This window comes from Burkholderia metallica (assembly GCF_902832845.1).
Lineage (GTDB): Bacteria > Pseudomonadota > Gammaproteobacteria > Burkholderiales > Burkholderiaceae > Burkholderia > Burkholderia metallica.
Map to the genome: position 1 here is coordinate 1 of NZ_CADFDB010000021.1, position 51,569 is coordinate 51,569.

Annotated in this window: 44 protein-coding genes and 7 pseudogenes; 11 read left to right on the forward strand and 40 right to left on the reverse strand. The window is 60.9% G+C overall.

The window, feature by feature from the left end:
• Positions 1-148 precede the first annotated feature (148 nt).
• Positions 149-1,024 (forward strand): annotated as a pseudogene (locus HWX08_RS33535) (ISNCY family transposase); the annotation flags it as partial.
• A 34-nt stretch (positions 1,025-1,058) separates the two neighbouring features.
• On the opposite strand, the gene HWX08_RS33540 reads toward HWX08_RS33535, so the two are convergent.
• Positions 1,059-2,257 (reverse strand): IS3 family transposase gene (locus HWX08_RS33540; protein WP_143272455.1). Its coding sequence is split into 2 segments (ribosomal slippage): positions 1,059-1,957 and positions 1,957-2,257, totalling 1,200 coding nucleotides; the frame shifts between segments, so codons are not numbered across the junction.
• Between the two features lie 52 nt (positions 2,258-2,309).
• Between HWX08_RS33540 and HWX08_RS33545 the strand changes: the two are divergent.
• Positions 2,310-2,921 (forward strand): annotated as a pseudogene (locus HWX08_RS33545) (ISNCY family transposase); the annotation flags it as partial.
• Positions 2,922-3,225: 304 nt separating this feature from the next.
• Here the strand turns inward: HWX08_RS33545 and HWX08_RS33550 are convergent.
• The 4 genes and pseudogenes from HWX08_RS33550 to HWX08_RS33565 all read right to left on the reverse strand — a co-directional run.
• On the reverse strand, positions 3,226-4,185 hold the full coding sequence (locus HWX08_RS33550) for an IS110 family RNA-guided transposase (protein ID WP_244122811.1): 960 nt from the start codon (positions 4,183-4,185) through the stop codon (positions 3,226-3,228).
• Between the two features lie 48 nt (positions 4,186-4,233).
• Positions 4,234-4,989 carry an IS21-like element helper ATPase IstB gene (gene istB, locus HWX08_RS33555; RefSeq protein WP_038442119.1) on the reverse strand — a complete coding sequence of 252 codons (756 nt, stop codon included), beginning with the start codon at positions 4,987-4,989 and terminating at the stop codon, positions 4,234-4,236.
• A gap of 16 nt (positions 4,990-5,005) precedes the next feature.
• On the reverse strand, positions 5,006-6,556 hold the full coding sequence (gene istA, locus HWX08_RS33560; protein ID WP_038442117.1) for an IS21 family transposase: 1,551 nt from the start codon (positions 6,554-6,556) through the stop codon (positions 5,006-5,008).
• A gap of 248 nt (positions 6,557-6,804) precedes the next feature.
• Positions 6,805-6,921 (reverse strand): annotated as a pseudogene (locus HWX08_RS33565) (IS110 family transposase); the annotation flags it as partial.
• A gap of 369 nt (positions 6,922-7,290) precedes the next feature.
• On the opposite strand from HWX08_RS33565, the gene HWX08_RS33570 reads away from it, so the two are divergent.
• Entirely contained in the window at positions 7,291-10,227 is a 2,937-nt protein-coding gene (locus HWX08_RS33570) for a Tn3 family transposase (RefSeq protein WP_077021545.1), read from the forward strand.
• A 200-nt stretch (positions 10,228-10,427) separates the two neighbouring features.
• Here HWX08_RS33570 and HWX08_RS33575 read toward each other — a convergent pair whose 3' ends face one another.
• The 7 genes from HWX08_RS33575 to HWX08_RS33605 form a co-directional block, all read right to left on the reverse strand.
• Complete coding sequence (locus HWX08_RS33575) at positions 10,428-10,730, reverse strand: H-NS histone family protein (RefSeq protein ID WP_058903993.1); 303 nt, start codon at positions 10,728-10,730, stop codon at positions 10,428-10,430.
• A 341-nt stretch (positions 10,731-11,071) separates the two neighbouring features.
• Positions 11,072-11,728, reverse strand: coding sequence for an HNH endonuclease (locus HWX08_RS33580; RefSeq protein ID WP_174922871.1), 657 nt, complete (start codon positions 11,726-11,728; stop codon positions 11,072-11,074).
• A 144-nt stretch (positions 11,729-11,872) separates the two neighbouring features.
• Entirely contained in the window at positions 11,873-12,841 is a 969-nt protein-coding gene (locus HWX08_RS33585) for a hypothetical protein (RefSeq protein WP_208454972.1), read from the reverse strand.
• Positions 12,842-12,864: 23 nt separating this feature from the next.
• Complete coding sequence (locus HWX08_RS33590) at positions 12,865-13,533, reverse strand: GAD-like domain-containing protein (RefSeq protein ID WP_060311642.1); 669 nt, start codon at positions 13,531-13,533, stop codon at positions 12,865-12,867.
• A gap of 12 nt (positions 13,534-13,545) precedes the next feature.
• On the reverse strand, positions 13,546-14,931 hold the full coding sequence (locus HWX08_RS33595; RefSeq protein ID WP_174922872.1) for a polymorphic toxin type 15 domain-containing protein: 1,386 nt from the start codon (positions 14,929-14,931) through the stop codon (positions 13,546-13,548).
• A complete protein-coding gene (locus HWX08_RS33600) occupies positions 14,924-16,339 on the reverse strand; it encodes a DUF2169 family type VI secretion system accessory protein (RefSeq protein ID WP_174922873.1) in 1,416 nt (471 codons plus the stop codon). Before HWX08_RS33600 ends, HWX08_RS33595 begins: the two co-directional genes overlap by 8 nt.
• 4 nt (positions 16,340-16,343) lie before the next feature.
• Positions 16,344-18,455, reverse strand: coding sequence for a type VI secretion system Vgr family protein (locus HWX08_RS33605; RefSeq protein WP_058904124.1), 2,112 nt, complete (start codon positions 18,453-18,455; stop codon positions 16,344-16,346).
• A gap of 133 nt (positions 18,456-18,588) precedes the next feature.
• Between HWX08_RS33605 and tssF the strand changes: the two genes are divergently transcribed.
• Positions 18,589-20,466: a type VI secretion system baseplate subunit TssF gene (gene tssF, locus HWX08_RS33610; RefSeq protein ID WP_058903995.1), complete on the forward strand. Its 1,878-nt coding sequence runs from the start codon at positions 18,589-18,591 to the stop codon at positions 20,464-20,466.
• Here the strand turns inward: tssF and HWX08_RS33615 are convergent, their stop codons facing one another.
• Together HWX08_RS33615 and HWX08_RS33620 are read right to left on the reverse strand one after the other, a co-directional pair.
• Positions 20,467-21,039 (reverse strand): hypothetical protein, encoded by a 573-nt coding sequence (locus HWX08_RS33615; protein WP_058903996.1) that lies wholly within the window; start codon positions 21,037-21,039, stop codon positions 20,467-20,469.
• Positions 21,040-21,059: 20 nt separating this feature from the next.
• Positions 21,060-21,437 carry a DUF3592 domain-containing protein gene (locus HWX08_RS33620; RefSeq protein ID WP_058903997.1) on the reverse strand — a complete coding sequence of 126 codons (378 nt, stop codon included), beginning with the start codon at positions 21,435-21,437 and terminating at the stop codon, positions 21,060-21,062.
• Positions 21,438-21,800: 363 nt separating this feature from the next.
• On the opposite strand from HWX08_RS33620, the gene HWX08_RS33625 reads away from it, so the two are divergent.
• From HWX08_RS33625 to HWX08_RS33630, 3 genes and pseudogenes are all read left to right on the forward strand, one after another.
• Entirely contained in the window at positions 21,801-22,844 is a 1,044-nt protein-coding gene (locus HWX08_RS33625) for a hypothetical protein (RefSeq protein WP_077195145.1), read from the forward strand.
• Between the two features lie 3 nt (positions 22,845-22,847).
• Positions 22,848-22,955, forward strand: a pseudogene (locus tag HWX08_RS34545) (H-NS family nucleoid-associated regulatory protein); the annotation flags it as partial.
• A gap of 22 nt (positions 22,956-22,977) precedes the next feature.
• Entirely contained in the window at positions 22,978-23,397 is a 420-nt protein-coding gene (locus HWX08_RS33630; protein WP_058903999.1) for a hypothetical protein, read from the forward strand.
• A gap of 6 nt (positions 23,398-23,403) precedes the next feature.
• On the opposite strand, the gene HWX08_RS33635 is transcribed toward HWX08_RS33630, so the two are convergent.
• The 19 genes from HWX08_RS33635 to ligD all read right to left on the reverse strand — a co-directional run bounded on the left by HWX08_RS33635 (position 23,404) and on the right by ligD (position 36,657).
• The gene (locus HWX08_RS33635; RefSeq protein ID WP_058904000.1) at positions 23,404-24,423 is read right to left on the reverse strand and encodes a hypothetical protein; all 1,020 of its coding nucleotides are present in this window, start codon (positions 24,421-24,423) and stop codon (positions 23,404-23,406) included.
• A 179-nt stretch (positions 24,424-24,602) separates the two neighbouring features.
• Positions 24,603-25,403: an FRG domain-containing protein gene (locus HWX08_RS33640; RefSeq protein WP_063812477.1), complete on the reverse strand. Its 801-nt coding sequence runs from the start codon at positions 25,401-25,403 to the stop codon at positions 24,603-24,605.
• A gap of 7 nt (positions 25,404-25,410) precedes the next feature.
• The gene (locus tag HWX08_RS33645; protein WP_058904001.1) at positions 25,411-25,659 is read right to left on the reverse strand and encodes a hypothetical protein; all 249 of its coding nucleotides are present in this window, start codon (positions 25,657-25,659) and stop codon (positions 25,411-25,413) included.
• A 167-nt stretch (positions 25,660-25,826) separates the two neighbouring features.
• On the reverse strand, positions 25,827-26,771 hold the full coding sequence (locus HWX08_RS33650) for a hypothetical protein (RefSeq protein ID WP_058904002.1): 945 nt from the start codon (positions 26,769-26,771) through the stop codon (positions 25,827-25,829).
• Positions 26,772-26,866: 95 nt separating this feature from the next.
• Entirely contained in the window at positions 26,867-28,717 is a 1,851-nt protein-coding gene (locus tag HWX08_RS33655; RefSeq protein WP_058904003.1) for a phage integrase family protein, read from the reverse strand.
• A 3-nt stretch (positions 28,718-28,720) separates the two neighbouring features.
• Positions 28,721-29,149: a hypothetical protein gene (locus HWX08_RS33660; protein ID WP_058904126.1), complete on the reverse strand. Its 429-nt coding sequence runs from the start codon at positions 29,147-29,149 to the stop codon at positions 28,721-28,723.
• A 264-nt stretch (positions 29,150-29,413) separates the two neighbouring features.
• Positions 29,414-29,749, reverse strand: coding sequence for a hypothetical protein (locus HWX08_RS33665; protein WP_058904004.1), 336 nt, complete (start codon positions 29,747-29,749; stop codon positions 29,414-29,416).
• A gap of 10 nt (positions 29,750-29,759) precedes the next feature.
• Positions 29,760-30,005: a hypothetical protein gene (locus HWX08_RS33670; protein ID WP_058904005.1), complete on the reverse strand. Its 246-nt coding sequence runs from the start codon at positions 30,003-30,005 to the stop codon at positions 29,760-29,762.
• Positions 29,992-30,384: a hypothetical protein gene (locus HWX08_RS33675; RefSeq protein ID WP_058904006.1), complete on the reverse strand. Its 393-nt coding sequence runs from the start codon at positions 30,382-30,384 to the stop codon at positions 29,992-29,994. The genes HWX08_RS33670 and HWX08_RS33675 overlap by 14 nt, the downstream gene beginning before the upstream one ends.
• Before the next feature lie 11 nt (positions 30,385-30,395).
• Positions 30,396-31,481, reverse strand: coding sequence for a hypothetical protein (locus HWX08_RS33680; protein ID WP_077021546.1), 1,086 nt, complete (start codon positions 31,479-31,481; stop codon positions 30,396-30,398).
• Positions 31,482-31,508: 27 nt separating this feature from the next.
• A complete protein-coding gene (locus HWX08_RS33685) occupies positions 31,509-31,850 on the reverse strand; it encodes a hypothetical protein (RefSeq protein ID WP_058904008.1) in 342 nt (113 codons plus the stop codon).
• 285 nt (positions 31,851-32,135) lie between these two features.
• Positions 32,136-32,645 carry a hypothetical protein gene (locus HWX08_RS33690; RefSeq protein ID WP_058904009.1) on the reverse strand — a complete coding sequence of 170 codons (510 nt, stop codon included), beginning with the start codon at positions 32,643-32,645 and terminating at the stop codon, positions 32,136-32,138.
• 23 nt (positions 32,646-32,668) lie between these two features.
• Complete coding sequence (locus HWX08_RS33695; protein ID WP_058904010.1) at positions 32,669-32,875, reverse strand: hypothetical protein; 207 nt, start codon at positions 32,873-32,875, stop codon at positions 32,669-32,671.
• Positions 32,876-32,901: 26 nt separating this feature from the next.
• A complete protein-coding gene (locus tag HWX08_RS33700; protein ID WP_077021547.1) occupies positions 32,902-33,600 on the reverse strand; it encodes a hypothetical protein in 699 nt (232 codons plus the stop codon).
• 185 nt (positions 33,601-33,785) lie between these two features.
• The gene (locus HWX08_RS33705) at positions 33,786-34,103 is read right to left on the reverse strand and encodes a hypothetical protein (protein ID WP_244099866.1); all 318 of its coding nucleotides are present in this window, start codon (positions 34,101-34,103) and stop codon (positions 33,786-33,788) included.
• Positions 34,104-34,262: 159 nt separating this feature from the next.
• Positions 34,263-34,610, reverse strand: a complete 348-nt coding sequence (locus HWX08_RS33710) for a hypothetical protein (RefSeq protein WP_058904013.1) — start codon at positions 34,608-34,610, stop codon at positions 34,263-34,265.
• 311 nt (positions 34,611-34,921) lie between these two features.
• Positions 34,922-35,332: a type II toxin-antitoxin system VapC family toxin gene (locus HWX08_RS33715; RefSeq protein WP_058904014.1), complete on the reverse strand. Its 411-nt coding sequence runs from the start codon at positions 35,330-35,332 to the stop codon at positions 34,922-34,924.
• Complete coding sequence (locus HWX08_RS33720) at positions 35,329-35,571, reverse strand: AbrB/MazE/SpoVT family DNA-binding domain-containing protein (RefSeq protein ID WP_058904127.1); 243 nt, start codon at positions 35,569-35,571, stop codon at positions 35,329-35,331. The genes HWX08_RS33715 and HWX08_RS33720 overlap by 4 nt, the downstream gene beginning before the upstream one ends.
• A gap of 117 nt (positions 35,572-35,688) precedes the next feature.
• On the reverse strand, positions 35,689-36,657 hold the full coding sequence (ligD, locus tag HWX08_RS33725; protein ID WP_230205784.1) for a non-homologous end-joining DNA ligase: 969 nt from the start codon (positions 36,655-36,657) through the stop codon (positions 35,689-35,691).
• Positions 36,658-37,175: 518 nt separating this feature from the next.
• Here ligD and HWX08_RS33730 point away from each other — a divergent pair.
• From HWX08_RS33730 to trfA, 3 genes are all read left to right on the forward strand, one after another.
• On the forward strand, positions 37,176-37,847 hold the full coding sequence (locus HWX08_RS33730) for a nucleotide-binding protein (protein ID WP_058904016.1): 672 nt from the start codon (positions 37,176-37,178) through the stop codon (positions 37,845-37,847).
• Positions 37,847-38,812 carry a ParB/RepB/Spo0J family partition protein gene (locus HWX08_RS33735; protein WP_058904017.1) on the forward strand — a complete coding sequence of 322 codons (966 nt, stop codon included), beginning with the start codon at positions 37,847-37,849 and terminating at the stop codon, positions 38,810-38,812. The genes HWX08_RS33730 and HWX08_RS33735 overlap by 1 nt, the downstream gene beginning before the upstream one ends.
• Positions 38,813-39,556: 744 nt before the next feature.
• A complete protein-coding gene (trfA, locus tag HWX08_RS33740; protein WP_058904018.1) occupies positions 39,557-40,414 on the forward strand; it encodes a plasmid replication initiator TrfA in 858 nt (285 codons plus the stop codon).
• Positions 40,415-41,400: 986 nt separating this feature from the next.
• Here the strand turns inward: trfA and HWX08_RS33745 are convergent.
• The 5 genes and pseudogenes from HWX08_RS33745 to HWX08_RS33765 all read right to left on the reverse strand — a co-directional run.
• Positions 41,401-42,084: pseudogene (locus tag HWX08_RS33745) on the reverse strand (OB-fold nucleic acid binding domain-containing protein); the annotation flags it as partial.
• Between the two features lie 136 nt (positions 42,085-42,220).
• Positions 42,221-42,793: a hypothetical protein gene (locus HWX08_RS33750; protein ID WP_007180433.1), complete on the reverse strand. Its 573-nt coding sequence runs from the start codon at positions 42,791-42,793 to the stop codon at positions 42,221-42,223.
• Between the two features lie 76 nt (positions 42,794-42,869).
• Positions 42,870-43,133 carry a hypothetical protein gene (locus HWX08_RS33755; RefSeq protein ID WP_007180432.1) on the reverse strand — a complete coding sequence of 88 codons (264 nt, stop codon included), beginning with the start codon at positions 43,131-43,133 and terminating at the stop codon, positions 42,870-42,872.
• Positions 43,130-43,492, reverse strand: coding sequence for a hypothetical protein (locus HWX08_RS33760; protein ID WP_156903410.1), 363 nt, complete (start codon positions 43,490-43,492; stop codon positions 43,130-43,132). Before HWX08_RS33760 ends, HWX08_RS33755 begins: the two co-directional genes overlap by 4 nt.
• On the reverse strand, positions 43,489-46,515 hold the full coding sequence (locus HWX08_RS33765; RefSeq protein WP_007181927.1) for a Tn3 family transposase: 3,027 nt from the start codon (positions 46,513-46,515) through the stop codon (positions 43,489-43,491). Before HWX08_RS33765 ends, HWX08_RS33760 begins: the two co-directional genes overlap by 4 nt.
• A gap of 143 nt (positions 46,516-46,658) precedes the next feature.
• On the opposite strand from HWX08_RS33765, the gene HWX08_RS33770 reads away from it, so the two are divergent.
• Positions 46,659-48,350, forward strand: a complete 1,692-nt coding sequence (locus HWX08_RS33770; RefSeq protein WP_007180429.1) for a site-specific integrase — start codon at positions 46,659-46,661, stop codon at positions 48,348-48,350.
• A 76-nt stretch (positions 48,351-48,426) separates the two neighbouring features.
• Here HWX08_RS33770 and HWX08_RS33775 read toward each other — a convergent pair.
• Both HWX08_RS33775 and HWX08_RS33780 read right to left on the reverse strand, forming a co-directional pair.
• Positions 48,427-50,910, reverse strand: a pseudogene (locus HWX08_RS33775) (error-prone DNA polymerase); the annotation flags it as partial.
• Positions 50,911-50,915: 5 nt separating this feature from the next.
• Positions 50,916-51,473 (reverse strand): annotated as a pseudogene (locus HWX08_RS33780) (DNA polymerase Y family protein); the annotation flags it as partial.
• Between the last annotated feature and the right edge of the window lie 96 nt (positions 51,474-51,569).

Consider the following 51,569-nt stretch of genomic DNA (forward strand, 5'->3'; position numbering starts at 1 on the left):
GTCCTGCGATCGAGTCCGGATATAAGTCCGCAACCACCCTCCTCGCCACGATCAAAATTGCCTTGCAAATGGGAGGCGACCATATAAGAAATGTCGCATTTGGACCTCGGTAAGCTTGCCGGTTCCCCGTCAGATCATGGAGCCGACGATGCACCGAACAGCTCTGGTGACATTGGACATGCGAGAACTCGACCGTCTGAAGGTGATTCAGGCTGTGGTGGATTCGGGCCTGAAGCCCGGCCGCGCGGCCGAACGGCTGGGCCTGACGGTCCGGCAGATCGAGCGGCTGGTGATTCGATATCGGGAGTCTGGCGCGGTGGGCCTGACCTCGCGCAAGCGTGGCGGTCCTGGCAACCGGCGGCTGGATGCGGAGTTGGCCCAGCGGGCCCTGACGATCATCCGGGATCGCTACGCCGATTTCGGGCCGACACTGGCGTGCGAGAAGCTTCGGGAATGCCACGGCATCCAGCTCGCCAAGGAAACGGTACGGCGGCTGATGACGGAAGCTGGTTTGTGGGTGCCGCGCCGACAGCGACCACCGAAGGTTTATCAGCCACGAGCACGCCGGGCCTGCCTGGGCGAACTGATCCAGATCGACGGCAGCGACCATCGGTGGTTCGAGGAACGGGCGGCGGCCTGCACGCTACTGGTGTACGTCGACGATGCGACGAGCCGGTTGATGATGCTGCACTTCACGCAGACCGAATCGACCTTCAGCTACTTCGAGGCGACGCGGGCGTATATCGAACGGCACGGCAAACCTGGAGCGTTCTACAGCGACAAGTACAGCGTGTTCCGCAACGTCAAACCTGGCAAGAACGGCAACCGCGTAACGCACTTCGGCCGAGCGATGTCTGAGCTGAACATCGACACGTTCTGCGCGAACAGCAGTCCGGCCAAGGGGCGAGTCGAGCGAGCACATCTGACGTTGCAGGATCGCTTGGTCAAGGAGATGCGATTGCGCGGGATCAACACGGTGGCCGACGCCAACGCTTACATGCCCCTCTTCATGGCCGCTTACAACGCACTAACCCTGCCTCGTTTTCACGTACAGCATGTCATGCAGCAGCGCGTAGGGTTTCGTATTCCACGGGAGTGCAGTAGCCGATCGACGTGTGCATGCGCTGTCGATTGTAATAGCCCTCGATCCAGTCGACGATGTCTAGGCGCGCCTGCGCGCGGGTCTCGTAGCGCGTTTGGTAAATGCGCTCGACCTTCAGGGTTTTAAAGAAGCTCTCCATCGGTGCGTTGTCCCACGCGTTGGCACGCCGGCTCATCGAGACCGTCATGCCGAACTCGGCGGCCAGATTGCGATACCCCCAACTGGCATATTGACTGCCCCTATCCGAATGCAGCAGTAATCCGAGCCCGGGTTTGCGTTGCCAGTATGCACTGCGTAGTGCTTGGCAGACCAGATCCGCGTTGATTCGCTCCGACATCGACCACCCGACGATACGTCGGCTTGCCAGATCGAGGATCGCGGCAAGAAACACCCAGCCTTCGTCGGTGGCGACGAACGTGATGTCACTCACCCACGCCTGATTCGGTTGCCAGTCGTCGAAGCGCCGATCCAGCAGATTCGGCGCCACGGGCAATCTATGTGTCGAGTCCGTCGTGACGCGATACGGTCGCTTGTAGACCGGGCGCAAGCCCTGGCGCTGCAAACTGCGACGAACGCGCTCAGCGCTCACCGGACGGCCTTGGGCGCGCAATTGCCGCACGATGCGGGGACGGCCATAGCTGCCGCGACTGGCCCGGTAGATGGCCGCCACTTCGACGTCCAACGCCTCGGCGGCCTGCGCCCTGACGCTGGGCGCGCGAACCCACCACTGGCAATACCCGCTGCGCGAGACGGCCAACACCCGGCACAGCCGGCTCACGCTGTACTGGTCGCGGTGTGCATCGATCCAGGCGTACTTCACCGCGACCCCTTCGCGAAGTACGCCGTTGCCTTTCGGAGGATTTCGATGTCGAGCTTCGCGCTGGCCAACTCCTTGCGCAACCTGCTGACCTCGGCCTCCAGATCGCTGACCGGTCGACGACTTGAGCTCGGAGCAGCGGGCGCCGGCCCCGCTGTGGCCTGCGCACCGCCATCGCGCTGACCACGGCACCAGTTCCCCAGCGTCGCCACCGGCACGCCCAGCCTGCGAGCGGCCTCATGTTGACCGGCGCTCTCAGCCAGCCGCACCGCCTCAACCTTGAATTCCTTCGTGTACTGCCGTCTCGGTACCGCGTTCTCTGCCATGCTCTTCTCCATACAGACTAAAAATTATCAAACTTCTTGCTGTACGTGGAATCGAGGCAGGATCACACGTTTCGCAAAGCCTCCGAAGAGCGACTTCAATGCACACCGGCCGCTGCATGCCGATGAGAATCTCGACTGGGTGATGACATGGCGCGAGCTGAGGAAAGTCACGAAGTCGCTGACGGTGCAGTACGACCGGGTGATGTATTTGCTGGACGATACGCCGGAGAATCGGAAGCTGATCGACCGAACGATCGAGGTTTGGGAGTACCCGGATGGGCGCATCGAACTCCGAACAGAGGGTCGCGTGCTGCCCTGCAGACAGTACGACCGGCTGGCCGAGATCGATCAAGCCGCCGTTGTCGAACACAAGCGTTTGAGTCACGTGCTGCAGGTCGCGCAAGCCCTTCAAGCACAACGCGATAACAGCCGGATTGGTAAGGCTCCATCGCGAGCGCATCGAGGTGACTCGACCAAGACGAATCGCAACACACCTCAACCGGGTAAAAAGAAGCAGCGTGAGTTCACGCAGGCCGATGTCGAGCAGGTGGTTGTGGATATTGCTCAGCGCAAACAGACGCAGCAACCACCCCGCAAACCTGGCCGTCGGTCTGCAAGGGACACTGGAACTGGCGTAAGCGCCCTGCCCGTTCAAGCTCCGCTCTTCGACTCCGCGAAATCTGTAACCCGAAAGAGACGAACCCTGAACCCTTCAAAACACGACATTTCTTATATGGTCGCCTCCCATTTGCAAGGCAATTTTGATCGTGGCGAGGAGGGTGGTTGCGGACTTATATCCGGACTCGATCGCAGGACGTGCCTGCCGGCCCCGATGGATTTCGCCGCAAGGTTCCTAATCTAAATAGCGGACTCTAGGTCCGAGAAATGTCTCAGGCTTGCCCTTGCGCGGTCCAACCTGTCTTGCCATCTTTCAGCATCACCTGTGCAACCGTGGATGGGATAAAGGGATTGAAGCTTGACTACTGCGACGGTGCTGCCTCATACGTTCGGCCATGCGCCAGCAGCGCCCAGATTGTTCGCGCCATCTTGTTTGCGAGTGCAACAGCAACGACGTTCGTTGGTCGTCGGGACAGCATCTGACGCAAACGCTCCGGCAAGTGCTTTGAGCTCGAGATGACCGATCGCGCGCCGTGGATCAGCAGCGTCCGCAAATAAACGTCACCGCGTTTGCTGATCCCACCGAGCTTGATCTTGCCTCCCGAACCGTTCTGCCGCGGCACGAGACCGAGATAGGCGGCAAACTCCCGCCCCGAGCGAAACGTTTTTGCCTGTCCAATGACCGAAACCGCGGCAGTTGCCGTGAGTACGCCCACGCCCGGAATCTCCGAGATGCGCAGACATGCATCGTCGTTGCGCCGCCAACTGAGAATGCGTTGCTCGATCCGAGCAATCTGCTCATCGAGCGCACGGAGTCGCGAAAGCTGATCCTGCAGGCTGTCTAGCAGCATGGCCGGCAACTCGTCGGCCAGTGACGCCAGCGCGGCTTTGGCGGCTTCGATCGATGCACGACGGCCTTGAGGCAACACGACGCCGAACTCGTAGAGCAATCCGCGAAGTTGGTTGACCTGCATGACGCGAATCCGGACCAGTTGCTGGCGTATCCGGTGCATCGCCAGCATGGCCTGCTGGTCTTCGGTCTTAACGGCCACGAACCGCATGCCGGGACGCTGGGCAGCTTCCCAGATCGCCGCGGCGTCAGCCGCATCATTCTTGTTAGACTTCACAAACGGCCGCACGAACTGAGCTGCGATGAGCCGCACGTCGTGGCCAAGCCGTGCCAGGACCCGGGCCCAATGATGAGCGCTGCCACAAGCCTCCATAACGACGCGACTCGCCGGCCGGTTGGCGAAGAACGGCGCGAGCTGGGCACGTTTGTGCGTATTTCGGCGATGGTGATCAGACGTTTCGGTGAACGTGATCGGTCTGGAAGGTGGTGTTGCGCGGTCAGAGAATTATAGCGAAGGTGATCACGATGCGGCAGTAGCGGATGGTTTTGCGTTGGTCTTTCGCATCGATTCACCCTTCAAAGGCAGTTTGTGCGCCTGATGGACCAGGCGATCGAGAATCGCGTCGGCGAGCGTGGGGTCCTGCAGCCAAGCGTGCCAGTGTTCGAGGGGTAACTGACTGGTAATGATCGTCGAACGCGTGCCGACGCGATCATCGAGGACTTCGAGTAGATCGTTGCGTGCGCCCTGATCGAGATCCTGCAGTCCCCAGTCGTCGAACAGGACGACATCGATCTTGGCGAGTTGCGCGAGCCGCCGCGCAAAGCTGCCGTCGCCGTGCGCGATCTTCAGCTCCTCGAACAGTCGTGCGACGCGTACATAGAGAACCGAGAAGCCTTGCCGGCATGCCTGTTGCCCGAAGGCGCAAGCGATCCAGGTTTTGCCAGCGCCAGTCGGCCCGGTCAGAATGATGTTCTGCGCGTTGCGGATCCAGTCGCAACCGGCAAGCGAAGCGACCACGCGCTGGTCCAGTCCGCGGCTTTGCCGGAATTCGATATCCTCAATGCAGGCCTGCGGGTTCTTGAGTTTGGCGGTTTTCAGCAGCCGTTCAAGCCGCCGGGTGTCGCGCCACGCGAGTTCGCGTTCGACAACCATGCCAAAGCGCTCTTCGAACGACAGGCTGGAACTGGCGGTGAGCGTCACCTGTTCCTCGAAGGCGCGCGCCATGCCGTCGAGTTTGAGCGCTTTGAGTTGGGAGAGGGTTTGCTGCAGCAACATCTTGACCTCCTTCGGGTCAGTGGTAGTAGTCGGAGCCACGCAGGTTTTCGTGGTCGAGGCATTGCCATTCGGTGAGCGGCGCCGCTACGGGTGGTTGGCGGTCGAGGCCAGATTCGAGAATCGAGAGCACCGAACGGCGCGTGGGCGAACCGATCACAAGCGCCCGTTGGCAGGCTGCTTCGAGCCGCTCATTGCCGTATTTGCGTGCCAGCGACAGCAAGCCCAGACAGGCGCGATAGCCCATCTCGGGGTGAGGACGATTGGTCAGCAGATGGTTGACGATTGCCGCGGCGCCGGGGCCGATGGACGCGCCCCAGTTCAGCAGGCGTCCCGGTGACCATTCCAGATGAGCGCGGTGTGCCGCCGGCATGTGCTCGGCCACGGTCGTATGTTTGCCTTTAAGTCGGCTGCGCGCGTGCGCGGCGACACGTTTGCCGCCATGCAGGATCTCGACGCTGTGGCGGGTGACACGGACGTCGACTTCCTGGCGTACCAGTTTGTGAGGCACGCTGTAATAGTGATGATCGATCTCGACGTGGTAATCGATATTGACGCGACACTTGATGAAGGCGGCGATCTGGTAACGCCGCGCGGGTAAGGGCCGCAGCACCGGCCGGTCCAGACGCTCAAACCATTCACGGCGATTGCCTTCCAGTTTTTTGAACGGGCGCTGGTTCAGATCGCCGACGAGCTGGGCAATCACGCGGTTGAGCTCGGCTAGGCTAAAAAAGCGGTGATTGCGCAGCCGCGCGAGAATCCAGCGTTCGACGATTTGCACCGCGACTTCAACCTTCGCTTTATCCTGCGGCTTGCGCGGCCGGGCCGGCAGCATCGCTGTTGCGTAGTGGTTGACGAAGTCCTGCGTGGTGTTGCCCAGCACCGGCTCGTACCGGTCAGCTTTGGCGATCAGGGCCTTGGGGTTGTCGGGCACCAGCAGTTCGGGAACCCCGCCGTAGAATTCCAACGCGTCAATCAGGCCGCCGATCCAATCCGGCATCGCCTCGGAGCGCGTCGCGCAGGCGTAGGTGTAGTTCGACGCGCCCAGCACCGCAACGAAGATGTGAGCCTGGAAGTCGATGCCGCCGTCGCGCCCGAGAATCGGCATGGTATGGCCGGCGAAATCGGCAAACAGCTTCTCACCGGCGCGGTGCTGTTGGCGCATCGAGCGCTTGAGCGTCTGGGCCCAGTTCTTGTAGCGCTGGCAGAATTGGGTATAGCGGTAGGTGCGGCAGCCGGGATGCGCCGCGCCATATTCCTCCCAGAGCAACTGCAGCGTCACGCCTTTGCGGCGCAGTTCGCGGTGCATCGCCGCATAGTCCGGTTCGATGCGCCGGGCCGGGGCCGCCTCGTCGGCCGACAGGTTCAACCGGGCTTCGAGTTCATCGTCGGCAAGCGGCTCGACGGCCGGCCAGTCCAACTTCGCCGCGCTGGCGCGCGCCGCATATGCCGAGATGGCGCCCACACTGATGCCGACGGCCCGGCTGATCTGGCGGTGCGACAAGCCACACGCCCACTTCAGCCGTAGGATTTCCTTCAATTTGCGCATGCTCATCCGATGTGCCGGCATCAGCCTGTCCTCTATAAAAAGGAACAAGGCTAATGCCTGTCGTTGATGTCATGCGCAACACCACCACCAGCCCGAAACGGGCATGCCATTTCGGCAAGATGATCACCCATTTCGGGAACGTGATCACCTGTTTCGCTACGATGATCACTCGTTTCGGAAACCGCTGATCAGCGATCATCTTCAACCGAAATGAGCGATCACGTTCCTCCGGATTCGGTGATCACCTTCATCCGAAATCGCTGATCACGTTCACCGAAATACGCACGTTTGAGTACCTTGCTGTGAATCGCGCCGGTTTCAGGCTCGACATAATGAATCTGGAAAACGCGCTTGGCCAGATCGATGGCAATGGTTGTGGGTTCCATTTGGTTCTCCTTGGCGGCTGGGCTGCCGAACCAGCAATGTCGCATGCTCTGGACGCGAGATTGCGGCGCCGGACGGCCCGTTGAGGCGGGAGGCGACCATTCCATCTATTTAGCCGCCGCTACGACATCTTGAAATGGCTACGACATGGGGTCGCAAGAAGATATCCCTTCGTGCAAGCTCCTCGGCGGCACAATCAGCACGGTCGAAACGGCGACTGTTCGCGCCGTTTTTGTTGCCTCAACTCGTTGTCGTTCCGACACCATTCTTAGGCGTTCAACAGCTGAAGCCGCCATCCTGACTTTCCCCGTAGCACCTCAATTTTTGCCTCGCTACGCTGGGCCGCTCTCGTCATCGATGCGGAGTCGCTGATGGACCACTGGCGATTGGCTTATCTCGGGATCCGGCAGGTGCCGCGCGAGCTGAGCGAGTTCGAGCTCGCCACATTTTTCACGTTCTCCAAGCGAGAGCGTGTTGCCATCGATTCAAGACGCACCGATCTCTTTCGGCTCGCGGTCGCGTTGCACATCGGTTTTCTGCGCATGACCGGCCGGCCGCTCGGCTCGTACAAGCAGATCCCCACGGTTCTCTGGCGACATCTTGGCCGGCAACTGAATGTAAAGCCGCCAGACCTCGGCACGTTACGTTCACTTTACGATGGCAACCTCAAGACCTTATCCGACCACCAGCGCTTTGCTCGGGACGCCATCAATTTTCGCGCCGTCGCGGAACATCAACGTCGGTATGTCATCCGTTGGCTCAAGGAACAACTCACCGGCCGCCCGGAACGCGGACAGTTGACGAACGATCTCAAACGTTGGTTCTACGACCATCGCATAGTGATACCACCGGAGCGCATGCTCAGGCAGTTTGTCGTCCAGGCCGTGCGCGACATTGAGGGGCAACTGCACGGCGCGCTCGAGCATGCCGTCGGTATGGAAAAACTCGAGAGTTGGGCTCGAGTTCTGGCTCAGCCTCATGGAGAACATTCGAGTCTCCAGCGATGGCTGTGGGCCGTCCCGCTGCGCAACTCGACCCATCAGATGAGCGAGATCCTCGACAAAGTCAATTTGCTCACGATGCACGAGGTGGCAACGCGTTGGCCGGTTGAATGCAACGATGCTATGGTGCGCCACTATGCCCGCCGTTGTGCAAATCGCCCGCCATCGATCAGCAAGAGAATCGAACCCCAAAGCCGACGAATCGAAGCCGCCTGTTTCATGCGGTATTCCCTCTGTATTGCGACTGATCAGGTACTCGAGATGCTCCGGCGGTGGGTACTGAAGGTTGTCAACGACACGTCACGCGAAGTGGATGCAATGCGGATGAAGGCCGCGGATCAACTCCGCGAGTTCGCGCTTGCCGTCAAAGCACTCGCCAATGATGAAACCCTCTCGCGCGAACAGCTCGGTGAGAAGCTTTGTCTGCTTGCAGATGATGTTTTGCAACCGCATCCCACCAGCCGTCGGAGCCAGATCCGGCAGTGCCTGGTCCGAAAGCGGTACTACGCCCGTAACCTTTTGAATCGGATCGTGCAACTGCCGTTCGAGGCCGAGGGTGCTCATCCTGTAATCGATGCCCTCTCGTTGTTACGTGTGCTATATCGACGCCGCGCTTATCTTCTGCCCGACGGAGTCAATATCAGGCTTGGGCGCGCGTGGCGCGAGGCGATCGATGGCTACGATCGGCTGCGGGCCATGATTGCCTTCGAGTGGGCCACCCTCTTTGCGCTCCGCGTCGCCCTGCGCAACGGCTCGGTTTTCATCGACCACAGCTTCTCATTCAGAAGTCAGTCGCACATGCTGATCTCGGCCGAGCAGTGGAAGGCAAAGCGTAACAATCACTATGGACACCTGGGTCTGCCCCAAGACCCGAACGAGTTTCTCGGACCAATCCTTGAACAGCTCGAACAGCGCCTCTCCCTACTCGATGATGCCGTGGTCAATGGTTCGATCCGTGTTGATACTGCTGTCCACCTCGACCCGATGGCTGCGCAGGATCCAGACGCACACGCCGATCAACTTCGCCGTCAGATCTTCGAAGCCCATCCGCCAGGCCAATTTCCCGAGATCATCCTCGAGATCGATAGTGCGACACGCTTCAGTTGGATCCTGCTCAGACGCGAGCCGCGGTCACGCACCGAATTACTGATGGTGTATTCGGCGATACTGGCTCACGGGACCTCGCTGACGGCTGCTGATATTTCCCGGATGGTCCCGGAGGTGTCAACCGAAGCGATTCGTCAAATGATGAAGCGTCTCGCGGACGAGCGAATGCTGCGTGCAGCCGCCGACGCCGTTATTGAGTTCATGCACGAGCACCCGATCGCCGCCCACTGGGGCCGCGCCGATCTCGCATCGTCTGACATGATGTCGCTGGAGACAACCCGGACGATTTGGCGAGCACGTGCAGACCCTCGTCGCCGTACGGCATCCATCGGGATGTACACCCACGTGTTGGATCGCTGGGGAATTTTCTACGATCAACCCATCATCCTTAATGAGCGACAAGCAGGCGCAGCAATTGAGGGCGTCGTCTGTCAAAGCGCCACCAATGACGTAGCTCAACTTGCCGTCGATACGCACGGTTACACCGATTTCGCGATGGGCGTATCCCGGGCACTTGGCTTTGATTTATGCCCTCGCCTGGCACACCTTCGTGACCGACGTCTGCACGTGCCTCGCAGTCAGGAGATCCCGGCGCGGCTCGCAGGGATCACGGATCGCGACGTCCGACTCGGTCTCATCGTTGACGTGTGGGACGAATTCGTGAGGATCGCCGCATCAATTCGCTCTGGCCAATGCACGGCGGTCGAAGCGATTGCCAGATTCGGATCAGCTGCTCGAGGGCAGGCTGTGTACGATGGCGGCGTTCACATCGGCCGCCTATTCAGAAGTATTTTTCTGATCGACTACTTCACCAATGCCTCTTTCCGGTCGGAGTTGCAACATGCCCTGAATCGGGGAGAAGCCGTGCATACCGTGCAACGCGCAATTCACATCGGTCGCATTCCGGTGGAGCTAGCTCGGCGCCAGGAATCGCTCGCGGCAGTGTCGTCGGCGTTGACCCTGCTCTCGAACATCTTGATGGCCTGGAACACCACCCACATGCAACGAGCCCTGGAGAACATCGAAGCTAGCCGGGGGCAGCCGATCGCGACCGAGCAACTCCGGCGAATCGCCCCAACTCATATCGAGGGCATCAACTTGCGCGGCACCTTCAATTTTCCCGTGTCGCTGTACGCAAAGCGGATCTTGCCGAGCATCGCAGCCGATAACCCCATTCCGCCAACCAGTCGGAGCGCCTAACGACGGGGTGTACTGGTACCGCCGGTCGCGGGACCGCTCATCTTCAATGCGGTCACGTCTGGGGATGCCCTCTGCTTCGTTAGCGAAGGGTAGACACTAACCCATTGTTTTGTCGGAATAAATATTTAGGGCCGCAAGGCAAGGCCTTGCCAGGCCTAAAGGCGCCTAACCGGAAAAACGCATGGAAATCAAAGGCGCCCCTATTCCGTGTCCGGAATCAGAAACCGATTGCGGTTCTTCGCATTAACAATCCACTGCGGTGCCTTCCCACGTCCGCTCCAGGTGGCACCGGTCTTCGGATCACGATACTTCGGTGCGATAGGCGCGCGTGCGCGCGGCGCTGCAGAACGCCGACGACCGAAGAGTTGGTCGGGCGTGATGCCGAATTCGGCGATCTGTTCCCGCATCGTGGTGATGACGCTGTCAAGCTCAGCAAGCCGCGCTTCTTCGGCTTGCTGTGCCAGTGCATCTGCTTGGGCCTTCAGCTCGAGATAGGTAGCCATAAATGTGGAAGAGTTTCCTTTGAGAGATAGCTCAAGAGAGAGAGCAGTTCATTATATCCACGCGCCACCTTGCAATGATGCTCCGAGGTTCCAATTCCATGATGCCCGCTCTATTCGAAAGCAATCCTAACGATTTTACATAACAGATACTAACGCCGTCAGACAGACATTCCCGTCGCAGCCAATGGTTGCCTCACTCAGGTTTCGCCCTTTCCAAGGTGGCAGGGTCACCGTCGGCCGCGCCGAGCCCTATCGGTGCGCGACCCGGCACCCGTCGCGTGTTGCGTGCCGCAATCCAATCCGGCGAATCGTTGGTTGCAACGAACAGACTGCGTGCCGTCTCACCTCGCTGATGATAGCTGCCGAGCTCGACGCCACCAAAGAACTTCATCTGCCATAAAGTGATGCGTGGATTGGTGCGCAAATACACGCCACGGTACTCGAACACACCGTTTCCGATCGTTTGTTCGACTCGGCCCCCCGGCCTCGCATCGAACCAACATATCTTCGAAAGTTGCCTGCCCCGGTCGCGTAAACATATTCGCGGACGCCACCGCGTGGGGTGCAATCTGGAGATGCCAGTGGTGCCAGGCGAGCCCGAGCGCGATGTAGCAGCACAAGATGGCCAACTGCTCGCCGTCGAACGGCACCGACATCCCTGAGGCCCAGGTGCCGTCAGGCTGCCGGATCATACGATCGCGCTGCCCAATAAATAACGTTCGGCGCAACGCGTCGTTTTTGGCCAGTCGCGGAGCGAGCTGCGTGGCAAGCGCCTCGAGCGCATCGCCGTGCACGCCTCCCATCAGCAACACGGACAGCACATAGTGTTCAAGGCGCGACTTCGCCGTGTTGCATTCCTCACAGGCCGGCACCTTCGGCAGGTTGTCGCGTCCGGCAAGGAGAAAGAACTCACGCGCGATCACGTGGTCCGCCGTATTCGCGCCCTGCTCCAGCCCGCAATACACGCACGTCTTGTTTCGAAATCGCTTGCTGCCCATGTCGTCTCTCCTGGTCAGTGCCGATGCGCGTGCTCGCTTCGCGGCATGCGAGGTACATGGCGCGCGCGAGGGTCGGCGACGCACACCAGCGCGAATGGGGCATCCACAGTGTCTCCCAGCGCCGTTAGGAAGCGAAGGCGGATTTCACGCGGACGGCTCGCTGCTCTGAAGCAGTCGGATCAGACGACGAAACTGATCATCATCGCTATCACTCTTCCAGCGATTCACGAAACGACACACCACCTGCAGATTTCCTGCTTCGTAATGACCGTTGCTATCGATCCGATCCAGTGAGCAGATCATTTCCGGATCGTCGGCCTGCCCTTCGTATTGCAGTGGCAGCGATGTGATCGCGCAAGCTTCTTCTTGTTCAAGCAGGAGTTCACGGATGTAGTCCGCAAAAACCGACGTGTTAGCGAACAGCACTTCTTTGTTTTTTAATGTGCGCGTCACTTCTTGCCCATTTGAACTCTTTGCGGTACCCATGGCGGTGTATGCCATCTGCATTGCTGCGCGGGCCACAACGTCCTGCACTGTTGCAAGTCCCTTGCCGGAGTCCTCCACTGCCTTTTTCCAATCTTTCCGCGTATGCCATGGCGCGAGATCGTCACCGTCGATGAGAGCCTGTGTGTAGGCTACGTTGTCCGATGTCAATTGCACCGTCGTGCCACGGTTCCATAGAAAGTTGCGCGCCATAGGATGAATCGCGCTCCATAGCAGACGAGCCCCTTTACGGTTCTTGTTTGACCACGGCTCAACTGGCTTATGCATCACGTAGAGGTTGGTCGAAGCGCCGAGCGTCGTTGTGGCCGGATCTGACTTAGAGACGGACCACCAAAGCTCGTCCTTTTCACGATGGAGCCAGATGTCGCCTACAGACTCAGCGAAGATGTTGGGCAGGCCATACCAGCGCGATGCCGTACCCTTTGTGAGAGGACTCCCGGTCGTCGATTTCTTGTTTGCGAGCGCAAAGGCAATGTAGCCCGCCCGATCGCCACGCGCCCTATATTCACGCAGATCTCGATCTTCGGTCATGGCGATCGTGGACCGCTCGCGACAAGTGGGCCATAGGTAGTTCTTCAGCCCGAAATTGGCAAGGTGGATTTTCATCATGCGCGGATTTTGTAATTCTTCTGCTACAGCAATCCAGCATCCCGAGCATCTTGCCCAATGTCCCGCATCACCTGTATTTCGGTTACCTGAGACAAGATGTCCAGATGGACATGCGCATCGAGCTTTTGGAGGCGCTCGAGCTCCGGTGTCCCTCCGAGCGCGAGGGCCGGTACGAACCCGTACATCGTCGTATGATCGAGAGGCCCCAATTTTTCAAGCGCGCGCTCGAAAAGGGGAGCTTTTTCGCTATCCAGCAGATCAAACATCTCTTTGCTGGCTGTGCTAAAAAAAAGCTGAATGGTCAGATCCGGGCCATCCTCTTGGTATTCCTCCTCATCGAATGACGGAAAAATCATGCCATACGGTGTGATGACCTTCAGCGACTGCCCAGTCTTCTCGCCCCACAGCACCAGCCCGCCAAAAGCCGTACGCGCGATTACGTAATATGCATCGCGCTCCATGAATTCAGTCTCGCCGATCCACGCTTCTAGTTCATCTTCCCATTCGTCCGGATCGACCGTCCACAGCAACCCTTTACCATATCCGCACCACCCGTACTCCTGCCAGTAATCCAGAAGTTTATTTGGCAGCTTGCCCCGGAATTTCTCGATCTTTTCCACTGGCACGTCGCGCCGATCAATTGCCGGTCCGAATTCCTTGTACCCCAAGAAATTCTCCATGAACTTATCCATTGCGCTTCCTCACTATTGGCATCGCTTGAGCTTAGCGTTCATTTTAGTCCCGCCTCGCTCCGCTTCAGGGACTTTTTTCGCCGCTTCGTCAAGGTCAGCTACGCGGTCCTTCCATTGCGATCCGATGGACGAGTTGACGCCGCGATCGCCCATCATGGTGACGACATCCTTACCACCCGCGATCATGTCTGGATTATGCAGCGCTGCCAGTGTCTTCATTCGTTCAGCCGCCATCGCTTTGGCTTGCTCCGCGGCAGCCTCGCCTGCGATACCCTGCTTGCCCAGCGCCTTTTCGAACTTCGCCGCCAATTCGGCCGAGTACGCGGCTCTTGCCTGTTCCTGCGCGGCACCGGTACCCGCTCGCCCTATCTCTTGGTAGCGGGCTCGCCCTTCTAGGTACTCCTTCACACTCAGGTCGTTCAAGCCCTTTTCCTGCTCGAGCAATTGACGGTCGTACTCCTTCGGATCGCCTTTCGCGTTCTTCTTGAAGCACTTCACCAGGTGCTCCTTCATCCGCTTCAGCTTGACCTTGAGGCCGTCTTTGCCCTTCTCAGCCGCTTCGCCCTCCTCCTTCAACTTCCGAAGCCGTTCAGCTTCCGCCTGGGCTTTCTTGGCCTCTTCGGCCTCCTTCGCCAACTTGGCCGCCTTCGCTGCTTCTTCCGCCTCCCTCGCCACCTTGGCCGCTTTCGCTGCCTCCTCTGCTACATGCGCCCCCTTCGCGAGGCCCACCGCACCTTTTGCGATCTTGCCTGCCGTGGTCACCACTTTGCCGCCGGGGATCATGCTCGCTGCTGATAGGCCGGCCTCGACCATGTTGCCCTCGGCCGCATAGATTCCTGCGTCCACCGCCCCAGTCACAACTGAGAGTCCTGGCACAAAACTCGCGACACCCAGCACGCCGTGTACCCACGGACTTGCCGCCCCCCACCACCCTTCTTCCTTGGGGGTCTCCGGTTTGACGGGCGGGTTACTGCTGGCGCTCGGCTTGCCGCCTTCGATCGATGCGCTCGGGGCAGACTGGGTCACATAGATGCCCGGGCAATTTCCGCCATTAAGCGTGCATGGATCGCCTTCGCGAATGACCGGCTTGCCCGTGATGCGGACCGTGCTCGAGCCCTTCACCGGCTCGACCTCGCCGCTGACGGTCCCGCTTTTCACGCCGTTGCAGGATCCGGCTGCGTCCCCCTTACAGCTCGGCTGCGTGCTCTGGCTCAGCACGTAGGCGGGATCGCCGTTGAAGCGCACATTCGGCACCGTGCCCAGGCTGCTCGACAAATCCTCCGTCACTGGATACGGCAACGGGGGCGTACTACTGCCCACCGGTGTCTTGTTGATGGATGGAGCGGTTGAAACTGCCTTGAACGCGCTGTCTTTACGAGCCCCGAGCTGATTAGCCATGCGCTCTCCCCTCACCTTGCGCAGACGCCATCAGATCGGCATCGCCGCGCTCGATCATGCGCAGTTCGAGGACACGCACGCCGGGCTGCTTCGCCAGCGTCGCTCTCCAGACGCAGGCTACTTCGCGCCGCTGGGGATCGATCAGCACGGTGTCGAGTCGCGCCTCCAGCTCCCCGATGCTGCCGTCTTCGAACCGGACTAGTGCAAACGGCAAGTGGCCGAGAAGCTTCAACGACAACGTGACGTTGCCCGAGGGGTCGCAGGTAGCACGCGGCGTGGTCTGCGTGCACAAATTCACCAGCTCAATCTGTTCATCGCCTCGTAGTGCATCCACTTGCTGATCTGGCCATGCTGCGTTCCAGACGGCAAAATCAAAATCCGCCGGCAATGGCGCGTCGCTTTCGATGAACGCACGATCGATGGTCCCAACCAACTTAGCCCGCTCGGGATGCCCTTTCGGGCGAACACCGAATCCGGCGACGATCGGCGTCGATTCATCGAGCTTGCCTCTTCGAGCTGAATCGAAGTCAGCCACCGTCACGGGTCGCGTGGAATATTCGATTTGCGGCGCAGCAACGGCGTTGAGACCCGTCGCATCCAGATACCAATCGCGGACGAATCCCTGTCCCGAGACATTGGCTGAAAACGCATCATGGGCGACCGGGGCATGCGGCGCATCGGGATGAGCGTCCGCCTGGTCGGGTGTCAACCGTTGCTTCTTCGGGACTCGGTCGGCCGCGTTGTTTCCCATCTCGATACGGCATTGCCCCCCAAATGCATGCTCCAAGTTGACCGGAATATCGCGTGCTGGCTGCGGAGACGTTAATTGCCATGCGGGCAAACGGACAACGCCCAACGAGCCGATTTTGACCAGCGCGGCCGCGAGACGCCGCAACCCTGTCCGCCGAACAAAGTGACGTTTGCCCGTCACGGTAAGCGTCTTCTCGATCAGGCGCTCACCTTGCGGTGGCATCTCCCGCGCGCGTTCGACTTCCGCTTTCCATGCTTGGATTTGTTCCGACGAAGCTGGCATCAACGGATTGAGTCCATGCGGCTCCGGTGGCAACGGGACGGGCGAGCCTGGTCGACTCACGGTAAGCCGAACGCCGAATTTAGTCGGTACGCTCCCATCCTCCCTGGTGGGCGGATAAGCCGTCGCGTTAACGATCACGTCGCACCGCGGCTTGTACTGGCACAAGTCCGATTCCTGTCGAACACTGCCCTGCATGTCCGAACCAAAGAACTCGTCTGCCTCACACAGCGGTTGTTGCGCGTCAGAGAAATGGAGGTCGCGCTGGTCGTTCCACGTCAGGGTCTGCCGCAAAACCATGACGTGGAATTCTTGGCTGCGTGCGTCGACGCCGGCGAAGGCCAGCGCAGGAAACGGAGTGTGGTTGATGAACTCCATCGTGTCAGTTCACATCCACGTCTTTTCCGTTGATTTCTATCGGACCAGATCCCTCTATCAGCAACTTGACGCCCTTGAGGGTGATGTTGCCGTCTGCGTCCATGCGAAACGTCGACTTGCCGACCGTGACCTCAAAAGCCTTACCGGCCTTGATCGTATAGGACTGACCGACCATAGTCGTCTTGGACAGACCTACTTCCTCGCCACTCGCAAGGCCAGCGGTCGTGTTGACCGCGCCGGCGACCGTGACCTGATATCCGCCGCCGACTGTCAGCGCTTTCGCGAGTCCAACCGTCTCGGTCGACGTCAGCGCGATCAGGAGGTTCTCTATCCCCTTGATCGTCTCGTTCCGGTTGCCGCCGACCGTCAGCGTCTCGTTGTTGCCAACATGCTCGGTACGATCCACACCGATCGTGATCGTTTCGTTGTTGTCGACGGTTTCGGTTCGATCATGCTTTACGTGCACCGTTTCGTCGTGATCGATGTTCTTCGTGCGGTCGTTGCCGACCCAGTGCGATTCGTCGTGCTCGACCTCGATGCGCTGATCCTTTTCGGCGTGCAACCAGACCTCCTCCGCGCCCTTCTTGTCTTCGAAGCGAATCGCGTTGGCCGTGTTGACGTTTCCGGTCTTCGTCGAGCGCGTGAGAATCCCGCTTTGCGTCGCATTGCCGGGCAGAACCCACGGCGGCATGTTCGCGGAGTTGTAGACGCTCGATATGATCAGGGGCCTGTCCGGGCTACCATCGAGGAAAATGACGACCACCTCGTCGCCGATCCGAGGGATCTGGATCATGCCGAAGCCGCGGCCAGCCCACGGTTGCCCGACGCGCACCCAGCACGAGCTACCCTGGTCGCGCTTGCCAAGCCGATCCCAGTGGAACTGCACCTTCACGCGGCCGAGGTTGTCCGTGTATATTTCCTCGCCCTGCGGCCCCACGACGACGGCCGTCTGGGGCCCAATGATTGAGGGTCGCTCGATCGTGAACGCCGGGCGATATGGGATCTTTTTGCGGATGCAGACGAAGCTGCACTGATACGTTGCACCACCCTCGCTGGCCTGGTAGTTGTTCGTGCCACTGTGCGTGACGGTCGTCAGCAAGAACTGACGATCCTCGGCCTTGGTGGTGCCATGATCGTAGTGGTCGTCGAGCTCGAAGTACTGCGCTGGCGACAACCGCCGGCTCGTACTCGTCCCAATGAAAACCTTGCTGTGCGCCGCGAGAGCTTGCGTCCTGAAACGCGTCAATGCTTCGCCGCGGTCGCTGTCCGGAAAGCCATGCTCACCCAGGTAATCGTAGACTTCGTACGCGGGGACTTCGCCCTGATTCACCTCGGTGCCGCCCGAGACATAGCGGCGTGCGTGCGGCACCTTGTAGTCGAACGTCTTCAATCCGACGCTACTCGACTCCAGTTGCCGGCTAGCCTGGAATGACGTGACGACGGCCAGGTTGTCGAGCGCCTCGCCTTTCGTATACTGCAGCACGGGGCTGCGGCCGCTGATCGGCTTTGCAGCGATCGAGTTGTCTGAGATGACCAGCTTGTGACCGTCTTTCGCGTGCTCGAAGAAGAAGAACAGCCCGTCCTCCTGCATGAGTCGTTCAACGAACTCAAGATCGGTTTCACGGTACTGCGTACAGTAGCTGCGGTTCTTCGTCGCTTTCGATAACCGGAACTCAAACGACGCAATCTTGCCGTACTGTCTAAAGACCTTCGCGAGAATGGCCTCGGTGTTTTCTTCCTGAAAAATGCGGATGTCACGACTGCGCGAGAGCATCCACAGCCAGGGTACGAGTGTGGCGCTATAAACGGTGAAGCTGCCGTCGTGATCGAGATGACTAAAGTTTCCGACGTAGCCGTGGAAATACCGTTCTTCCGAGCTCGCCAATGCGTCGGTGAGCTGTAACGTAATTGTCACGGGCTGGCCGATGAGCTTTTTGAGTTCGATATTCGGGTCTTGAGAAGCAAGCCGAACATGAAACTCGAAATTTTGAGATAAGCCTTCAGTGCCCTGGAAATCGACTAGCACCAGATCCGATCGCCCCTTCATTGGCGTCTGAATGGTGAACAGCCGATTGCTCTGTAGCCCAAAGAAACCTGGAATATCTGACAGTTGCATGGTGCCCTCGGAACCCCGCATAGGAACGGCAGGATATTATTCGTCGGTGGATTTTAAACTGCCTGCCCCCGGAAGGATCAAGTTTTGCGTTTCTTGAACCTCGTATATGGGGACTGAGCTGCATGGAAGGTGAATGGATAACCTGCTGCCCCATTACGAATACGAGGTTGGCCTGCTGTTACGCGGCATCGCGGAATTTGCCCATCGCTATCCAAAGATCGGCGCGAGGCTCGGGATTGCAAATGGGCAAGGCGATCTGCACGTCGACAGGATGATCCAGACGTTCGCGCTGCTCGCCGCACGGGTCGATGCGAAGCTCGAGGACACCTATCCGGAATTCACCGAATCACTGCTCGAAGTGCTGTACCCGCAGTACTTGCGGACGATGCCTGCCTGTGCGATCGCGCAATTCGATCCGACGGACCTCTTCGGCCAGTTGACGACGCCGCTCGTGATGCCCCGCGGCACGTTGCTCGACGCCAATGCCGCACCGTGCCGGTTTCAGACGACGTACGATGTCAAGCTGTCGCCTTTGCGCATTCACGCTGCGCGCTACAGCCCCGCCACATTGGCGCCTGCCGTTGCCCGGCTGCCCGAAAAGGTGGCCGGCATCCTCTCGATCACGTTCGCGAGCGCGTCGCCGACCGAAACTTTCGATGACACGATCCCGTCTGGCCAAGTGCGGGTTCATCTGGTCGGCGATCGACCGCGGGTTGCTGCGCTTGCCGATGCGCTGTTGCTTCGGGCCGCCGCCGCGTTTGTCGAAGTCGAGGAAAGCGGTCGGTGGTCGGCATTATCTAAAATTCCGATCGAATCGGTAGGTTTCAGCGACAATGAACGGCTGTTCCCGAGAGAATCGACCAGCACGTCGGAAGCGTACCGAGTTCTGGTCGAGTCTTTCGCCTTCCCCGAGAAGTTCGACTTCGTTGACGTCGATCTGGGGCGGATGCGACGCGCTGCACGCGCTCCAGCAGCGAAGCGCCTCACGTTGCACGTCGCAATCCGGGACGCAGGGGTGCCGACGACCACCGCGGCGGCCTTGACTGACCTTGACGCTAGCGCCTTCCGGCTGTTCTGCACGCCCGTCGTCAACCTGTTCACGCGCAATGCGATGCCGATCCAGTTGACGGGCACCGAGATCGCGTACCCGGTAACGCCCGAACCGCTGGAGACCGGCGCCCCGCTCGATGTGTACTCGATCGACGCCGTCCATCTGGGCGACCGGGCGGAAGCCGAATCGGAAAAGAGTTCGCCATTGTCCGGGCATACGCCCCGAACTACCGTGCTGCCATATCAGGCCTTCAGTCATGGGCGGCCGGCCGATTCCTCGATCGTCTATTGGACCGCGTTTCGCGATCCCTACGCCGGAGCAGGACGGGCGCGCGCGCCGCTACTGCTCTCGCTGGTCGGGTTAGACGGTGGCCCTGTCCTACCGAAGCATCCGCAGATTGAGGTCGATGTGACGGCTACCAACGGCGACCTGCCGTCGAGGCTGCCGATCGGCGCGCCCGACAGTGACCTGCTACACGAGGGCGCTGCGCTTACCTGCCCGATCAGGCTTCTTACGCGTCCGACTCTGCCTAGCGCCTTGCCGCGCGGACACGACTCGCTTTGGCGAGTCGTCGCTGGCATGTCTCTGCACCCGTTTGATCTGACGCAAACCGGACTGAAGGCATTCAAAGATTTTTTGCGGTTGCACGCTCCGCGCGCGAGCATCGTCGCGCAACGCAGTATCGACGCGATCACCGGCCTCGACTACAAACCGGCGATCAGGTGGATGCCGCTCGACAATCAGTTTCCGTCGTTCGTGCGGGGGGTTGAAGTGGTGGTGTCGCTCGACGACACCATGTTGCGCGACGTTGCGCTACATGTTCTCGCGAGAACGCTCGACACGCTGTTCGCACCGTACGCGCCGACGAACAGCTACGTCGAGTTGGTCATTTGCTCGGCGCAAACAGGTAGGGAGCTGCAGCGATGTGCCGCGCGGCCCGGCACGCGCCCGTTGATTTAGTTAATGCAGATAGCCGACGAGAATGCCGGCACCAGCACCTGCCTGCAAGCCGACGGTCGTGCCACCCATGAGTAGAACCGCAGGAGCATGCGCGATCGCGATCTCGGCCAGCCAGGCCATGGCGGGATTCGACAACCCCAGCGCGAGCTGCGCGGAATTGATGCCGAGGATCATGGCCGACCCGGCCTTGCCGTATCCGATGCCTACTCCGCCGTCGAGGTACACTGTGGCGCCCTGGAAGTCAGACTCGGAGAGTTCAGTTCCGTGGAACGCCGGCGCCATGTAGATGAGCCCGGCGCTGTCGAAGGACTTGGCAGAGCCCGCGCCCCCTACCTCGTGCCCAGCGATCTTCGGGATCTTGAGCTCCGGCAGAGAAAATCGCGGGAGTTTGATTTTCGGGACACGAAGCCCGAAACCTATGCCGACACCCACGCCACCATAATAGAAGTCGATCTCTTTTCCGCTAGGGTCCGCGAGAACAATGGTGCCGCCGGAGGCGACGACGAATTCGATGCTGACGCCGCCTGTCGCACCCGTCTTGTAGCTCCAGTTGCTGGGTCTCAGAATTGACACGGCCGATCCTCTCAGTGCTGTTATTTTTTGGGCGGGAGATTCATCAACGCGAAGAGAATGAATCCGACGCCGAATATAGTCGCCATCAAAGTCCAGTTCCACACGGCGCCGATCCTGTCGATCGTGGCAGTCCGCGCAGGCGCCTCCGGCTGATAGAGCACGGTGACCTTATCGCCGACCTTAGTGCCGTAGATCATTCCGCCCTGCGGATACGATACGCGTTCGCCCGTTTTCGTCACGAACTCGATCTGGGGGTGACTCCCGCCGGCGTTGAGGCTGACAACCTCACCGGGAACCGCGATCGCCGTCTGCAGGAAACCTCGAGTAGACCAACCGATGATCGCCGCAATGATGAGAAAGGCGACGCCAATCACAATGCCTACGGTAGCCTTGAACATGTGCCCTCTCGATCTCTTTCGTTTGCAAGCCAATCACGCAGGCGTGCTCGGGATGGATTTTAGCGTACTGCCCTTCGTCGTTCATCGTCGCCCAGGGCCGTGCAGTTTTGGCGGAAGAAGCGGTCGCGGGGTTCGCCGCCGATAGATTCGATCGGGCAGGCGATGCGGAGCAACAGCAGCTGACGCCGCTCCGCCATCGGTCAGGCCGTCACCGCGACGGTCTCGGGGCCGAGCCATTCCGCGATGTGTCGATAAAGGTGACCAACACGGCGATCGCCGCCGTCCGGCTGTCGCATTCGCTCGAACATGCCTATAGTCTGGGCATGTAGCAAAATAGGCCTTTCACTCACTGTTCCCTTCATCATGTCGGATGCCATCACACCGGTTAACTACTGCACACATGCGATCGAGGATCTGAAGGAGACCGCACGGAACACCCGAATGGGCGGGCTGACCATCGCCGCTGCGCGCCTGGAAACTGTGATCCAGATGCTGTCGACGGCGCCAAAGTTTCTGCTGCCAAACTGCGCGGAACTGATCGACACTGAAAATGTTCGGGAAACGCACCTCGAGCTGTTGCGGCTACCGTACCCGGTGACGGTGTTCGAGGCACCTTGGCACAAGGACGCCACGCCAGCTGCGACCGTGGCCGGAGTGACAGAAAGCCTGTCTACACGGCGGATTGCGCTGTGTTGGGAGATGACCGAAAATCAAATGCCCGTTCGGGGACTCAGGGAAATACCGCTTTTCCGTGAGCACTATCCGGAAGGTGGTGTTTTCGTTTATCCGATCTACTACTCCGACGATCTGAAAACGTGGAATCCGGGCGCCGGCGGGACATTCGTGCCGAGGGAGTTCCGGATACCCGAGGGGCACACGCCTACTCGAATGACCCAGATGATGCGTGATGTGAAGGAAAGCACGGGGCGACTTCATCGCAACGCGGTGGAGCATTTCGCGGAGCCTTTTGTTCTACTTCAGGAAATGTTTGACGTCGTTGTTGCGCAAAGCCATGGCGATGTCGATGCGGCGTTTGCCCGCATGACCTATGACGCTAACGACGAAGTGCATATGGCAATTCAGGCCTGCGCGGTATTGAATTGCGCAAACGTCGGAACAGTCGATATACACCCTAAGCCTGCAATGAACGCGCGACGGCTGGCCACGCGGCGGCCGCCTTTTTTTTCGTACAAGGTTTTGCAGGTCGCGGCGAGCAAGCCGGCGAGCGGCGCGAAAGGATCGGGCTCACATGCCGCGCCTCGCACGCACCTGAGGCGCGGTCATATTCGACGGCTGGAAGATCGGGTGACGTGGGTACGCCCAGCCGTCGTGAACGCCGGCAGTGATCGTGGCGTCGTCGAGAAGGACTATCGCGTTCGCAACCCCGAATCGGGCGGGGCGGAATGAATGGCTTGGTCCGGTCGTGGTCCGTGGCCTAAGTGGTTGGTCGGGAAGGATCTCAGCGACTATGCGGTCGATCGCATGCCGCAACCGTGGTGGCCAGGCGACGATGCGTAATGCCGGGTGGGGACTGTGAAAGATGGACGCCATTGTGGACTTTCGACAGCTGGTATGGGCTCCGCGCGCAATCGCAGAAGACTGGGGCGAAACGCCCGATCCGGTAGTCTGGATTGCGATCGACCTACTAGACACGTCGTGGTGCAAGACGCGGGATCACTACGTCGGTCCAGGCGGAATCGGGTCGACCCAGATCGGCAAGTACTCGGCCGTCGGTACTTTTTTGGCGGCGAATATCGGAAGGAAGGCTATTTTCGTTCCAAGCCTCTCGCTGGTCGCCGGCGAAGTGTCTTTTAATGACGGCCGACACACTTTCGCGTGGCTTCGCGATCACGGCCTCCGGGTATTGCCGGTCGAGGTCGGGCGTGCGTATGAACAAATATTCAGACGACGGTTTGAAACCACCGAGCGCGTCGGTCAGCTCGCTACCCAGTCTCCCTGATCTTTCTCAGCCGTTCACGTGACATGGTGCGGACGATCGAACCGCGTCCGCCCATTCCAGTAAGCCATGGTTGGTCACTGGTAGCGGTGGCGCCTTAGGCGAAGTCGCATACTTGACCCAGCACGTAGTCGCGTGGTCCTTGTCGTCGCCCGCCAATTTTTGCCGTTTTCGATAGAGGGCATCGGTCAAGGCAGACGCCGCCGAAGGATCGTTCAGACGCCAGTAACCGATCGCGAAGATGTCTGCGAATGCCTCGCGCCACAGCACCGTCGGCCGGCGATCTTCGACCACGAGAAAGCTATCGAGATCGTGGACCGCGGCTACGTCTCGCGGCGCGATCGATCGGTGTCCAATACCATTCGTCGCTTCCGGAGGGAGATCTCGCGAGACGTCGACGCAGTGTCCGAATTCGTGCATCAGAATGCCGCGTTCCCACAGCTCGGGATCGACCTCGCCAGGTGGCGAAAAGGTCTTCATGAAGACCGGTTCATTGAAGCCCAGCAGACAGTATCCCGCGCGGATCGCCATATTGGCGCCCGACGCATTAGGTATCAACAGCGTGGTGTTGGCCCAGTTAGAGCCCTTGTCACCAAGCACAAGGATCTTGCCAAAATTTTCCCGTGCATACGCGCGGACAGCTGAGAACCCATTCGGGTCATTGAGGAATGCATTCCGTTGCGCCTCGAACGCCGCTTGCGAGCGGTCCGTCAAGAACAGTCCATTCAGCAAGACTGCAAGAAGTGCAAAAGCGGCAACCAAAATGGATAGCAAGAAATACGAAACGCGCAGTTGAAGCAGGTCGGGGCGCCGATTGTCGCGCTGCGACGAAGCGTCCTGTTCGTTGAAGAGAACCCGCACACGCACTGTCGCGATGCTCGCGAGCAACACGCAAACCACCACGTTTATCGTATCAACCACCGACGCGGTGATGTGCGCCAACATGTGTGCGAATGCCGAGCCCACAAGTGCCCACAGCAATGCGGCCAAGCCCAGCCATGCCCCGGGATTCTTCCAGATGGTCTTCATTTGTTTTCGAGTTTCTTAATAGGCCTGCATAGGTTCCGGCCGGACGCTGGACACCGTGCTTGGCCGTTATTGGAAGGCGGCCGATATACCCACAGTCTTCGCGGCCCGCGTCGCTCTGTCGCTTGCCGACATCGGATGAAGGTTGTTCGCGCCTTCGTCCACCGGCCGAATCAACGTCACTAAAGTGACCCAAGTCGAGCCGGAATTTCGTCGTCAGGATAGAGGTGCATCGCCGTCACAACACCGGCCACTCCTTCGAGGTCGGGAAACAACACGGCCCGGCTGATGCCGGCGATTTTCAGCTCTGTGCGCATTCGCCCGAACGCACGCGCAGGGATCCTTACGTAATGCAACCGATCCTTATATGCCTGGTTCGTATCGAGAGATACGAAACTGATCCGCGCATCGTTAACGTGCCCCCGATGCAGGCTGAACCAGCCATCTTGTGCCGCGATCCGACGCGACACGTGGCGCGGTTTCAGAAGCGGCGTGCGCTCGACAGCGAGTGCATCAGAGCGCTCGTCGTCGCGAATCAGGTCCTTTCCGGTATATCGAAGAATCCAGACAGCGGCGTCCGGCGCACGCCTGCGGCCCTTTGTCGGCGCTGCCGGCTGATGAATCGCGAACCAGAGCGCGGCGAGCGCACTGCCGCTCCAGTCGAGCAAGCGAGTCGGCATATTGTGATGTTGCGCAATCGCCAGCCAGTCCGCATCGCCGAGATCGACGGTCGATTCGAGATGCGGTATCGCCCGCTCCTTAAACTCCCGCAACATCGCCTGCTCAGTGTCGGCCCACACGCGAGGGTGTCGCGCGATGCTTGGCTTGAGCATCCACTGCTCCTCGCGCTGACCTCGAAAAAGGACCTTCGTGTCGCCGTCGATGTGTCGGTTGATCGCCTGAAGATAGCTCGCTAGGCTGCTAACCGTCGCAATGTGTTGTTCGGCACGGCTCGTCAGTGAAATATCGTTCGCTTCTCGCATAGCGCCCTCACGCAGCTGGCGTCAACTTCGCATAGGCGATTTTCTCGAGGCGAACACGATCCGCGCGAGCTTCGACGGACTGCGATGTCCCCTGAGTGTCAACGAGCGCCTCCCACAACGCGAATGCGCCACGGGCCTCCCCGACCGCGAGCCCGAGACCATAGCTGCCGAATTCGCAAGTGGCGGCACGCTGCATCGCGTCGTGAATCTCGCGCTCGGCGCGTTTGGTGATCTGTTCGTAGGTCAGGCTGTTCATGTGTGGTCCCTCAGGTGGTTGTATTGGTCGTGTTGTGCCACGGCCTCTGTATGGCTGTCCGGTACCGATAGCGCTGCGGCTGCGTTCGTGCAGCTGGTTTCTACGAGAAAGCGACGATCGTGGGCAATTTCATACGCCGCGTCGACTCGCTCGCTTGGATGCTGATTTTATAGACCTCGTTGATGCTCCGGTTCGTGGGGATCGAGGATCGAAGGTGACCCGATCGCAGCGCGCAAGACAAAGGCGGTGAGCTCGCGCGCCTTCTCGGCATCGATCTTTCCCGCAGCCCCTTGATGAGAGAGTTCGGAACGGGCGTCATACAGCGCGGCGGCCAACTTCGCTTTCTCGGCGGCTTCCGGTCCGGATTGCCCTTCCTGATTAGCCGCACGAATGACCAGCGCGCGGAGCGCCGCTTTGTGGGATACCCGCCTGAGGTTCCCCAATGCCCCTACGATACCCGGATCACCCAGATCATTCGCCTCTCGAATCTTCTCCTCGATCCATCGGACAACCTTCTCGTCTCGCTTTGCCTGCGTCGACAGGGAATCGAGGATCGTCATGTACGTCAGGAATTTCGTCCGCGGCAGATTTTCGTAACTCGCCACCATCCAAAGTTCCAGGGCGGCCAACAAACGCTCGTCGGACACGGGCGGGCACTGGTTTAGCCCTTCCAACAAGGCGGCGGGATACCGAACCATTCCATATCCGCCAGCCCACAGCGGAGAGGAAATTTGGTCGGCCGGTACCAGTGTGATCTCGGGGCCGTTAAAGATCGCTCGCCCTACCGCAGACGCCGGTGCTTTTTGCGGCTCGGAAGCCGGAATGCTCAAAACGACATTACCAACGGCGCCTGCAAATACCGAGAAGGCTGGGATTCGCGTGCGAAGCGTCTCTATGAGGCGCTGAGCGTCCGACTCGTTCATCGCGTCGAACAAGAGCCAGTGGGTCCACTCCCTGGCCATATCGGTCGGTTCGCCGACGGTCGGAGCCGCGAACAAAGTCGCGCGATGTCCGAATAGCGTCACGGAAGCACCCGTGGCCTGCGAAAAGTCGCCGCCGCGCATCTCAAACGGCACATGCAGCCGGAATTGTTTTTGTTCAATGGTGGTCATGGTTTCCTTCGATCACGTTGCGTCGGCTGCTCTAACTGAATTTTTGCTCACCGTTTTGGAGGCGAATCCTGCAACCGGCCAGCTCACCGTGCTCTCTACGCGGAGTTTTTCCGGGCGAGCCGTGCATGGTACTTCGCCGCCTCACGGCGCATCCGCGTCTCTTCAGGCGACACATAAATTGACGTCGTACCGAGCGACGCGTGTCCGAGCGTGCGCTGCACGACCTCGAGTGCGACGCCGGCGGCCAGCATCTGGGTGCCGACCGTGTGCCGGAACGCGTGCGGCGACGTGCTCGATAGCTTGCGGCGCTCGGCCTCGCTCAGGTCCGGCATAAATTCGAGCAGTTGCCCGATTGCCCATTGCGTGAGCCCGCGCGCACCGCGCACAGAGTAGCCGCCACCGGTTGTGACGCCGGCGCTCTCTTCCTCGCAGTCGACGGGTTCGCCGAATTTCTTGCGCGCACGCGGCGTCGGCGGGATGACCAGCGGCGCCACCAGGGGCACCCCGGGCGGCTTCGCCGCGGCCGCCGCGTCGAGATCTTGGCCGCGATCACGCCAGTGCGCACGCAGCGCGTCGACGCACTCGTCGCTGATCGGCACGTAGCGTTGCTTGTTGCCCTTGCCGATCACCTCAAGCAACCAGCTGGCCGGCGCGTCGTCATCCGCCGGCATCCAGACGAGTCCCGTACGCGTCGCCGCGGCCGCCTCGGCGACCCGCAGGCCGCCATCCCCCATCAGCAGCAGCAACGCACGCGCGGCGCGCCAGCGCGGCCCGCTCGGACCCTGCAGCTCACTCCGTTCGGCCAGCGTTGCGCGCACTCGCGTCCAGAGGTCGAGCGGTAACGCCCGCTCCACCTGCAGCTTGCGCACGCGCCTGACGACGCTCGGATCGGCGACCGCCGCCCAAGGATTGCCAGCCAGGTATCGCACCGCCACCAGCCAAGTGAATGCCGCGCGAATCGCGCGCACCGCGTAACGCTGGCTTTCCGGTGACAGGCCGCCCGGCGCGAACGGTCGCCACTGGCGACTCGTGCGCGCTACCGGTGGCCCCGTAAAGCGCTCGCCCGGTGCGGCGAGAAACGCCTTGTACGCCTCGCAATCCTCGACCCTCATCGACGACAGCGCGACGCCGCGCTCTGCCACGCACCACAGCACCAGGCGCTCGAGCTCCTTCCTGTAGACCCGCTGCGTCGCAGGCCGGTCGTCGTATCGATGCAGGTACGCCCGCACCGCGTCCAAGTCGTGCGCCGCGCCGAGATACGCGAACACAGGAGCGCGGTTTGCCCCGTTGGCACCCGACAACTCGACGGGAAGTGTCAGGCGCTCGAGCGGGGCCAGCTGGCCGGCGCCGGCGGTGACGCTCGCCGACGTCGGCGCGAGCGCGTCGCCGGCGTCGACCTCGACAGCGACGGCCGCGCCGATCGACGCTGCGTGACGCTTGAGCCAAGCGACCAGCACCCGGGCGCGACCGATGCCGACGCGCGGCACCGATCGCCACCACTGCCCGCCGCGGCGATTCACGAACGCGACGAGCTCGCCGAGCGTATGGATGCCCTCGCTCTCGAGGCGCGCGGCAACGAGCGGCCGGAACCAGCGGCCCACCGGATGCTCGGCCTGCGGCGTTGCGATCGCCCATTGCGCGGCGACCTGCTCGATCAGCTGCAGCGACACGGGTGTCAGGCGCGGCTCGCCGTATTTGTCGATCGCCGCCTGCAGGTGGGATTTCAATACCGGCGACCCATCGCGCAGGGCCGCCGCGACCAGGTCGTCGCGCATCGTGCGCAGCAGCTGCGCGACGTCGACCGGCTCAACGGCATCGCGGTCGAAGTACAGGCGCTCGATCGTCTCGAGCGGCAGACCTTTCACCCGCGCGCGCAGCGCCGTGAATTCGGTACGGCTGTAGCTGCGCAACGGCATCTGGGTCAGCTCCTGGGGGCGATTTGCCATGGTTTAGCCTGCAGGAATGGGGGATACAACCGTGTCGGCCGTAGTGACACGCTGCAGTCGCTCGAACGCGGCGACATAGCGATGCATCGGTACCGCGGCCAGCTGCGCATCCAGGTGCGCGAGCACGTGCTCGACCGCGGCACGCTCGAGGTCGGTCAGCGCGCCCGATTCGCCACGCACGGCGCGATCGGCGCAGTCCTGCAGGGCTGCCTCGGCCCGACGATACGGTCCCGGCTCGACCGGGTCGAGGAAGTACGCGAGGTAGATCGCATTCAAGAGCGTGGCCAACTGCGCGACGTCGTCATGCGCGTTGCGCATTGCAGCCAGCGCGACGTGGTGCTTCAGCTGGATGCGGCGCAATTCGGCGGCCGGAATCGGCAGCAGCTGCGCCCGTGTCAGCGGCCGACGGTTACGGGTGGTCGCTTTTCTCATCAGCTCGGAAAATTCGACGACCGCACCTTGGCACAGCGCTCGCATTGATACGCGTGGAGCCCGCTGTCGTTCAGGATGTAGTGGTAATGGGTATGCTGCACCCAGCGATGCGCCCCCATCAGGCACGCTAACCGTGCCATCCAATGGCGAAACATGATGTCCTCCGGACCGGTTGGTGCATGCCGCTGGTGCGGCGCTTAATTCGGGGTTGAACGGGGACCGGAGCCGCCGCGTGGGCGCTCCGGATGCCTGATGTGACGGTGGTCACTCGGCCGTCTCGGCGTGAGCCGACCCGAAGGCTTTGGCCCAACTCTCGTCCGTGATGTCGTCGAGCGTGGCAATCGCGGCCGCGCGCGACGCGTCGATGGTCGACGCCTCACTCTTCGGCACATGCATGCCCGTCAGGACGTCGGAAACCGCAAAGCACTGAACATCATCGAGTCCGACGATCGCATGAACCGCCCATGTCCGTCCGCGGTGTTCGAACGGTATGCCGATCACTTCGACATCGCCCGTCCGCATGGCGAGCGTGAACACGACGCCGTTGACATACTGCGGCGCCGGCCTGGCCGGCGGCTTCTTCTTGGTAGTGCGAGCCATTAGGTCACTCCTAATCAGCCTGATTGAGAATTTCGACTTCGAAGCCGACCGGCCATCCATGGGTACGGACCTGCAACGCGTCCTCGGCGATCAATTCCGGGACAACGTCGTGGTAGTCCTCATCCTGCGGCGTGATCATCAGGATCGCGCTCGGCACGCCTTTCGCTGCAGCGATCTGGCCTGCCAGCCGCTTCAGCTCGGCAGTCCACTGTTCGACCTGGCGCGCAAGGACTTGCTGTTCTTCATAGGTCTTCATCGTTGGATTTCCTTGTCAGTTCGGGGTCAATGATGTCGCCGAATGCGGGCGACAGGCGTTCCACATCGTATTTGCCCAACACGCGACCTAAGCGCATGCCCACAGTCGATCGACCGATCTTTTCCAGGTAGATCATCGCGCCGGCACACATACTTTCTTGACCGCTTGCGACGTAGTGACCGTCGTCATCCCACACACCGCCGGTACGCGTGTTGTGGACGGTCTTGTGGCAGTGAAATGCGCTGTGATCGTTGCGCACCAGTCGTTCGATGATCCCCTCTAGGCGTCCCGGCGCGAGGATGATCGCGTCATGCTTGCGGAACGGGCAGTTCTCGCACGGGCGACGCAGCTTGAAGTAATTGTCGAGGTCGGCGCTCATTGGCATTTTTCTCAAAACCCGTATTGATCGTCGCCCCAGCGCCGCAGCACCCGGTAGTCGTGCTCGGGCAGTACGATCAGGCCCGCCTCGGCCGCCTCGAGCACGCGCTCCATCTGCCCGCTCAGGATCAGGTTGCCGTGCAGACCGTAGAAGTACCAGGCGAAGCGATGGCCGATGCGCTCGTCGAACTGCATCAGCTTCCCGTACAGGCTGTATACGTCCAGCTTCGCGGTGTTCTTCAGCGCCGCGATCTTGCGCGTGTGGGTCCAGCGCGGTATGAAATCCATCGCGCGGCCGGTACGCGGATCGGTGTAGTCCTCGGTGCTGAAAACCCACCGCTGACAGACGCGCTCGCCCGCCTGGCCAGCGCTTGACGCAGCCCAGTCGTCGAAGAAGCGGCGGCCGCGCCATTGTTGGTTGTCGTAGCCCGGCGTGAGCTCGCGCACACTGGCCACCCGCGATTCGCCCGTGTCGAGGTTCCGCTCGACCAACTCCCGATCGCCGTCGCGCTGCCGGCGCTCGTTATAAGTCGTCTCGGCGAGCGCCGCAAAGTGCTTCACGTCGATCACCGCCTCGAGCCGATAGCGCGGCGAGCCGAGCGTGCGTCGCTCGAAGCGAGCGACCGGCATGTCGTGCCAGCCGGACCGCAATTCATGCACATCCGGCACGCGCCAGGGCGTGCTGCGCGGAAACACCTCACGCTCGACGAATTCCTGTTCTTCCCAGATTTCGAGCTGCACGAAATTGTCCTGATCACCGCCACGGTCAAATACGAAGTAGTGCAACAGCGGCGGGACGTCGACCAACTGATAGCCGGAATCCCGGTGCGCGAGCAACACGTCCTCCACCGAGCCGCCGTGCGCGTCGAGCTGGGCGTCGATCCACGCGTGATAGTCGGCTGCGATCTCGCGGCCGTCGGCATCGATCACGCGGGCCGGCCGTTCAGAGAACTCGTCGCGTGTGACCGCGTAGCGCGCGCCGCGATAGTCGGTGCGGGTCGCAAACGTGGTCAGCAGCGCGGCGTGCTTCGACGTGACCGGGGTCGCCGCGACGACCGTCGCGAGCACGTCGGTCTGCAGTTCGTATTCTTTGCGCATTGCGCGCTCCTGTCAGAGTGAGTCGGGTTACCAGCCAATCTGCCGGGCCACGTAGTCGGGATCGACGGCGAGCCAGAGCGTATGGGGCTCGCGCTCGGCGCCGGCACGCAACAGAACCTCGACGCCCTTTTTCCCCCACTTCGTGCGGGGCGTGATGCCGACAACTTGATCGGTGCGCAAGAAGTGTGGCCCGCTGTCGTCGACGATCCGAACGGCGATCGGCTTGGTCGCGCCGATCCGGTGATGGACCTTGCCGGCCACGATCACGTAGCGAAACGGGACATCGCTGCTCGTGCCGGGGAACAACCGCTGCGCGTCGGCCAGCTGCGAGTCGGACAACTCGTCGTAGGTCTTGATGATCTCGGTCATGGTCTCGTTCTCTCGCTTCCTTGTCGGTCGGCAAGCGCTGTGGGCACAGTCGCGCGCGCGGTAAGTCTGCCAAATGCCCGCCCCTCTCGGGGCGGGCGGAGTTGTCAGTGGAGCATCGGTCCGAACAGCAGGCCCAGTTTGACGCTCCAGTACAGCAGTTGGGCGCCGGCGGCCGCGCACTTCAGCCAGAGAGTCACCGTTTCGAGTTTCATCGGGGCACACCCTTTTCCAGTTAATGTGCCCCGTATAGGTGTTCAAACTGATGATGGCCGTGACGCAGACGCGTTATTTCCCCGAAACCGAATCGCCCCTCGAATCCTGCGGCTTCTGCACACCGTGTCGCTGCGCGCTCTCGCCCTTCGCCGCCGCCTCGAACGCGGCCTGATATCTGGGCGCCAGGACATCCCAGCTATCCGGATAGTCGGCCGGTAGCGCCGACCGCAACCGGGTATGAAGCGCCTCGCCCGAAGTAGCCGCCGATACGGCGCGCGGGTCGCGCGGCAGGCCCGTGTCAACATCGGTGCTCGGTTCGCCTGATGCCCGATCGGCTCCGTCGACTTCGCGCAGCAATGCGCGGGCGGCCGCCAGCTCGCCGTAGACATGTTCCATCGCAGCAGTCCAGCCATGTGCGAAGGCCGGCTTCCCGATCTCGCCGTAGCCCACGGTTTCCGGCACGCCGGCTTTCACGGCCTCGAGCACGCTTCGCAGCTCGTTGAGCACGCCGCTATGGGTATAGAGGCCCGCGCGGCTCAGCTGAGCGTCTGCGATGGCGATCGCTTCGGTTTTGGCGTTCATTGTGATCTCCGGTATCGGGGCGTTCAGGCGGAAGCGACCTTCGCGGCGCACGCTTCGGCCAGCGCGCGAGCATCGGTCGCCCACGGGGTCGCGCCGGCCTCCTCGGCCGCGTTGCGCAGGAAGTGCGCGGCGTCCTGCCAGTCGCCGGCGGCCACGGCTTTCCAGGCCAAGCGGCAGCGCGTCACCTGGTCGTCGGGTGCGTCCAGCAGCAGGTCGTAGGCAGTTTTCATCGTCGCTCCTGGTGAAGGCGTTTCGGTCAGCGGCGCGGCGCGCGCTGCTCGAGGTGGATCACGTTCGACCGCGCAAACGTCACGCGCTCGGGAATGAAGAAGCCGCGGTATTCGTCGCCCACGTCGGCCGCGCCAACAAATTCCGTCACATACGCCCCGTAGCTCTCTTCGTCGGCGAGGCCGTCGTGCACGCGATCCAGACACACGGTCGCGCGCAGGCGCGGGCCGTCGACCGGCTGCAGCTCGACCACGTCGCCGCGCTCGATGGTGTCGCGCGGGCGATCGCGCAGCGCGTCGCAACCGCGCGTCATCGGGCCCGGCGCTGGCGCGAAATCGCTCGGATAGCGATAGCCCCAGGCGCGGCGCAGCAGCGGCCAAGCGGTGGCCGGTATCGGCGCTTCGCCCGCCTCCCAGCGCTGCACCTGACGCGGCAGCACGCCCAACAGCGCGGCGGCCTGCGCCTGGGTGCGCCGGCCACGCACGCGCAGGGCCTTGAAGGCCGCCGCGGTCGGTGCCGGCGCCGCGTCGGCGGGATGCGGGCCGAGCGGGTCGCCGGCGAAACCGGACGGCAGACCGTCGAGCGTCACGCCTCCGTCCCACTCGAGCGCGACGATCGCGCCGCACTGGGGGCACGCCATACCCTCGCCGTCGTGCGTGTCATCGGGTCGGCGCGTCTCGCCACGGTGGCCGCAGCCCGGGCAACGGTACACGTACAACACCGACATGAAGCCTCCTGAACAGAACCCGTCTTAAAGACGTATGACTCAGCATAGCACGTCTTTAAGACGTGTCAAACACTTTCGTAATCCGCTCTTCCGGGTTTTTCTACATTAAACGCAATGCCGATAATAGGAGTTATCGGCATTGACGATGCGCTACAAAGACCCGGCCGCAGCCGGGTCAGGTTCGGTCAGCGAGCGCTTTCGATCTCAAGTGCGATCGCCAAGTCGCGCGCATTGGCCGGTTTCAACGACGCGCGATTCAGGTCCAGCGTGATGTCGAAGCCCTCGCCCTGTTCATAGTCGGCGTCCACGCCCTTGCGCGCGAAGAAGTTGCGCACTTCCGTGACGGTCTCGTCGCGCAAGCGCTCGAGGCCAAACGCATCCTTCAGCTCGTTCGCCGGGATATTGAAGTGGTAAACCTGGTCGCCCGAACGGGCCACCCGTTGGATCGCGCTGTTGACAAACGCGTCGTACGCGCCCTGCAGGTAATCCTTATTCAGCGGCATTTCGCCCTCCATCTGGGATGTTTTCGGCGATTATACGGGCCGCTTCTCGCGTGTCAATCAAATTCTTAACGGACTCTTGACCGAGTCTTATAGATCGTGTCCGATCTCCCACCCTGCTTCTGTCGTCGGTTCTCGCGCTTTACTTCCCGGGCCGGCCGCTCACGCAGCGGGCTCGTCATCCGGTGGTTCGGGATCTGGCAGGAACGAGATCTGGCCTGGCGGGATGATGAAGCTCGGCAACCAGTCGTCGAGCGCCGTACACACGCGCTCGTAGGCTGCGTCAAGCCCGGAACCGTCCGGTGCGTTGGGGGCGTCCGGAAACAAGCGCCGGCCGATCTCGATCATGTCGTCATCAAGGAAGCCGTATCGCCCCTTTTGCAGCATGGTCCACAGCGCATCGTAGCGCTCGGCCTCGAGGGACATCAGACCGACCGACATCGCGTCGGCGATCCGGAACTTCATGTAGCCGATGCACCACTCAAGGAACATCTGCTGGACGGCCGTCATCGGGGGTATCACTTCGCCATCTCCTCCGCCGCGCCTGCGTATCGCAGGACGGCCATTGGGATACCGTATGCGCCGGCCCGTCAGGCGGCGCTTACTGCGCGCCCCGGGACGCGTAGGCCGTGCACACGATGCACGCGGCGAACGTAATGACCGCCGGTTGGCTCCAGCCGAGCGCGAGGCACCCGACCGTCAATGAAAAGGCCAAAATCGCCGCACCGCCGAATCCGTTCATCCCCGCTTCAATTCTGTTCTCAGGCGCAGTGTCGTGCGTCGGTGGCGCCCATCGTGCCGCCGGCGGCCGCCACGCCGCGTTACGTCGCCGATCGCAGCCAGTTTTCGACCGGCAGCCCGGCGACCCGGGTGAATTCAGCCGTGTTGTCCGTGACCAGGACCGCGTCGACGGCCAACGCATGCGCGGCGATCAGCATGTCGTTGGCGCCGATCAGCTGGCCTTGCTTCTCGAGCTCGGCCCGCAACCGCCCGTAGCACCGGTCCGCGTCGGGCTGCAGCGGCAACACGGTCAGGCTTGCGAGCAGCTGCTCGACGCGCTGCGCGAGCGCTGACGAGCCACGCTTCCAGACGCCGAACCGTAACTCGGCGGCGACGATGATCGAGGTGCACACTTGCTCCGGCGGAGTTTCTCCGATCCGGGCGGCGCATGCGCCGCGCGGGTCGCGGATCACGTTCGACAGGATATTGGTGTCGAGCAGATACAGCGTCATTCGATGTCGACCGGTTCAGCCGGAAGGTCCTCGATGTCCGGAAAGGTCTCGTCCAGCGGGGTCCATTGGGCGAACAGCTCGCGCAAGGGCGCGGCCTCTACGGGCTCAATGATCAAGCGGCGGCCTTCCCGGTGGATGGTGACCTCCGAAACCGGCAGTTCGAATTCGCGCGGGATCCGCACGGCCTGGCTTCGCCCGTTGCGAAACAGGCGCGCGTGGCGGGTGTCATGGGTGGGCATGGGGTACCTCCAATTCAAACGGTCTGGCATATGCCACAGCATATACAAGCCAACGCGAATTCGCAATGCACTCATGTCCATGTCGGCGCACCGATCGATCTTGCTGCTTGGAGTAAATCACTTGCTGTTGCGGGCCCGTTTCGGTTCAAGTGGGTGTTCGCGACTCACGCTCCGTGCAGGTTTGTCGGCGCGCAGCCCGCGAAACGACGGATGACGCAACTGTCCGGTCGGCGTCCACTCGAGAAACGCTACTTCGGCAACGAACTCCGGCTTCAGCCAGTGGAATTCGCGGTCGGCGTCGGGTTCCGGCGCGCGGACGAACGGCGAGCGCCTGCGGCCCAAGGATGCAAGGCGGTCTTCAAATACCCGTGCCTGGCGGGGCGCGAAGCGCGGCGCGACGTGCCCGACGTAACGCAGCTGTCCGCCTTCCTCGTACACGCCGAGCAGAACCGCTCGCACGCCCGCGGTGGCGCCCTTACAGCGCGAAAATCCGCCGATGACGAACTCCTGGCGTTTACTGCATTTGAGTCTGATCCAGCGGTCCGATCTTCCCGAGCGATACGGCGCGTCCACCCGCTTGCCCATGATTCCCTCTAGGCCGAGGGCACACGCCGAGGCCAGCATGGCGTCGGGGTGGGCATCGATCGCCTCAGAGAAGCGCCCCTCGTTCCCGAGAATTTCGGCCTCGAGCTTCGTTAGCGTGGCGCGGCGTTCTCGCCACGTCCACGGCCGGAGATCATTGTTGTTAAGCCACATCAGGTCGAAGACGACAAGCGAAATTCCTGCAGTTCGACGTCTATCAAACGCATTCTGCAGGCCGTTGAAGTTTGGCCGCCCCTCTGTATCGAACCAGACGGCCTCCGCATCAAGCCACGCACCGTTGACCGGCAATCGTTCAAGGGCGGACCTCAGGTGCGGTAGTCGGGCAGTCCAGTCGTGGCCGTTCCTGGTGAAGATTCGAACGTCACCGGCGTCGATACGCGCGAGCATCCGGTAGCCGTCGAATTTGATCTCATATCCCCACTCTCCTGACGTTGGGGGTTCTGCAGCAAGCACACCAAGCGACGGCTCGATGAATTCCGGCATGCGTCTATTTCTGGCTACTGGCGTCCGGGCACGGATGCCGCGCTCACTTGTCCACCGCCCCATATGCCCTCCTCGCTTTGAAGGTATGTGGGCAATCTATATGCCCGTTGCCTGGGGCGTTTGACTAGGCCAGACCGATCTTGGCTCGAGCCAAGATCGGCCGTCCAGAGAGTGAATGCACTGTTCAGGATTGGTGGCAATCGTAACCTCCCCAATCTCAGCAAGGTGCTTCCGCGGAATCTTGGCTCGAGCCAACTCGTGGGCATCTTGTGAGACTCCCTATGGAAACCCGTCTTGGCTCGAGCCAAGACCGTTTAGAACCGAGGTTCATATGTGACCATTCAACATCGGATCTGCGATCTTGGCTCGGGCCAAGCCTGTGGTATTTTCGATTTCAATCGTTGTTACTTGACCACATTCCGTAAAAATCACAAAAAAATATAACGATTTTATTGACTTATTTTGATTGAAGAATAAAACTCCGAACGTCGAAACGAACACTTTCCGATGGAGGTGAAATGGTCATCACAGTTGGGGCGGAAAAAGGCGGCGTTGGGAAGACACGCTTAGCAACGCACATAGCAGCGTTAGCTGCAACGAACGACGTTGACGTGGTTCTTCTCGATACGGACAAGCAGGGGTCCGCGATGAGCTGGTCACGAATTCGAAACGAGGAGGGCGTTACACCAGCCATTCCCGTGCTCGCTCTTCCGGCGAATCCAGCACGAGAGCTGGCAAATCTTGCCAACAAGTACACCCTCGTCGTGGTCGACATCGGTGCGCAGAACTACCGGACGATGCTCGAATGCGCACTGTTATCCGATCTCGTGTTGGTCCCGTGTGGGCCTGATCAACAAGAGGTGGAGTCGACCCTGAATGTCTTCGCGACCCTTAAAGACATGGGGCCGCGGCATGAAAGCGGGGAGATCCCTGCATACGTGGTGCTCACTCGGGTGTCGCCGGTCGAAGGATCGAAGGCGACTGCGGAATTGCGAGCATATTTGAAAAGCGAAGACATTCGACTTTTCGATTCACAGATCCCACAGAGAGAAGCTTGGCGTGCGACGGGCAAGACCGGGCGGGCCGTTCACGAGCTGAAGGGCCGTGATCGGTCGAAGAAGGCGCTAGACGAGATGGAGGCGGTCTATCGGGAAATCATCGAACGGATCAATGGTGCGGAGGTCAAGTAATGGCTACGTTTAAGAAAAAAGCCGTCGCGGTCGAACGGGTTGCAGCGGTGGAAGATGCCGCTTCGTTGGCTCCCATCGTGGGCGATCCGCGCATGGCGCCGCCTGCGGCGACTGTCTCCCAGCTTCGGGGGGGCGAGGTTGGCTCGAGCCAAGAGCCTGCTAGATATGAAATTGGGCAAACGTATGAAGTCCCAGTTGGCAAAATTAAATCGAATTCTGTTAACCCAAGGGCCATCTATACAGCTTCTTCGGTATCTGAAATGGCGGAGTCGCTCGCGGCCCGCGGGCAGGGGCAGTCCGCGAGTGCCTATCAGGATGAAGCGGGCGACCTCGTACTAATTGACGGAGAGAGGCGCCTTCGCGGGGCTCGCACAGCAGGTCTTCCTACGCTGCGGCTTGAGATCCGGCCGAAACCAGCCAGTGAGCGGGAGCTGTATGAGGAAGCCCGCGCTGCTAACGTGGAACGGAAGGATCAGAGCCCGCTCGACGACGCGATCAAATGGAAGGAATTGCTATCGCGGAAAATCTATCCGACGCAAGCGGCTCTCGCCAAAGCGTTGAAGCTCGGGGAAGATCATGTAAGCCGGACTCTGTCGCTTTCTCAATTGCCGAGCAAGATAGTTCAAGCCGCGGCTGAATATCCCGAACTTCTTTCTCTCAAAATGCTGAACGCAATTCGAGAATTCTGGGAGGTGAAAGGGGAAGATGAGACCCTCGACCTTATCTCCGAAGCGGCCAAAAGTGGAATGGGTTACCGCGATGTAGCTGCTCGCCGTAAAGCTGCTGCGAAAGGGACGGTTCGCCGGCCCAGGTCGACGCGTGAGCAACTGACCTTCCGCGGAGCGAAGGGCGAGTTTAAATCGTTTGAAGAAGATGGCCGGATCGAGTTGAAGCTGAAGGGGCTGGCGCCGGACGTCGCGGCAGAAATCAGCGAAAAGATTTTGGCTCTCTTTCCGAAGGAATAGCGCGGCTGTTAGAGCGGGAAGCGAGTTGGAATCGATAACGGGGTGTCCCCTTGATGACGCAGGAGGACGTTGCTCACGCGACCGAGCATGGTACAAGGCTATCGTTTATGCAGCGATGGAAGCTAGCGTTGCCTAGTAGCTTGGACTCGTCTCTGGAGCGATGGAGGGTGACGTTCTTCCAGCGATGCTCTATATGGGGCGGGCACGAGCGCGGGAGTGTGTACTCACCTTGCAGCGCGGCAGCCTGACGGTATTGTCTCGTTCTTCCAGCGATGCTGACAGGGCGGGGTCGTCTCTCCAGCGATGGTTGGGAGGACCACTATGTCTCGCAGTGTCGTTCATCCAGCGATGATTTGCCGTTCCGACGCGGCTCTGTTGGCGCGGAGGTATCGTGCTTACAACGATGGATAGGTGGATTAGAAAAAGATTAAAAGAAGATTAGGCGCTGTGGACAACAGCGGTAGCCGATTGATTACAAAGATGTTTTTTGCAAGGCTCGCTCGCTGGAAGAACGATAGTGGCATCGCTGGCGATACGAGTGCTGCCTCGCTGGAGGCACGATTGACCACGTTGGAAGCACGATAGGGGCATCACGCTGGAGGAACGAGGAACATCGCTGCAGTGACGAACGTGCCGTGATACCTCGCTGGAGGCACGATAGTCTCGTAGTTTTTTTGCTGAACCATCGCTGGAGAGACGAGACAAGGGTCTTGATGGCGAAATTCACGTACTTATACTTCTCGCATGGCAAATTCCATCGTCGACCAGGTGAAAGCGATCGCAGCCCGAGCTAGCAGCGCGGGTGTGGAAACGCAATCTCATCCGACACAGATTCCACTGTGGCCGGCGAACGTTCGTGGGATGCCAAACGCCCTCGCGCGCTCGGCACTGTTCAACGTGAACAAATCGAATGCGCCGCGTAGCCGAATGGAGAAGGCGCTGATCGCAAGCGTTGATGGCGTCGAAATTTCGTTTAGTGGGGAAGAGCTTAGACAGGACGACGCGGACGTCTTTCTTGAAGTGCTTCACCTGGCCCGTGATACTCAGCTGAACGAGAAGGTGGAATTCACAGGCTACAGCTTGTTGAAGTCGCTTGGCTGGGGCACGTCGGTAAAGTGTTACGACAGGCTCGTGACGACACTGGAGCGGCTGCAAGCCGGGCAAGTCAAGGTTCGCTTCACGGGCAACAAAAAGGGGTTTGTCGGGTCGTTGATTCGTAAATTTCTGTGGAAGGAAGGCACCGAAACGGGAACGGACGGCAAGACGAGGTGGGTGGCGTACGTCGAACCGGAAATCGTCGCACTATTCTCTGATGACGATTACACGCGGCTCGCGCGCGAGCAGCGTCAGCGACTGCGATATGAGTTGTCGAAATGGTTGCATACGTACTACCACACCCATGCAGTGCCTTTCGCGCATTCCGTACGTTTCCTTCATCGTCAGTGCGGTTCGCAGACGAAAGAGTTGTTCCACTTTCGCGCGAATTTGAAGAAGGCACTCGACGAGCTCGTAAAAGAAGGCTTCTTGGTCAGTTGGACCATTGATAAGTCTGACCTTGTGCACGTTGTACGAACATCGTCACGCGGTGCTATAGCGGCCTGAAATGCGAGTGGCAAAGTTCGACGGCTGCGGTCGTAGTGTGACGAGGATTGCCGGTGTTGGTGGTCTGCTGTATTTATGAAGGATTAAGATCAAGAAGTACTCTTGCCCGCAAGCCCGTTTTTTTTGCTTTTTTGCTTATCCACGGGAGCGCCAGACAAATGGGCGGTGGCCGATACGACCAAAGGTTGGTGGTAATAGTGGCATGCATGGCAAGCTTCTCTGCATCTGCGGCGTCCGTGTGTCGATTGGGTCCTAATAGTACTCGTCCGCCGTGGGTGCCTCGGATTGAGGCGCCCTTTAAGGCTTTCCACATTGGCGATCCACCGGGTATGAAGCCAACTCCGTTTAAATTGAACGACGGGTTGTCGCCTTTGCGCGCGAGGAGTTGTGTTGACGGCGCATCAAAGCCCGTCTATTTGAACGTCGAAGCCCACGGAGAAACTGGCGTCATCTACGTTGCATCTGGGTCGTGCCTGGATACGTTTGTTCCTAAGGCCGAGATTTCAAGCGGTTGCGAGGGGGCTCCGAATTGCTCGTCGATTCATTGGGAGAACTGGTGTTATGAGGACGGGAAGCCGTCGTACATAGGATTTCAGGGCAATCTCTCAAATCGTGGGAGCTACTATGTTGAATCGGCATCAGTCGATGACGCGACCGTATTCGTTCGGGGCTCCGGTCGATTCCTTATTGATCGAGGTCAAAGTGAGCGGACGTTTTTGCTGTCGTCGGTGAAGTCCCAGCGGCTGCTCGTATGTTCGAATTTCCCTCGACTGGTTATATCTGTCTCGAGCGATCCTTTCGGACGTCATCAAAGTGGACAGATGATTGCGTCCTCTGCCTGTACCGCAGTCGAAGGAAATGCCGTGTGGGTACAGCCACCTGAAGGCACACACCTTCAATACAGCGGGACATATCAGTTGCTTAAGTCCGAAAAATGACCGGACTAGCTTCGTCAAGTCGCGTTTGATTGAGCTTCCGCTCGTCGATCAACAGAACTGGCGCGCCGTGGTCGGTAGCGCGCCGAGCAACTCGGTCCTGTCGACGAGCTTGCTCGCGATCAAGTGCCTCACTTTCCCTTCGGCCTGCCACACGCCATAGACGGCCAGCAGCGCGGCGTCGAGCGCTTCCTTTCGAAACTTCTCCAGCAGGCCGGGCCAGAGGATCACGTTCACCGTGCCCGTTTCGTCCTCGAGTGTCATGAAGAGCACGCCGTTCGCTGTTCCTGGCCGCTGCCGTACCGTGACCAATCCGCATGCCCGCGCCAGCTGGCCGCTGCGCAGAGTCGCCAGTTGCTCGGCCGACTGCAGGTGGTCGCGCGCCAGGCTATCGCGCAGCAGCGCCAGCGGATGGCGGCCCAGCGTGAAGCCCATCGCGCGGTAGTCGGTAACGATCTCGGTACCCTCGGAGGGCTGCGGCAGCGCCGGCGCCGCATCGTCGCGCTCGGTGCCGCGCAGCAGGTCGCGATCGGGCGCGGCGGCGGCCGCCAGCCACAATGCATCGCGCCGGTTTCCGCCGGCGAGCGCCCGCAGCGCATTCGCGCGCGCGAGCACCTGCAGGTCGTGCCGGTCGAGCTGCGCGCGTCGCGCGAGATCCGCGACGTCGACGAATGGTCGTACCGAGCGCGCGAGCTCGATGCGGCCGGCCACCTCGGCGCGCATGCCGCGTAGTAGGGGATCTACGCCGGAACCCCAGAAAATTCCGTCGTTCCACATTGTGAACATTAATCGGCTTATTCCAGCCGAAGAATGTTGGAGCGACGTCCGGTGAGTGACATGACGGTCTCGGTCACACGGACCATCAGGACCGTTACGCGGGGCCCAGTTCGATTACATTGTGGGACAGGTCGAGACAATCTTCGCAGTCCCGGCAAACCCAGTGCAGCATCGGCCCGACCGGATCTGGATGGTCGCTGAACGTTGTCAGCGCCGCGTCGTACTGAGCATCGGACGTGCTCGAGCGCAGTATCCGCTCGAGATTAGACTCGATGCTGTCCAGGCTGCATTCACCGATGCCGGACTTGAACACCGTCACACCGCCTGACGGGTTGACCGCGAAGAAGAAAAACGCCTTCGTGTCGACCATGTGCGACAGGATTGTCCTGGCGATGAAGTTGCTCGGATTGATCAGCGCATTGAAGATGCGGTAGCCGTAAAACTCTAAGCCGAAGTGTACGACCTCGAAGTCGTCGGTGCCGCGTATCGAGTGGCCAAAGTTGAAACCGCTGCGTGTTACGTCGTTCGGAATGTCATCCACCGGCCGCAGTGCCAGGCAAGCATAGTGCGTCTGGCCCTCGGCCACGAGTCCCATCGCAAAGCAGGGCGCGCGCTCGGCCAGCAAGGCCTCGACAAAATTCCGGTTCATGCGGAGCGTTGGCAGCATCGGGCATCCTTCATCGTGAATCAAATCAACATTTGCCGACCTGGCTGTGCGGTGCGTCGACGTCGAACATCAAAGGCTATACATCGTCGAGCTCGAACAGCGCGCGATCGGCGGGCCGCGACAGATAATCGTCCATCATCGCGCGGAAATCGGCTTCATCCCACTCGCCGCGATCGACACGCCGCAGCAACGCCTCGCCGGCCAGCATGATCTTTCGCTCGCGATCCGCGCGCGTTTGCTTGACCTGCTGGCGCTGCGCCTTAGCTGCCGCTTTGCGGGCTGTTTTCAGCTCCTGCAGCTTTTCGTCTGTCGCATCGAGACGACGTTTCAGCATGTTCATTCTGGCGTCCTGTTCGAAGAAGCGGTTTGCGCGGGAAACCGGCGCGCCGGCGTGCGCCGGTTCGTTACATTCGCGCCGTACTGTCGCGCCCAGGTGCGTACCGAGGGAGCGATATCGACTAACGTCGGCGGCATGTTCGGCAACACATCCATCGTCCAGCCACCCAGCCGCTTTGGCGCAATATACGCCGGTCGCCAGCTGCCGTCGGCCAGGATATCGATCACGAACAGCGACGTGCCGACGCTCAGTCGCCAGGTGTTGACCACGGCTGGGGGTAAAGGATTACCTGGTTGTGGCATCGTATTCCACCGTAACAGGAATAAGGGATTCCAAGCCAGAACCGCCGAAAATTCGATCACTCCAATTCGAGCCCTGCAATGAGCGCGTCCAGGTCGATTTTGTTGTCGCTTTGAAAAGTGTAGTGCCCGTTCAAAAGGATATGCCGCCAGGCTGCCGGTGATATCTGCGTAAGCCGCGCCAGCGCCTTGGCGTTGCCACTGGCCTCCCATTTCGTCAGTAGATGCGACAGAATCGCCGAGTTGTAAAAAATGATGACGTTGGCGATCAGCCGGGCGCACTGGTTGCTGATCTCGATTTCGATGTCGGTGCGGCCGGTCAATTCCTTCTTGCCGCCGACCTGGGCGATGGTCGAACGAAGCTGATGGTAAGACTCGAGGCGGTTTTGGGAGCGATGCACGTTTCGCTCGAGCTGCGGGTCGCGCAGGTAACGCAACGTGTAGATGGTACGAATGAGCTTATCGAACTCAAAAATCGCGCGACGTGTCGGGTTTTCCTGCGAGTACGTACATAGTTTGCGGATCAGCGAGCCCTGCGTGATCTCTTTGAGGCCCAGCGTGGCGACGATCTGATCGATATTTGTCTTCTCACTGGTGATGAGCTGCCGATCGATTTGTCCGATCGGCTGAATCAGGCATTTCTCGTACAGCGCCGGGTCGTCGATACAATACAATTCCTGCAACTGGTCATCGAGGTTTGTGAAGCGAGGCTCGAAGCGCAACCCGAACCAATACAGGATAGCGAAGTTGGCTTTGTTGATGCTGTGCATGTCGCCGGTGATCGCAGTCGGCACTATATCCGACGTGTTGCGATACCAGATGTCGAACACGTGATGCGCCTCGTACTCGTGCGCGCCGATTAGGTAGCCGTTCAACGGGACATGATTGCACAGCAGCGTGTAGGCGACGACGCCTTTGCCTCGTCCGAAGTATTTGCGCGAGTAACGCGCCTTCACGGTCGGTCGCTCGACGCCGAATTTCTGCCCATCGACGGCGCTGTACAGCGCATCGAGATCGAACGAGTAGTACGGGAAGATCGGCAGCGCGGCGATGGCGTTGCTGATGCAGTCGTTGGCCGCATGCAGCGTCGCCTGACGCAGATACTGCTGGTAGGTGCTATCCAGAACGTGGTACGGAATGTCGCTGGTGCGCGCCATGACATGGTTGCCATGGTTCATTGCCTGAGCGATGATAACCGCCATCAGGCTATCGGCGTCCGCTACCTTCTTCGCGTAGCGCGGCTGCAATGGCGTCAGCGCCGACAGGAACTGGCACTGGCCGTTGACGAAGCGGAACACGTCGGCAACATCGCAGAATGGCAGTTGCTCGTAGAATGCCTGCTCACGCACCTTCTGGTTCTCGGTTTTCGGTTTGCGCCAAATCAGCTTCTGCGTATCCTTGTCGTATTCCAGGTGCGTAAGCTTGCCCTGTTTCAGCTCTCGGTTGAAGGCCAGCCATTGTGCATGCAACTCGGCCGCTAACGCATCGAGTTGGGCATCGATTGGCTGCTGCAGGAACGGGATCTCCATCTGCGCCAGCGCGTCGGCCTTCTCGTTCATCGAAACAAGCTCGTCGGAGAAGTGACGATGTTGCAGACTGTCGTCGAGATAGATCTCTCCCGACTGGAAGCGCTTCCGGATCTGGCGGTACAACCAGAATTCGTAGCGATCGGCGTGCAAACCGGTCGGCTGACCATCAGCGCCGAAGATCAGCAGGTACGGTCGCAGGCGCTTCGGCAGCGTGGCCGCGGGACATTCGGCGAGCGGTCGTTGTGACAGGCGCTGCTGTTTGGCGAAGGCCCCCTTGACCCAAGCCAGCGCCGCGAGCCACGGGTTGTCTGGGGAGGTGCCGACGAAGTCGAGCTCGACGTACAAGGGGCGCAGGTGACGGCGAATACGTTTGGCTAGGCCGTCCACCGCCAACCAGTGTAGTGCCAGTTGACTCAGCGGCTTGACCGTCATGCGTTGCGCCGTGTTTTGTAGCACATCTTTGGCCATGATTTTATAGGCGCGCTGACGCACCTCGCCGAACGGCGTCGGATCGGCTACGCTGTCGTCCACATAGAGCGACAACAGGCGGCCGATCTGCGGCGTTTCCCGATGGCGTTTTACTTGCTCGGCGATGAGTGACTGTTTCGCGCCCGCGCTGCTTTCTTCCTCGAGCTGCTTCATGTGGAAGGCCATCGCATCGACCAGGTTGTCGGTGAGCTGTCGGAAGCGCACCCAGGCGTAACACAGCAGGTAGAGCTGCGCCTGATCCGCCTTCAGGTTGCGCAGGTCGTGGACGGTATAGAAGTTCGCCAGGCTTGCGTAGTACAGCACGTTCTGCTGCGAGATATCCAGCCGGGGCAGCAGCGTCCTGGCGATTTCGTGCAACGGCTGCAGCGTGCCGCGCTTTTCGCGTTCGCGGACCATCTGACGCCAGCCGAAATTCTTGGCATCCTGTTTCAGCGCCGCCAGTTTCGACAGAGTATCATCGCGCACCAGAAGTTGGTCTAGCGCGGTTTGGGTCAATTCGTCCAATACGCCGGTGAGCAGGTCGCCCAGCCGCCGACGTTCGACGGACAGGGCTTCGCTGACTAGCTCTTGCAAGGTCGTGTAGCCGGGCCGGATCATCTTGTGCTCATTGAGCCACACGATGAGCTCGGCGGCGACGAATCCCGGTGTCACGTCGCGACGTACGATCTGCGCGGCCTGCTGCATGAGTTGCGGCAGGAAGGCGGCCACCCACGGTCGATAGCCGTACAGTTCAGCGATCTGTTCGCGCTGGGCGTAGTACTCGTGCCGGGTGATCGGCTTGCGTTCGAACGGCTCGCCGTGGAAATAGCGGCTCAACACGAAATCGTAATCGTCCTCAACCTCGTCCCAATCGAAGCGGAAGAAGGCGTGCTTGGACTTGAAGTAGCCAATCTGCAAGATGCAATAGACCTGCGCGGGTATGGAGGGCCGGCTACTGGCGAGCGCCAGTTCGGATTCGGTCAATGCCAGGTATTCCAGCCGCTGCGCATCGTCGAAATCAGGCAGGCCATACAGGGCTTCCTGTTCGGCGTCGGAAAAGACGCTGAGCAGCTTATTCTTGTTGATCATCGACCATCCTCTCCACGCAACGTCAGATCCTTCAATTTTGTGATATCACGACATGGGGTACGACAGAAATATTGAACTCCCGCATTCTACAGAGATAAGCTTTATTATCTCTGTGGCATTGTTTCCATATTAAACTCGATGACATGAAAACGCGCCCCACGAGCCCGTCCGCCGCCGACATCCCGACCGACTTTCCTGATGCTGATGCACTGGCAGCGCTGCGTGCCTGGTACGAGGGCGCATCCTCGCGTGAGGCGGCACACCGGTACATGCAAGATCGGCTCAGCCACAGCCAGTCAGCCCGCGGCGTCATCGGCCAGATCCGCCGGCAACTGGCACTTTATGCCCGTAACCGACAGCGGGCAGATCTGGCCACGCTGTTCGAATGCCCGGCCCAAAAGCGTATGCATCATGCGCGCGCCACCACGCAGGCTGTCGAGCTACTGCGCATCATGCCTGCGCCAGCTCCGCAGATCGGCGACGACATTGCGCACTGGCTGCCGAATCGCGCTGCCCGCACCCTGCACGCGGCCGGCATCCGGACCCTGGCCGATCTCACGGTACGGATTCCGCGTCGCCGGCAGTGGTGGACCGTCATTCCGGGTCTCGGGCCGGCCAGTGCAAGAAGGATCGAGGCCTTCTTTGCCGCGTACCCGGCGCTCACGGAGCGGGCCCGCGCACTGATCATCGCGGATCGGCAGTCAGTCGTGACGCCTTGGGAGCAACTACGGCTACCGCACGAGATCGACGGATCCGCCGGCGCCTTCCGCGCACCGGTGTCGGCCTGCATCCTCGGCGTCGACAACGATTACGACGCTATCCAGGCATGGCTCGCGTTGCACGAATCCCCGGCCACGCAGCGGGCCTACCGCAAGGAAGCCGAACGGCTGATTCTCTGGGGCATCGTTGCTCGCGGCAAGGCGCTGTCTTCGCTGACCACCCGGGATGCCACCGACTACAGGGCGTTTCTGCGCAGACCTACACCGCGAGAACGCTGGGTCGGGCCACCGCGGCCGCGCACATCAACGGACTGGCGCCCGTTTGTCGACAACCTCTCGGCCCGTTCGATTGCGCATGCGCTTGCCGTGCTCAGCGCCATGTTCCGCTGGCTGGTCGAGCAGCGCTACGTCGTGGCCAACCCATTCTCCGGCATCAAGGTACGCGGCAGCAAGCGCGCCATGGCTCTTGAAACCTCGCACGCTTTCACCGAAGGAGAATGGATGCTGACGCGCACCATCGCCAACGGGCTCGAGTGGTCGTACGGCTGGCAGGCGCCCGCTGCGCAACGGTTGCGGTTCATGCTGGATTTCGGCTACGCAACGGGACTGCGGATCAGCGAACTGGCTGACGCCACACTGCGCAGCATCGAAGTCGACGCAGCCGGTGATCACTGGCTGCACGTGGTCGGCAAGGGCGGCAAGCCAGCCCGCGTTACCCTGACACCCCTAGCGCGCACAGCGCTGGACCGATATCTGCAGGAGCGGGGGCTTCCTGTCAGCCGTGCTCACTGGAATCCGACCACGTCCCTGATTGGCAGCCTTGACGACGCCGATGCCGGCATCAAGCCCTTGCGGCTGTGGGAAGTCATGCGCCGGTTTTTTCGGCTCGTCGCGCAGATTATCAAGAACGACCATCCGGTGCTGGCTGAAAAGCTGCATCGGGCCTCTCCGCACTGGATGCGGCACACCCATGCGACCCACGCGATCGCCAGAGGGGTTGAGCTGAGCGCCGTACGAGATAACCTGCGTCACGCGTCGATTTCGACCACGTCGATTTACTTGCATACCGACGATGTAAAGCGGGCACGGCAGTTCGGGCAGGCATTTACCGACTGAGTTACTCGCTCGGCACGTCAGGCAACAAACCGATTGACGTTCACAATGTGGAATGACGGAATTTTCTGGGGTTCCGGCGTAGAACCCCTAGTAACGAAAAGCCCAGGCGCACCGGTGCCGATGTCGTCGGCCCTTCGATCACGGAATCCCATCCGCTCACGGTCACGTCGACCGGCAGCACCTCGACGCCGCGGCGTTTCGCATCCTGCAGCAGCTGCGATGGCGTATAGAACCCCATCGGCTGGCTGTTGAGCAGGGCGGTGAGAAACACGGCCGGCTCGTGCCTGCGCAGCCAGGCGCTCGCATAAACGAGCAGCGCGAAGCTGGCCGCGTGGCTTTCCGGAAAGCCGTAGTCGCCGAAGCCCTTGATCTGCGCGAAGATCGCCTCGGCGAACTCGCGGTCGTAGCCGCGCGCGAGCATGCCGCTAACGAGCCGGTCGTGATACGGCTCGAGGCCTCCCTTGCGTTTCCAAGCCGCCATCGCGCGGCGCAGCTGGTCGGCCTCGCCGGCGGAGAAGCCGGCGGCCAGCATCGCGACCTGCATGACCTGTTCCTGGAAGATCGGCACGCCGAGCGTGCGCTCGAGCGCGGTGGCGATGTCCGGCGACGGATACGTGACGGGTTCGAGGCCCTGGCGCCGGCGTAGGAACGGGTGAACCATGCCGCCTTGCACTGGGCCTGGCCGCACGATCGCCACTTCGATCACCAGGTCGTAGAAGCACTGCGGCCGCAGGCGCGGTAGCATCGACATCTGCGCGCGCGATTCGACCTGGAACACGCCCATACTATCCCCGTCGCAGAGCATGTCGTAGGTCGCCTTGTCCTCGGCAGGAATGTCCTGCAATTCAAAGGTCTCACCGCGCTTTTCGGAAATCATCGTGAAGGCCCGATCGAGCGCCGTGAGCATACCGAGCGCGAGCACGTCCACCTTCATCAGGCCGAGCGCTTCGAGATCGTCTTTATCCCACTGGATGCAGCTTCGGTTCTCCATCGCAGCATTCTCGATGGGCACCAGTCGTGTGAGCTTGCCGCGACTGAGTACGAAACCGCAGGGATGTTGCGACAGGTGCCTCGGGTAGCCGAGTAGCTGCGCGGCGAATCCGGCCCACTGCTGATTCAGCGGCGCGTCGGGATCGAGGCCGGCCTCGGCAAAGCGCTGCAGCAGATCAGCACGCGAATCGAACCAGTGATGTTGCTTCGCCACGCGATCGACGATCGCCGGATCCACACCGAGCGCCTTGCCGGCTTCCCGTAATGCGCTGCGCGGCCGATAGGTCGTAACAGCTGCTGCGAGCGCGGCGCGGTCGCGCCCGTACTTGCGATACAGATATTGGACGATCTCATCGCGGCGATTGTTGGCCACGTCCAAATCGATGTCGGGCTCCTCGTTACGTTCCCGACTGATGAAGCGCTCGAACAAGAGATTGGAGCGAGCGGGATCCACGGAAGTGATGTGAAGGCAGAAGCAAATCGCGCTGTTCGCGGCAGAGCCACGCCCCTGGCACAGAATGCCGTTGCTGCGCGCGAATTGCACAATGTCATAGACAGTCAGGAAGTAGGGCGCGTAATTTAGTTCATCGATCAATTCGAGCTCGTGCTCGATCTGCGCCTGGACGTCGACCGGAATGCCGGCGGGGTAACGTTCGCGCGCGCCGATGTAGGTCTGCTCGCGCAGATACGTCATCGGATCGTGGCCGGCCGGCACGACTTCGTCGGGATACTCGTACTTCAGGTCGTCGAGCGAGAAGGTGCAGCGCCGTGCGACGCGCACGGTTTCCTCGAGCGCGCCGGCGGGATAGAGGTTGGCGAGCCGCAGACGCGATCGCAGGTGACGCTCCGCGTTCGGCGCGAGCTCGTACCCGCACTCCGTTACCGGTCGGCCGACCCGGATCCCCGTCAGCACGTCCTGCAGCGGCTTGCGTGACCGCACGTGCATCAGCGGCCAGCTGGTGGCCACCACCGGCACGCCGTGGCGCGCGGCGACGCGCTCGACCGCGCCGCGGTGGATGTCGTCCATCGCGCGTGCGTGCAGCGTCAGCGCGACCCATGCGCGATCGCCGAACACGCGTGCGAACCATTCGACCTGCGCGTCGAGGCGCTGCTCGTTTGCCGGGAAGTCGGGCGACAGGATCGCGATGCAGTCGGGCAGGCTGCGGAGGTGGGTGTACGGCGCTTCCGGATGCTCGAGATCGAGCGGTGCCAGCCGGTACGTGCCTTTCTTGCTGCGCATGCGACCGAGCGAAATGAACTCGCAGAGGTTGCCGTAACCGTCGCGATTCATTGCCAGCGCGGTGAATGCGAGCGCGGGCGAGCCGTCGGCGGCCGTCAGCCGGAAGTGCGAGCCGATGATCAGCTGCATGTTCGCCGCCTTCGCTTCGACGTGCGCGCGCACGACGCCGGCCAGCGAGCACTCGTCGGTGATCGCGATCGCGCTGTAGCCGAGCTGCGCCGCGCGCGCGACGTATTCCTCCGCGCGCGACGCGCCGTGCAGGAACGAAAAATCTGAGGCGACCTGAAGTTCCGCGTACGCGGGCAGGGCGCCGAAACTGCCGGCGTCCATGGCGATCAGCCGAACAGGCCGTGAAGGAAAAAGCGGGATTCGCTTTCGTCACTGGCTGTCGGCCGCTCCTTGTAGATCCAGTAGCAGACGCCGTGGTCGTCCTCGGCGACGAAGTAGTCGCGCGTCACGGTCTGCCCATCCTGCCAGCCGCCTTCGATGCGCTCGCCCGGCGACACAATGCGCAGCGGTGTGCCGTAGAACGGTCGATGCTGGCGCGTGAGCAGCGGCACCGGCTTGGCAAGCAGCCAGGCCGGGCGCGGCAGATCCGCGGGCAGCGGTGCCGGCTTCGGCGCGTCGCGCATCGGCACCCATCGAGCAGCCGGCTCCGGACGGTAGTCGGCCATGGGAGCTGGGACGAGCACGTTCTCGGCGCCGAGCCGTGCCGTCAGCAGTTCGAGCAACCGTGCGTGATCCTGCGGCGTGCCGCCGGGCTCCGGGAACAGCGAGTCGCTCGGTGCGGCCGCTTGCTGCACGCGACGGGCGACGAGCCGCACGGCGATCACTGGGCCGGCGAGCTCGACATGGCCGAGCCGCTCCTTGACGAGCCGCGTTAGGTGATCCTGCCTCGATTCCACGTACAGCAAGAAGTTTGATAATTTTTAGTCTGTATGGAGAAGAGCATGGCAGAGAACGCGGTACCGAGACGGCAGTACACGAAG

What these genes read in the sequence shown, in the direction of transcription:
- istB (WP_038442119.1), bottom strand. Translation starts at nt 4,989, where the DNA reads ATGTTGCTGCAGCAAACCCTCTCCCAACTCAAAGCGCTCAAACTCGAC.
- istA (WP_038442117.1), bottom strand. Translation starts at nt 6,556, where the DNA reads ATGCCGGCACATCGGATGAGCATGCGCAAATTGAAGGAAATCCTACGG.
- HWX08_RS33570 (WP_077021545.1), top strand. Translation starts at nt 7,291, where the DNA reads ATGGACCACTGGCGATTGGCTTATCTCGGGATCCGGCAGGTGCCGCGC.
- HWX08_RS33575 (WP_058903993.1), bottom strand. Translation starts at nt 10,730, where the DNA reads ATGGCTACCTATCTCGAGCTGAAGGCCCAAGCAGATGCACTGGCACAG.
- HWX08_RS33580 (WP_174922871.1), bottom strand. Translation starts at nt 11,728, where the DNA reads ATGGGCAGCAAGCGATTTCGAAACAAGACGTGCGTGTATTGCGGGCTG.
- HWX08_RS33585 (WP_208454972.1), bottom strand. Translation starts at nt 12,841, where the DNA reads ATGATGAAAATCCACCTTGCCAATTTCGGGCTGAAGAACTACCTATGG.
- HWX08_RS33590 (WP_060311642.1), bottom strand. Translation starts at nt 13,533, where the DNA reads ATGGATAAGTTCATGGAGAATTTCTTGGGGTACAAGGAATTCGGACCG.
- HWX08_RS33595 (WP_174922872.1), bottom strand. Translation starts at nt 14,931, where the DNA reads ATGGCTAATCAGCTCGGGGCTCGTAAAGACAGCGCGTTCAAGGCAGTT.
- HWX08_RS33600 (WP_174922873.1), bottom strand. Translation starts at nt 16,339, where the DNA reads ATGGAGTTCATCAACCACACTCCGTTTCCTGCGCTGGCCTTCGCCGGC.
- HWX08_RS33605 (WP_058904124.1), bottom strand. Translation starts at nt 18,455, where the DNA reads ATGCAACTGTCAGATATTCCAGGTTTCTTTGGGCTACAGAGCAATCGG.
- tssF (WP_058903995.1), top strand. Translation starts at nt 18,589, where the DNA reads ATGGATAACCTGCTGCCCCATTACGAATACGAGGTTGGCCTGCTGTTA.
- HWX08_RS33620 (WP_058903997.1), bottom strand. Translation starts at nt 21,437, where the DNA reads ATGTTCAAGGCTACCGTAGGCATTGTGATTGGCGTCGCCTTTCTCATC.
- HWX08_RS33625 (WP_077195145.1), top strand. Translation starts at nt 21,801, where the DNA reads ATGTCGGATGCCATCACACCGGTTAACTACTGCACACATGCGATCGAG.
- HWX08_RS33630 (WP_058903999.1), top strand. Translation starts at nt 22,978, where the DNA reads ATGGACGCCATTGTGGACTTTCGACAGCTGGTATGGGCTCCGCGCGCA.
- HWX08_RS33635 (WP_058904000.1), bottom strand. Translation starts at nt 24,423, where the DNA reads ATGAAGACCATCTGGAAGAATCCCGGGGCATGGCTGGGCTTGGCCGCA.
- HWX08_RS33640 (WP_063812477.1), bottom strand. Translation starts at nt 25,403, where the DNA reads ATGCGAGAAGCGAACGATATTTCACTGACGAGCCGTGCCGAACAACAC.
- HWX08_RS33645 (WP_058904001.1), bottom strand. Translation starts at nt 25,659, where the DNA reads ATGAACAGCCTGACCTACGAACAGATCACCAAACGCGCCGAGCGCGAG.
- HWX08_RS33650 (WP_058904002.1), bottom strand. Translation starts at nt 26,771, where the DNA reads ATGACCACCATTGAACAAAAACAATTCCGGCTGCATGTGCCGTTTGAG.
- HWX08_RS33655 (WP_058904003.1), bottom strand. Translation starts at nt 28,717, where the DNA reads ATGGCAAATCGCCCCCAGGAGCTGACCCAGATGCCGTTGCGCAGCTAC.
- HWX08_RS33660 (WP_058904126.1), bottom strand. Translation starts at nt 29,149, where the DNA reads ATGAGAAAAGCGACCACCCGTAACCGTCGGCCGCTGACACGGGCGCAG.
- HWX08_RS33665 (WP_058904004.1), bottom strand. Translation starts at nt 29,749, where the DNA reads ATGGCTCGCACTACCAAGAAGAAGCCGCCGGCCAGGCCGGCGCCGCAG.
- HWX08_RS33670 (WP_058904005.1), bottom strand. Translation starts at nt 30,005, where the DNA reads ATGAAGACCTATGAAGAACAGCAAGTCCTTGCGCGCCAGGTCGAACAG.
- HWX08_RS33675 (WP_058904006.1), bottom strand. Translation starts at nt 30,384, where the DNA reads ATGAGCGCCGACCTCGACAATTACTTCAAGCTGCGTCGCCCGTGCGAG.
- HWX08_RS33680 (WP_077021546.1), bottom strand. Translation starts at nt 31,481, where the DNA reads ATGCGCAAAGAATACGAACTGCAGACCGACGTGCTCGCGACGGTCGTC.
- HWX08_RS33685 (WP_058904008.1), bottom strand. Translation starts at nt 31,850, where the DNA reads ATGACCGAGATCATCAAGACCTACGACGAGTTGTCCGACTCGCAGCTG.
- HWX08_RS33690 (WP_058904009.1), bottom strand. Translation starts at nt 32,645, where the DNA reads ATGAACGCCAAAACCGAAGCGATCGCCATCGCAGACGCTCAGCTGAGC.
- HWX08_RS33695 (WP_058904010.1), bottom strand. Translation starts at nt 32,875, where the DNA reads ATGAAAACTGCCTACGACCTGCTGCTGGACGCACCCGACGACCAGGTG.
- HWX08_RS33700 (WP_077021547.1), bottom strand. Translation starts at nt 33,600, where the DNA reads ATGTCGGTGTTGTACGTGTACCGTTGCCCGGGCTGCGGCCACCGTGGC.
- HWX08_RS33705 (WP_244099866.1), bottom strand. Translation starts at nt 34,103, where the DNA reads ATGCCGCTGAATAAGGATTACCTGCAGGGCGCGTACGACGCGTTTGTC.
- HWX08_RS33710 (WP_058904013.1), bottom strand. Translation starts at nt 34,610, where the DNA reads ATGACGGCCGTCCAGCAGATGTTCCTTGAGTGGTGCATCGGCTACATG.
- HWX08_RS33715 (WP_058904014.1), bottom strand. Translation starts at nt 35,332, where the DNA reads ATGACGCTGTATCTGCTCGACACCAATATCCTGTCGAACGTGATCCGC.
- HWX08_RS33720 (WP_058904127.1), bottom strand. Translation starts at nt 35,571, where the DNA reads ATGCCCACCCATGACACCCGCCACGCGCGCCTGTTTCGCAACGGGCGA.
- ligD (WP_230205784.1), bottom strand. Translation starts at nt 36,657, where the DNA reads ATGCCGGAATTCATCGAGCCGTCGCTTGGTGTGCTTGCTGCAGAACCC.
- HWX08_RS33730 (WP_058904016.1), top strand. Translation starts at nt 37,176, where the DNA reads ATGGTCATCACAGTTGGGGCGGAAAAAGGCGGCGTTGGGAAGACACGC.
- HWX08_RS33735 (WP_058904017.1), top strand. Translation starts at nt 37,847, where the DNA reads ATGGCTACGTTTAAGAAAAAAGCCGTCGCGGTCGAACGGGTTGCAGCG.
- trfA (WP_058904018.1), top strand. Translation starts at nt 39,557, where the DNA reads ATGGCAAATTCCATCGTCGACCAGGTGAAAGCGATCGCAGCCCGAGCT.
- HWX08_RS33750 (WP_007180433.1), bottom strand. Translation starts at nt 42,793, where the DNA reads ATGCTGCCAACGCTCCGCATGAACCGGAATTTTGTCGAGGCCTTGCTG.
- HWX08_RS33755 (WP_007180432.1), bottom strand. Translation starts at nt 43,133, where the DNA reads ATGAACATGCTGAAACGTCGTCTCGATGCGACAGACGAAAAGCTGCAG.
- HWX08_RS33765 (WP_007181927.1), bottom strand. Translation starts at nt 46,515, where the DNA reads ATGATCAACAAGAATAAGCTGCTCAGCGTCTTTTCCGACGCCGAACAG.
- HWX08_RS33770 (WP_007180429.1), top strand. Translation starts at nt 46,659, where the DNA reads ATGAAAACGCGCCCCACGAGCCCGTCCGCCGCCGACATCCCGACCGAC.